This window comes from Hyphomicrobium sp. (assembly GCF_036833075.1).
In the GTDB taxonomy this organism is placed as follows: Bacteria; Pseudomonadota; Alphaproteobacteria; order Rhizobiales; family Hyphomicrobiaceae; genus Hyphomicrobium_C.
On sequence record NZ_DAITQL010000022.1, the window covers coordinates 1 to 53,980 of the forward strand.

The following is a 53,980-nucleotide window of genomic DNA, read 5'->3' on the forward strand; positions in this document are numbered from 1 at the left end:
ATGGCTCCAGTCTCTCAAGAGTTGGAGCCTCCGGCAAACCCGGGGCGGTTCACTTACCACAATGGAGGTAGCTGCCATCAAGCCCATCAAGCAAGTGAGCCAAACGACTGGCATAGGGACCGTACCTGTCGGCCTGGAAGCGGAGATCGAGCGGATTTGGCAGATGCAGCGCCTGAATGCTGCGTTCCAGAAAGTACGCAAGCTTCTGAACTTCAAGCAACGAGCACTCGATGCCGAGAATCCAATATCTCCGCACGAGTTCGGCCACCAGCGCACGTGCTGGCGTCAACTTTTCAACGCCCGAGCGCTTGGAGACGTTCTGATACTGCTCAACAGGCTCATACACAATCACGCTGACATCAGTCAGCGTACTAAGCGCCGCTTCTATTTTCGGTCGTACGTCGGCCCAGTTGAGGCCACCGTTACCGCTGCCCAAAGGTGGGATCGCAATCGACCGAATGTTCTTCTCGAGGATGACGCGCTTCAAATCCTCAAGACCACTCTCAACCCACTCCATCTTTGAGCTACCACGCCAATGTTCCTTTGTCGGAAAATTGATGATCCACTTCGGGCCGAGCCAGGAGGGGTTCTCGGTCACGAACATGCGACCAACCCGAACCTCCTTCTTCTTGCATGCGGCTTGGTAAGCTTTGAAGTTCTCTGGGAACGCTTCCTTGAACATCAAGGCAATACCTTTGCCCATCACACCGACCGTGTTGACGGTGTTGACTAGTGCGTCGACCTTGGCGTCGAATAGATTGCCACGCGTGAATTCCATCAGAAGTACCAGCTCGGTCTCTTGACCACCTTCATGGTCTGCTTGCGTTCAGCCAATGCTTTAGCCAAAGATTCGCGTACCTCGTCACTGTAGCAGACGAAGCCCGATAGCGCGTCGAGCGGCACATACTTGTGAACAAGAGCTTCGGCCTGATAACGCTCCATCTTCGATGGGTCGTCAGGATCATTGCGGAAATCCCGACGCTGCAGCATCTCCCAGTCGATCTGATCCAGTCGCGCTAGGTCGGAAAAAAACCGGGCGGCGGCGAGATATGCATGCCGATCTGTGAAGAGGAATGAAAGCTTCGCTGCATGAAGTGTTCGAAGCGACGATACAATGATGACAATTTCATCATTGTCCCGCTTCCGAATTCCGGCCCACCCCGTCTTGATATTGTACATCATCGGCGAGAATGTGAGCCCGTCTATCGCGATGGCGACCTCCGCGGCACGGCGCTTTGCCGCCCGCGCCGCCGCTTCCCACGCAGCAGGAGCTGAGTCTCCCTTGTAGGCCTGTGTCAAAGCTTGCTCGGCAGCTTCGTAGTCCGCTGCGGCAGCGAGCACGTTGTGCAGAAGGTGGTCGAGGGTCGCTTCCAGCGCCACGTGGTCCCGCCTCCTCGCTCACGAGTAGTAGCGGTATGAGGGGTTAGGCACCTGATTGTCGGAAAGCTCCGTCATAAGCAGTCCCACCTTGCGCGCGAACGAGACGGTGATGGGGTGCCGCCCGATGCCTTCGCTTGAGTTCCAGTTCATCTTGGTCAGTGCAAGAATTTCAGAGGCGCGCTGGCGGATATCGGTCGGACCGCACGCACCGATCTGCAGCGGCGCGGGAATGTGAGGCCCCGGATATTCTTCCCACCACGGCACATAGCCGCTGGTGAATAGATATGTCTCATTGCCCACAGAACATAGCGTACCCCGCCACGGTTCCTGCGTGCCGCGCCTGATGAGGCGGAACGCCGTGCTGCGCATCCAGATGAGATCGCACACTGGGACCCGCGCCTCGGCCGCGCCTCTGAAACCGGCCTCCTCCTCGCTGTGATACATTGTAGTTTTGTGGACGACGACACGCGCCGGAGCGACGCCCGCAAGCTCCTTATACTTGTCGAGCACATCGTTCATGAGGTCCGCTGCCTGGCGCTCCGTCATGTAGGGCTGGCGGTTATGACGTTGATCGTGTGGGAGCGTCGCGCCCTTAAGCGCAAATGGCTCCACATCGCTGGAGAACGCTTGCGCCACACTGGCGTAGACGACATCGCCTTCGCGGCGCTTCAAGTGGTGAAACGAGATACCGATAAAGCACGTGTTTGCAGGCAAGCCTGCCGGACGCCACGGCTCGTGCCCGGCCTTGTAATAGAGTGAGGTCGCGAGATTCCATGCCCGCGTCGCAACGCTCTGTCCTTCATTGTCCGGACGCATGTAGGTCTCGCGGCGCAGAACCTGGATCGGCACCGGGTTCTGGTGCGTCATGATCTTTGCCTTGAGCGCGCGGTAGAACGTGCGGAACAAAAGATCTTCCGCCTGCGTCCGAAGCTCCTCGGCTGCCTTCAGCTCCTCCGGGTCCGGCTGGAAGAGAGAGAGCTGGTCTTGCTCCTCCTCGCGCTGCAGGCGCTCCAGCGCATGGCGCTCGTTCGGCGACAGCCGCGGATTGCTGATCCGCATGTCGGCCGCCTCGTCAGGCAAACAGACAACGATACAGTCCGGACGCGTATCGCCGAAGAACGTCTGGATCTTGGCGTCGAAAAGATCGAGCAGGTCCTCGAACCGCTCTGGCAGTGACGGACGGTTCATGGCGAACTTCAGGCGCTCATCGTCGAGCGGCCGCACGAACCGATCCTCTACGACGAAGTTGACGCCGAGCGCGCGCTTGGCGCCGGGCCAGTCGCGGTAGCGGCGCGCGTTCTTTTCGCGGGCGACGGCAAAGCCGTTGAGCCGGGCGAGCCACCGGCGGGCAAGGACTACGTCTTCGGCCGCACCGACAAGCGCAAGGCTGATGTCTTTGACAGCCGTATCGACGGCCCCGGCCTTTGCCATGGTACGCCGGGGATCGGGCCCGGTTTCGCCGTGTCCGAACAATAGCGCCGGTTCAGGCAGGCATTCGATTTTGATGTTCAGGCTCATCCCCGATCAATCCAATCTCCGGCACTTCAACGGTGAGGAACGCGGCGTCGAGCAGCAGATCATCGACGTGCCGGCCGCCGATGTTGATGGTTTCGCCGCCCCGCCCCAGGAAACTGCTCCAGAAGGATAGGTCGGCCTCGACGTTCTTGTTGCGGTCGAACTTCACGCGGCTTGTCGCCTTTGCCGCGCGGGCGAAAGACGGCAGCGGCTTTTTGCCGTCGCGGCCGGTGAACATGTAGAATGGCTTGATGCGCACGCCCCACTGCCCACCGAATTCGACGATGTCGTAGCCGAAGCCCTCGTTTTCGAACCAGGCGCGGTATCCCTCGCCGCGCTTCTTCGCGACTTCACGCTTGTTCCCGCGCCGCTGTCGACTGTCCCATGCGATCAGCCGGTTGAGGCCGCCCTCCTTCGCCTCGAAATAGGCGCGGTGCTTTTTCCTGCCTTCAAGGACGAGGCCCTGTTCGGCGAAGCCGCGCAGATGACGCTCCCAATGCTTGCGCAGCAGCCACGACAGAACGCGCTTTGAATCCTCTGATGCTTCAACGTGTTCGCGGGCCACAGTCACGCTGACCTCATGGTCCATCACGGGGCCGATCAGTCCGGCGAAAACCGGAAGCGGCGTGAAGCTCCAGAGCTCTGAGCCGCGAACGATGAACGTGCCGCATTCGGAGAAATCGACATTTCGCGAGAGATCTTCCCATGGCTTCGCAAGCTGCACTATGGAGATCGTTTCGGGCACGACGCTGAACGGCAGCGTGTTGAGCACATAGATGCCGGTCGGTACGTCGGAACGCGCAACCGTCTGCGAGCCGGCGGAAGCCTGCGGCTGCGCCACCCGGGCCTCGAACCAGCCTTCGACGCCATGATGGTAGAAGGCCGACGCGCCGCCCCATCCCGTCATGAGCTGGCCGACATCGATCAGCCCCGTGCCTTCCCGCTCCATAGCGCTCATGCCGAAGAAGATGTCGCAAAGAGCGGGATTGCGAGTATCCGAAACGCTCTCGGTCAGCGTGAAGCGGCCGTCATCGCCGAGCGTGACGAGCCGCGCGACCTTTTGCGTGAGGCCGCCGGGATTGGAGAACGCGATCTCTGCGCTAGGCGTGATGTCGATGCGCGCCGGCTCGTGCACGTCATAGTCGCGGTGGACGATCATATTGACGAGTAGCTCGACGAGCGCGCGCGGCGGGTATGCGCTGCGCTCATCGTGCTGGCGCCGCTTCTTGACCTTGAGCGGCGGATTCACGTCCGCGCTCTCCAACTTGGCGAGCAAGGCCCGGTGCTGCGCGATGAGGTTGCCCTCGAACAGCTCGCGCTTCTTACCCGCCTCGGTAAGCGTTATCGCGGCATGCGGATAGAATGCCTGCGTATTCTTGCCGAAGAGAAGGATCGCGCCGGCGGTGACTTTGTCCGTGCCTCCTTCATATACGAGCAAGCCCTGCTCGCGCATCAGAGGAGTAAGCGTCTCGCGGGTGACGGGCGCGCGCTTGAGCTTGACGCAGTATTCGCGCATTACCGTGAGGGCAAGATCGAGGTCGATGTCGTCTAGCGCCGCGCCGTCAACGACGCGCTCGTCGAAGGCCGGTATGCGGCGGGACTGGCTCGCGAGAGCGGCCTGCGAGCTGTAGCGATCTTCTCCCTCAAGCTCCTTGTCGAGCGCGAGGAGCAGTTCGTCGAAGCCGTCGATCTGGACGAAGCGGAAGTTGGCCCCAACTCGACGCGCAAGCGCCTCGACGTAAGGATGGGGAGTTTCGCCGCGGCGGATGCACCAGTAGATACCGTGAGGGAAATCGAGTCTGCCCTCCTTGTTCTGCCCGAAGAGCCCTTCCATGATTGAAGGCTCGGCACCACGATAGCCAATGACGATGATCGGAGCGCCGTCGAGAAGCGGGCGGAGCAAACCGACGAGCGCGGCGTCGGCGCTCGCGACCTCGCCCGACGCATTTCTGTCGGAATAGTGCTCGGCGCGTCCGTGCAACCAGACGATCTGGCATTTGTTGAAAACGCCGAACTGGGCAGTGTCGCCAGGACTGCGGTTGACCTCGTGGATAGTGCGGATGTGCGGCTGGCGCGCCTTCAGCGAGTCGGGCAGGCAAGGGTCGAAATTCGTTGTCAGCATGGTGCTGACGAGGCCGCGCATGACGAAGCTGGACAAGACATTGTATCCGGCGCTGATTTCGTTTTGCGGGCGCATCAGCTCGGTCAGGACACGCTTGCGGAACTCGGCGGGCCGCAGCAGGTGATCGACGACAAGCGGGAAATTCTCTGCCAGCCGGTCAGCGCCATGGATGAACCATGGAAAGCTTTGCAGCCAGGGCTCCCACTCTCCGGGCTTCACCCGCTCGGGGGGCCGCGCGCCAGCGAGTTGCCGCTCCGAGTAGACGAGCCGGGCGATTTGCTTGACGGCCTCTGCAGCCGTCGGCACGCCGGAGCGAAACGAAGCCCCCGCCCCCAGCAGGATCAGGGGACGCGGCTCATCAGGGGCGCGGAACAGCGGCGCGAGCGTTGAGACGGCCTCTCTGTGCAAGGTCATGGCAGATCTCCTTGCGAGGAGTGTGCTTGATTCGTTCCGGTTCGGCACTTCCCGATCTGGAGGTTGCCAACAGATTGCTGGGGATAGACACGCGGGGGCCGAGCAAATGCGCGGGCTTCTGATACGGAACAATGATGGCCGCCTCAGCAACAAGTGCCGGCGGCTCGCTGTCTCAGCGCTACGGCCGTGGGTTCTGATAGCTGTCAGAGTAGTGAGTTCGACTCCGACATGCGCCCGTTCAGCACCCTTATTGCACAGCAGGCAACAGCAGCCTCACTCTGACATCGTCGGATCAGAAAAGCCCTCGGTTGTACCCGCTGCGCGATACCGACCATAGCCGACCTTGACGAGGAGCCCCTCGATGCACATCTTTGAGAGATAGCAGCGGGGAATCCCGATCGCGCTCAGTTCGGCCGTCTGGACCTCGCCCCGCTCGCGAGCCAACGCCACAGCCCGCTCCCTCAAAGTTGGCTTTGGTCCGCCAGCAAGGCGAATGGCCTCAGCCCGGTCCCGGTCACGTTTGCGTAGTTTCGGTTGCCCCGGCGTGGCCCTTCGTAGGGGAATCGTGATTTCGTAGTTCTCATTTTCTACGGTCGCGGCGAGCCATTTTTACATTTAAAATCAATGGCTCATTGTTCGATGCCTTGGGCGCCGCTGAATAGCCCCCTTACACCCGTGTCGGGGTTCTCCCCCGCTCGATCCATAATTACACGCCGCTACCCGTACGCTCTACGCCGCTCGCGGCCCCTTGTTGGTCTTCACTGCCACTCAAAAACCTTCGCTGTCTCTCCGGATTTTCGAGCTTTTCGCAACCCTTCGCGTCGTGTTCGGCGTTCGCTCTTGCAGCGCTCGCCTGAGCGTCGACGTCGACACGGATAGCGACCGGGCAACATCAGGCGGTGACCGGGTGGATTGGGCCGTGTCGACTGCCGCCGCATCGATCTCCTGCGACGAGAGCTTGCGTGGATGACCGAGGATTTTTCCTCGCGCCCGCGGAGATGCCAAGCCTGCTGTGGTTCGCTCCACGATCAAAGATCTCTCAAACTCAGCCAGCGCTCCCAGCACATGAAACATCAGGCGACCAGGTGCACTCGATGGTCCTACTGAGCTCGTTGCGCTCAGGGCCTACTTCGACGTTCTATAGGGACCATCGAGGTCCGCACGCGCTCATTTCCAGGACCGTATGCACCTCTGGGCCGGGTCGGCTACAGTCCTGCAGCCGAAGCTCTGCTGCCAAGGGGATTGCGAACCATGACGAGTCATGTCCTCGCTATCGACCAGGGGACGACGTCGTCGCGAGCGGTCGTATTTCGTGCCGATATGACGATCGCTGCCATCGCACAGGAGGAACTGCCGCAACACTACCCCGCGCCGGGTTGGGTTGAGCACGATCCCGAGGACATCTTGCGCACTGTGCTCTCAACCGCCCGAGCGGCCCTCGCCAAAGCTGGGCTCACGGCGCGCGACATCGCCGGCATCGGCATCACCAACCAACGCGAAACGACTGTGGTCTGGGAGCGCGCCACGGGCCGGCCGATCCATCGCGCTATCGTCTGGCAGGATCGCCGCACCGCCGACACCTGCCAGCGCCTGAAGGATGCCGGGCATGAAGCACGCGTTTCGTCCGCCACCGGACTGCTGCTCGATCCTTATTTCTCCGGCACCAAGATCGGGTGGCTTTTGCACCACGTGCCGGGCGCGCGCGAGCGGGCTGAGCGCGGTGAACTGGCCTTTGGCACGATCGACAGCTTCCTGCTTTGGCGACTGACCGCAGGCGCAGAGCACGCAACCGACGCCACCAATGCCGGGCGCACACTCCTGTTCGACATTCACAGGAACGCGTGGGACCCGAGGCTTTGCAAGATATTCGGTGTGCCCATGAACTTGCTGCCCGACGTGCGCGACTGTGCCGCCAATTTCGGCAGCACGGCACCAGAGCATTTTGGCGGCCCGATCCCGATCTTAGGGATCGCCGGCGACCAACAGGCCGCCCTCGTCGGGCAAGCCTGCTTCCAGCCTGGCATGATGAAATCGACCTACGGCACCGGCTGCTTCGCCGTGCTCAACACCGGTCGCGAGGCCGTGGCCTCGAAGAGCCGGCTTCTCAGCACGATTGGCTACCGGCTCGGTGGCGAGACGACCTACGCGCTAGAAGGCTCGATCTTCATTGCAGGCGCCGCCGTTCAGTGGCTGCGCGACGGGCTGCACATCTTGGCCTCGGCTTCCGAGGCCAGTCCGATGGCCGAGCGGGCCGATCCCGCGCAGGAGGTGATCCTGGTGCCGGCGTTCGTCGGGCTTGGCGCGCCCTACTGGGACGCCGAAGCGCGCGGCGCCATCTTCGGGCTCACGCGCGCCACGGGGTCGAACGAGCTGGCGCGTGCGGCGCTCGAGGCCGTTTGCTTCCAGACCGCCGATCTCGTTGACGCCATGAGGCGCGACTGGAACAGCCCGGGAGAGACGGTGCTGCGCGTCGATGGAGGCATGGTCGACTCCGAGTGGACGATGCAGCGCTTGGCCGATGTGCTCGGTGCCCCCGTCGACCGGCCGACTGTACGTGAGACCACCGCGCTTGGTGCTGCCTATCTCGCGGGACTTCAGGCTGGTCTCTACCCCGCGCCCGATCAGTTCGCGGAAACCTGGGCACTCGATCGCCGCTTCGCGCCAAGCATGGCGCAGGAGGAGCGAGTGCGCCGGCTGGCGCTGTGGCGGGATGCGGTTGTCCGCACGCTAAGCCGCGCGCCGGTCTTATAGCCTCGCCCAACTCCCATTCGCTGGGTCAGTATTTAGGTCGATGACATGGTGGAGCCCGGAGAATAAATCGGATCCTGATGGCTTGCCGCACTCATCTGGCGCCCGAAAGACGGCAACAGGGACGCGCGCGAAAACATTCATATGCCTGGTGCGGGATTATGGTGAGCTCCCCTGCTCGTGAGCTACCGTGCGCGGCGTTTCGTCAGTTCGGATGCGGAGACAAGTTACGCCACGCTGGATTGCTTCCGGGGCCGGTTGATGAGGGCCGAAATCGCGCTTCGCTCAAGCGGGCGGTGAAAGAAATAGCCCTGAAGGTTGCCGCAGCCGAGCATGGAGAGAAGCCTGCGTTGAGCGGCAGTCTCCACGCCCTCGGCAGTCACAACCATCGATAGCCCGTCGGCAATCACCATCGTTCCTTGAATGAGACTGCGTTTGGTGGAATCCGTTTCCATCGCATCGACGAGAGACCGGTCAATCTTGATCCTGTCGAAGGAGAAGAGTTTCAGGTAGGAGATGCTGCTGAAGCCGGCGCCGAAATCATCCAGTGCTATTGAGAGACCGTTCTCACGGAATTGTTTGAAAACGGCATTGGCGCGCTGAACGTCATCGAGAAGGGCATTTTCGGTGATTTCGAGCTCAACGCGGCGCACGTCGATGCCGCTTGCGCTGATTGTTGCGAGCGTGCGCTCCACCAGCTTTTCATTCTTCAGCTGAACCGGTGAAATGTTTACGGCAATCTTGAGGTCCGGCCATGCCAGGCCGTCGTGACAGGCTTTGGAAAGGACAATGTCTCCAAGATCGTCAATGAGGCCGTTCTGCTCCGCAACGGCAATGAAGCGTTCTGTGCCAACCTGCCTCGGCGACGATGAGGGCCATCTGGCCAGCGCTTCGACCCCGACCATGCGGTTACTGCGGGCACACATGATGGGCTGGTAGCGGACCTCGATGGCGCCTTCCCGGATGATCGCGCGCAACTCCTCGGCGATGTCCCAGTTCTCGCTGGTTTCCTTGTCCAGGTCGGAGACATATTCGGTAATCCGCTTCTTGCCGTTTTCCTTCGAGCGGTACATGGCAACATCGGCGCGGCGAAGCAGTTCCTGAAAGCCCAAGGTGCCGTCGGAGGAGGCAATTCCGATGCTGGCTCCTATCGGAGCTTTTCGGCCATTGAGGTTGAAAGGCGTGGCGACGAATGCCAACACATCGTCCGCAAACGCCCTGGCATCTTCCAGGGCAGAGGCCCCGGAAAACACGGCGGCAAACTCGTCGCCGCCGACGCGTGCCAACCCTGCAAGGGCCTGCTTCCCTGATAACTCAGCGAAGCCGGCGGCGACGATGCGGATCAGCTCATCGCCCGCGGAATGCCCGTACGAGTCGTTGACATGCTTGAAGCCATCGAGATCGATGAACACGACGGCATGAGGCAACGCCGAGGGTCCGCCGCATGTCGTCAACAGGCCGGGCCGGTTTAGGATACCGGTCAAGGCGTCGTGGTTTGCGTCTTTTCGCGCGCTGTCCTCCCGCTCGGCAAGGCTCCGCACGAGGCGCCAGCACAAGGCCGCGATACCAGCCATGACAAGGAGCAGGAGTCCTACGGCGGCAAAAGCCTTGTTCATTGCCAATGAGCGCGCCTGGTCGCCGGGACGTCTTTCATCCCAAACGGCCTTTGCAACGGGAGCGCCGTAGACCCCGGACACCAAGTAGCCGTCAAACGTCGAAGATAGAGGCTCGAGGCGCAGGTTATCGAGAACGTATTCGTCACCGAGGTTTTCGACAAAGCTTGCATCGAGATACTCGATAAGGACGAGGTACCGCTTTTCTTGCGGCACCGGAATATCCTTCGAGGTCGGCAGGATGGGAGACGCAGCGACGAGGGCTAAGCCGCCCGGCACCTCCATGACCGAAGCTGCCGCCTGTGTTCTGCTTGTGTCTGTGGACAGGCCACCCAGCAGGACGTCCAGGCCTTTGAAGTACGTTGACGTGTCCGGAAGGAAGGGCTTTCCCTTCAGGTAGCCCTCGACCGCATAGCCCAAAGAGCCTTCGACGATCAGGAACGCGTCGTAGATCCCGGCTTCATAGGTGCCGACCGCCCATGTCTTTGCGACCCATTTTGACGAGGTTTGCGGATAGACATTTCTGGCGGCGTCATCGCGGAACGCGTTGTCCAGAACCGTTTGCCGCATCTGGGCTTTTGCAGCCGCAAAGGCCGAATGCACCACTTCCCGGCTGCGGTCATTGTCGGCCTGGTTGGCCCCGGTGGAGACCTGGGACACGAGATCGTAAGAGAGCAGGCTCACACCGGCAGAGGCCAGAACGAGCGGCACTCCCACGGTCAAGGCGAACGTCCAGCCATATAAGCGCATCACCCAACCGGCTTCTTTCGCATTGCGGCTTCCGGTCACGGACCTTACAGGTTGGCTCTTAAGGATTTGTAATCGCTAATAACTGCCGACCGGCCTGTCTTTTCCCGGATACCGCGGTCCTGGCGCGGCAACTGGCTGCCTTGAGGCACAGACTGGGCCGGCTGCCCGGCAGAACGCTGGCCATGGATTCCGACTTCGTACCGCCGAAAAAAAAATCGAAACGTGCCGTTTTGAAAGCAAGGATCGGAGTGAAGACCCGGCGCCGGCGGCCTATCTTTCGAAATGATCCGCGATGAAGAAAGACCGAAAGATGCAGAGGCTCTCCGACCGGCGCCGACCCGCCGAGGCCGGGCACACGCGCGCCGAGACGACGTACTGGAACGCCGTCCGCACCCGCGACCGCGTCTTCGACGGCATGTTCTACTATTCCGTGGCGACCACCGGCGTCTATTGCCGGCCGTCGTGCCCTGCGCGGCTGGCGAAGCGCGAGAACGTGGCCTTCCATGCCACGTGCGAAGACGCAGAGCGCGCGGGCTTCCGTCCCTGCAGGCGCTGCCGGCCGAACGAGCCGTCGCTGCACGATCGTTATGCGGCGAAGGTCGCCGAGGCGTGCCGCCTGATCGAGGAGGCGGAGGAGGCGCCCACGCTCGCCACGCTGGCCCGCGCGACGGGCCTCAGCCCGTACCACTTCCATCGCGTGTTCAAGGCCGTCGCCGGCCTCACCCCCAAAGCCTACGCCGTCGCGCATCGCCAGAAGCGCGTGCGCGAGACCTTGAAGAGGAGCACATCCGTGACCGAAGCCATCCACGCGGCCGGGTTCAATTCCAGCGGACGGTTCTATGCCGGGTCCGCCGGCGCCCTCGGCATGACCCCAACGGATTTCCGCTCCGGCGGCGCCAACGCCGAGATCCGCTTCGCGGTCGGCGAATGCTCGCTGGGCTCGATCCTGGTTGCAGCCAGCGACAAGGGCATCGCGGCGATCCTGCTCGGCGACGACCCCGAAGCCCTCGTGCACGATCTCGAGGACCGCTTTCCGAAAGCCAATCTCATCGGCGGCGATCGCGCCTTCGAGGACGTGATGGCAAAGGTCGTGGGGCTGGTGGAAGCGCCGGAGACCGGGCTCGATCTGCCGCTCGACGTTCGCGGCACCGCGTTCCAGCACCGCGTCTGGCAGGCATTGCGGGAGATCCCGGCCGGGACCACCGCGACCTACAGCGAGATCGCCGGCCGGATCGGCATGCCGAAAGCGGTGCGGGCCGTGGCTTCCGCCTGCGCGGCCAACAAGATCGCCGTGGCCATTCCGTGCCATCGCGTGGTTCGCAACGACGGCACGCTGTCGGGCTACCGCTGGGGCGTCGAACGCAAGCGCAAGCTGCTCGAGCGCGAAAGCCACGCGTCCCGGGCGACGCCTTGATGGCGTGCCGCCGCGCCAGACAGCGCCGCGGCGACGCCTCGCTCTTCAACGGAAACGGCGTTCAACGGAAAACGGCGCCCCGCTATGGAGCGCCGCCGCATCCGTTCGGCGATCACGAGGTCCGTCAGCGCGGCGGATAAAGCCATCCGGGTCCGACCGACTCGCTCCGCGTCGGCTGGCGAGCGAGGCCGTTGTTGAAGGCGCCGGGGCCAAAGTCGAAGCCCTTGTCGGAGATCGACTCGCCGATCGGCGGCAGCACCGAGTTAGGGTCCATCGCTCCGAAGCCGATCGTGGGCGCGGCATTGGCCTTCGGCGCAGCCTGGGCCGAAGGCTGCGAGGTGCCCTGGCTTTCGAACGAGAACGCGAGCGCGGCCTGTGCGCCCACGACAACCGCGACACCTGCGACCGCAGCGACTATCAAAGATCTCATCGCCCATCCATCCAGATCGATCCGCCCGCGCACCCGACCTTTGGGCCCCGCGGAACACATGCGTGCAACATGGCGCATGAATCGAGGCATTCAAAGGGCGCAACCGCCCGCCGGGCCTGCCCGTGGGCGCCAATTCCGGCAAGTGTGTCCTCAGGGCCACTCCGGACGCCCGGGATGAAACCCGGTTTTTCTCACGCCGCCGGCCGGGGCTCCGGTCTTTTCGCGAGGTCACGGCAGGAGGGCAAAAAAAACGAACCCGCATCGGGCGGGTCCGCCAAAGGATCGAGGAAACAAATGCGCGGCATGCAGTCGGAGGCAGACGGTCAGGTCTTGTCCGCCGGCGCGTGGCTCTTCGAGTGCGTCGTGGCGGGATGCATCGGCTTGGTCGGGGCCGGCTTGTGGTACGTGGCCCTGTGCGCCGCGGCCTTGTGCAGGCAATCGCGACGGAAAGCGGCACGCGCCTTTCCATGGAGCCCCTTGGCGTCGGCCGCCGCCGAGCACTGCAGCGACGCCTGCGTGTGCGGATGCCCGACATGGGGGGCCTTTTGGGCGTTTGCAGCCGAAGCGGCGCCGGCCGAGCCGGCCGCCATCAGAAGGGCGCTCATCACAAGGGCGATACGTTTAGACATTGGAAAAACCTCGCAAGGTTGAATGGTATCAGCCGCCGCCAACATGACGCGACGGGCGGCTGCCGGGCCCTGCAGCTCGCCGAGCCCGACGAGCGCCATAAGACGCTCCGATCCTCACGCCCGTCTTGCCGGGACCGTACGGATTGGTAAGGCGCCGGCCAAAAGTCGACGGGCGCGGGCGCCGATGCGCATTTGATCGCCGTCCGGTTGTCCCCCATATTCCGCCCATGGCCCGTCCCCCGAAATCGTCCGGTTCGTCGAAGGCCCCGCGGCCGTCCCGCGGGCGATCCGGCAAGCCCCCCGCGCCGCCGGTGGAAACGGCGGCCGGCACGCCGGGATTCGGCGAGGCGCCGCAGATGTCGTTCACGGCCGCCGGCCCGTTGGGAGAACTCGGGCCGGCCTATTTCGCCGAGCAGGCCCGGCTGGAGGCCGAAGGGGCTCGGAAGCCGCTTCCCGCGCTCCGCCAGCAAGGCCCGCTGCCGCCGCGCGCCGCCGCCGGCGAGAGCCTTGGCGACAGCCTCAACGCCATCCTCACGCGACCGCACGAGCGCACCGACCGGGCGAAGGAGATCCTCGCCCGCCAGCCGATGATCGCCTCACACCCGCTGGTGTCCGGCGAGAGCCGCATGTTCACGCCGCACCGTCCCGAGCGTCCGGAGAAGAGCGAAGGCGGGCGGCGCTTCGAGATCGTCTCCGAGTACGAGCCCAGGGGCGACCAGCCGACCGCTATCGCCGATCTCGTCGCCGGCGTGCAGGAGAACGAGCGCACGCAGGTGCTGCTTGGCGTGACGGGCTCGGGCAAGACGTTCACGATGGCCCAGGTCATCGCGGCGACCCAGCGCCCGGCGCTCATCCTGGCCCCCAACAAGACGCTCGCCGCGCAGCTCTACGGCGAGATGAAGAGCTTCTTTCCGGATAACGCGGTCGAGTACTTCGTCTCCTATTACGACTATTACCAGCCGGAGGCCTACGTCCCGCGCACGGACACCTACATCGAGAAAGAAGCCGACATCAACGAGCAGATCGACCGCATGCGCCACGCGGCGACGCGCGCGCTGCTCGAGCGCGACGACGTCATCATCGTCGCGTCGGTCTCCTGCATCTACGGTATCGGCTCGGTCGAGACCTATACGGCCATGACCTTCGCGGTGAAGCTCGGCGAGCGCCTCTCGCGCGACCAGCTCCTCGCCGATCTCGTGGCGCTGCACTACCGCCGCAACGACGCGGCCTTCGTGCGCGGCAATTTCCGCGTCCGCGGCGACACGGTGGAGGTGTTCCCGGCCCACTACGAGGACCGCGCTTGGCGCATCTCGCTCTTCGGCGACGAAGTGGAAAGCATCACCGAGTTCGATCCCCTGACCGGCCAGAAGACCGACGACCTGGCGCTGATCAAGCTCTACGCCAACTCGCATTACGTGACGCCTAAGCCGACGCTGCAGCAGGCGATCAAGTCGATCAAGGCCGAGTTGAAGCAGCGACTGGATGAGCTCTACGCCACCGGCAAGCTGCTCGAAGCCCAGCGCCTCGAGCAGCGCACCGTCTTCGACATGGAGATGATGGAGGCGACCGGCTCCTGCGCGGGCATCGAGAACTACTCGCGCTATCTGACGGGCCGCAATCCCGGCGACCCGCCGCCGACGCTGTTCGAGTATCTCCCCGACAACGCGCTCGTGTTCGTCGACGAGAGCCACGTCACCGTGCCCCAGATCGGCGGCATGTTCCGCGGCGACTACCGCCGCAAGGCGACGCTCGCGGAATACGGCTTCCGTCTTCCCTCCTGCATGGACAACCGCCCGTTGCGCTTCGAGGAATGGGACGCCATGCGCCCGCAGACCGTCGCCGTCTCGGCGACGCCCGGCGGCTGGGAGCTGGCCGAGACCGGCGGCAGCTTCGCCGAGCAGGTCATCCGCCCCACCGGCCTCATCGACCCGCCGGTCGAGGTGCGCCCGGCCAAGAGCCAGGTCGACGACCTGCTGGACGAGGTGCGGCAGGTGGCGAAGAAGGGCTACCGCTCGCTCGTCACCACGCTGACCAAGCGCATGGCCGAGGACCTGACCGAGTACATGCACGAAGCGGGAATCCGCGTGCGCTACATGCACTCGGACATCGAGACTCTGGAGCGCATCGAGATCATCCGCGACCTCAGGCTCGGCGCGTTCGACGTGCTGATCGGCATCAACCTTCTTCGCGAGGGCCTCGACATTCCGGAATGCGCGCTGGTCGCCATTCTCGACGCCGACAAGGAAGGGTTTTTGCGCAGCGAGACCTCGCTCGTGCAGACCATCGGCCGCGCGGCGCGCAACGTCGACGGCCGGGTCATCCTCTACGCCGAGCAGATGACCGGCTCCATGGAGCGCGCCATCGCCGAGACCGATCGGCGCCGCGAAAAGCAGATGGCCTACAATGCCGAGCACGGCATCACGCCGGAGAGCATCAAGCGCAACATCCAGGACGTGCTGTCGTCCGTCTACGAGCAGGATCACGTTACGGTGGACGCCGGCCTCGCCGACAGCCCAACGGTCGGCCACAACCTCGCTGCCGTCATCGAGGACATGGAGCAGCGCATGCGCGAAGCCGCCGCCGACCTCGAGTTCGAGACCGCCGCGCGGCTGCGCGACGAGATCAAGCGGCTGCGCGAGACCGAGCTTGCCGTCGCCGATGATCCGCTCGCGCGCCAGTCAGCCGTCGAGGACCAGGCCGGAAGCTTCAAGGGCGAGCGCAAGTACGGCGCCAAGGCCAACGTTCTCGCCGAGCCGAAAACCGCACGCAAAACGCCCTCGCCCGCCGCCGGCGCACCGGGAGCAGGCACGGACCAGGGGAACAATCGCTCCCGCATCGCCACCGACTACGAGCCGGTGCAGCCGACCTATGCGCAATCCGCATCGCGCCCGTCGTCACGCGTCCGCAAACCCTCGCTCGACGACATGGGCCCCGGTACCGACCGCGCCATCCCGCGCCGCCCAGACATCGATCCGCGCACGAAGGCTGGCGCGTTCGGCGAAGGGGTGCGTGGCCCGCACAAGCCGACGCTCGACGAGATGGGCCCGCACGCGTCGCTGGCGGTGAAAAAAGCCTCCGGCCCGCTGCCGAAGAAGCCCGACCTCACCAATGCGCCAAAGCCGACGATCACGCGCGAGATCGAAACCGAGACCGAGCAGAAGCGCCGCAAAGGCCGCTCCCGCAAAACAGGCCGGCCGGGACAATAGTTTGGCCCGCACGCCGAACGCCCCCGCGCGACGCCCGATCGCGCCCCTATGCAGAGATGCCCCACCGGTTGCACATCCCCGCCGATCGCTTCCGGCAGAGAACACCTTGACGCCGCCCCAGCGGTCGCAGACGGTGCGGTCGCTGCGCGCGAATGCCGTCAGCCGGGAGAGAGGGAACACGCTGCATGAGCAAAATCGGGCGCATCTTCCTGACCGGCCTTCTGGCCGCCCTGCCGCTGCTGCTCACGATCTTCATCCTGGGGTGGCTGCTCTCGCTGGTCTATCACTACCTCGGACCGAGAAGCGGGTTCGGCCGCTTCCTCATATCGCACGGCTTCGGCGCGGAAGCGTCCGAGCTCGCGCCCTATCTGATCGGCCTCGCGCTCGTCGTCGGGGGCCTGTTCGCGCTCGGGCTCGTGGTCCACTCGCGCATCGGCTCCTGGTTTGCGACGCTCTTCGACCGGCTGATCCGCCGCATTCCCGTGGTCTCGAACATCTATGACGTCTCGAGCCGGTTCGTCTCCATCGTCGACGCCAAGAACGGCGACAGCATCAAGAACATGAGCCCCGTATGGTGCTTCTTCGGCGGCAAGCCGGGGGCAGCCGTTCTCGCCCTGCTCCCCGCGAAGGCGCCGATCCGCTTCGGTGGCGAGGATTATCTCGGCGTGCTCGTACCGTCGGCGCCGGTCCCCTTCGGCGGCGCGCTGATTTACGTGCCCGCTGCCTGGATCGAGCCTGCGGACGGCGGCATCGATGAGCTGATGAGCGTCTACGTCTCGATGGGCATCACGCCGCCCACCACGGGCGCGGGAACGACGGCGCGCGCATCGGCAGGCTGAGCCGAGGCAGACCGAGCCGAGCCGGGGGCGGCCACCGCCCCCTGCGGGCTTTCCTCGCGCCGGATCTCGCTTAGTCGCAGTGCCTCAGTCGCACGCCCGCCGGCGTGCCGTGCAGGTCGTCGTGAAGGTATCGTCCTTGCACTGCATGGAGATCGGCCCGGCCGCCTTCCAGCCGTGATCGGCGATGGCATTCTTGAGCGCGGCTTCCGCCATGAATTCGGCCACGGCGCGCGTCGGCATCTGCGCCACGCCGCCGGCTTTGCGACAGGCCGCATCGGCGCCGAAGCTCCCGAGCGTGAGAGACGCGGCAAGCGCGAGCGTAAAGCGGAAAGCAGTCATGGCAGCTTCTCCATCCCCGGTTGACGCGCGCACCTTACGCAGAAGCGGAAGCGGCGAACCTTACGGTTGAGACACCCGGAAAAATCCATGCGGATAACCCCCGACCGTGTCGCGACAGCCACGGACCCCCGGGGTCCGTCGGAAAATCCGATCCCGGTCCGACTAGGAATAACCTCTTGATGTCACACTTATCGTGCGCCTTGCCAGCCGGTCGCGAGGAGCCTCGTCTCGTCGTCCGTCCCGAATGCCTCGCCGCTGATCATGGCCTCGACCATTGCATCGATGGAGGCGATGCCGGCGCCGGTGGCGGTCTGGTATCCCTCGGGCGAGGCGGCTTGCTTCGGCGTTTCGACGTGCTGCGCGATACGCCATGCGCCCGCGGCGTCACGGCATGCGAGGCCGGCGAAATCCCGATCCGCCTCCGCCGTCCTGACCCGATATTCGCGGCAGACCGTGTTGTCCGCGGTCCGGAACGACAGCACGGGAACGACGGATGCGCGGGCCCGGTCGGACCTCGATTCGGTGCCGCTGGGGTTTGTCTCGAGGGCCTCGGCGAGGGCTTCGCCCGCGACCAGATGCGATCCGGATGCGACAATCAGCGATGCGGGCTGGTCTCCGCGGCCGGCCATCCAGCCGGCGGCCGCGCCCGCCACCACGAGTGCCGCCACGCCCGCGGCCAACGCGGGCGTCATTCCGTCCGGCATCAGGGCCGCTGCCGCTCGGCGCACGAGATCGACCAGCCGTCCCCCGAACGGGAGACCAGCGGCGCTCGCGCGCGCCGGGGGGCGTGCGCGGCGGATGGCAGCGATCAGGCGTTCCGGAACCGGCTCGTGCAGCGTCGGCCCGAAGGCCGAGGCAAGCTCGGCGCGCGTCCGGATGAAGGGCTCCATGCGCTGGCGCAGGACGGGATCATGCCGCAGCATCCGCTCGAGCGCCTGGCACTCCTCGGGCGTCAGTTCGCCGTCGGCATAAGCCATAAGGACTTCATCGGAGACTCGACTCATGTGGCTCTCACCGTTCTCGGCTTGAAAGAGGAACTGGCGACGGCGACGCGGCGGCGGGAACGTCCATCAAGGCCGCGTAAAGGGCCTGGCGGGCGCGTGACAAGCGGCTCATGACGGTACCGATGGGAATGCCGAGAACGCTTGCCGCCTCCTTGTAGGAAACGCCCTCGACGCACACCATCGCGACCAGCACCTGCTGGTCGGCCGGGAGCCGGGAGATGCCTTCGGTCACGGCGGCGAGGGTGAGTCGGTTCTCCGTGATGGCCCGGCCGTCCATACCGACCAGATTTTCCACCTCGTCGAGCTGCCGCTGGTCGCCCTGCGCTCTGCGGCCGCGGTGAAGGTCGACCCATATGTTTTGCGCAATACGGTACATCCAGCTATCTAAACTTGTTCCAGGTTTCCATTGGTCCAGATGCGCGAGGGCACGCTCGCACGTGTCCTGCACGAGGTCATCGGCCTTGTCTCTGTCGCCGGTCAACGCAAGAGCGAATCTGCGCAGACGCGGCAGTAGCTGGATCATCCGCGACTGGATTTCATCCACCACGGCCCCCCTCCCGCGACTATTGGGTACAACGCGACCCCCCATTGATTATTCCTGAGCGCGGTGTTTTTGGGGCGCGTGTGGCTTTTTGGGGGCGTCCCGCCGCGGATCAGCCCAGCAGGCGCCCTTCGAGCTGGATGATGCAGCTTTCGATATTGTGCAGAATTTCCTCGGTTTTCTCGAGGTCTCGCCGGATGCCGTTGAGGTCGGGCAGGGCCTTTTTGCGGATGAAGACGCGGGAGATGCGCCTCAGGGCGGCAAAGAGTCCGCGCCGGCGCGCCTCGCGTCTCGCCGCGTCCTCGGCACGCGCCACGGTGCGGCGTGCGCGGAGCTCCTGGCTGGTGATTCGGCGCTTCAGGAGCGCCAGCTCCTTCTTCTTGTGGCGCAGCTCCTTGATCGCGGCCTTGGCCTCGGTCGCGGATTTCACCTCGACCAGAACCTCCGTGCCGTCGATACGCGCGAAACGCATCTCCCTCGGTTGCATGCCTCACGCTCTCCCCGAACACCGTCCTGGCGGGACCCTACACGCCGGTCCGCGATGCGTCAGCACGCGCACCGGAGCACGGGGGGCGGCCCCAGGCTGGCCGCAGCCGTCAAAACCTTTTATGGAGGGGTATCCGATCCTCGAGAGGCGATGCACGCGCGCATGACCCAGTCTTCCACCGAAACCCGGAGCCTCAGGGCGGCCATCATCCCGGTCACGCCGTTCCAGCAGAACTGCACGCTGCTGTGGGACGAGGCGACGAAGACGGGCGCGGTCGTGGATCCGGGCGGCGATCTCGACGACGTCCGCCGCGCCATCACCGAACTCGGCGTCGAAGTCGAGAAGATCGTGCTGACGCACGGCCATATCGACCACGCAGGCGGGGCGGCGGAGCTCAAGGCCGCGCTCGGCGTCGCCATCGAAGGGCCGCACGGCGCCGACCGGTTCCTCCTCGACAACCTCGAGAAGCAGGGCGCGGCCTACGGCATTCCCGCGCGCCCCGTGGCGCCCGACCGCTGGCTCGACGAGGGCGATACGGTTACGATCGGGGGACATGTCTTCGAGGTCCTGCATTGCCCTGGGCATTCGCCGGGCTCGGTCGTGCTGGTCAACCGCGCCAACCGCCTGATCCTCATGGGCGACGTGCTGTTCCGCGGATCCATCGGGCGCACGGACTTCCCCTACGGCGATCACGACGCTCTGATCGACGCGATCACCACCAAGCTGCTGCCGCTCGGTGACGATTTCACCTTCATCTGCGGGCACGGGCCCGTGAGCACGATCGGCGAGGAGCGCCGGAGCAATCCTTTCCTGCCGCGCTAAAGCGTTTTCCAGCGCAGTGGGAACCACTTCGCTTTAAGAAAACGCGTCAAACAAAAAACTTGGAGCCTCGCCCTTCATTTCCATCAGAGGCGAGGCGCTGGCGTGAGGCGTCCGGATCGGCACGGCCGCCGGATCAGCGCGGCAGGCCGAAGTCTAGGCAGCCGAAGATGCCGCATTCGTTCTGCATCGTGCCGACGCCGGTCATCGAGCGGTTATTCTCGTGGAGATCGACGGTCTGGACGCGCAGCGTCTCCGAGCAGCTGCGCCGGCATGCGATCCAGTTGCCGCTCGGCGTCCTGACCTCGTAACCGGTGCGCGTGGAGCGGACCGGGCCGGACACGGTGCCGTTGCCGAAACGGCTGACGGCGACCGCGACATCGCCCTCCGCTGGGCGGCGGAGGAGCCGCCCGGCCTCGGCCGGAAGGACGGTCCCCACGAGGGTGCCGGCGGCGGCGATGACGGCCAGCGCGGCGGCGAAGCGAGTGCGGCGAAACATCGTCGGGTTTCTCCTGATTGAAGGGCGTCGCAGTGCGTGCGTGCCGGCGGCTCAGCCGCTCTTGGCGAACTGAAGATTGACGCCGGTGAAGCCGGGGCCGCCGGTGGAGATGGACACCGTCTGCCGCGCGCCCGTCATCGAGACGTTCATGGATCCCGAGATCGCGCCCGAGAACTTCAGGTTGAAGCCGTTGGCCGTGTGCCGGCCGCTGACGTTTCCGGTCTGGTTGAACTCGCGTTCCTCCCAGGTGCCGCTGATCGCGCCCCCGGCGCTCTTCAGGGCCGCGCGCATGTTGATCTTGAACGAGGCGTTGCCGCAATTGATGGCCATGCCGAGGCTGTTGCCCGATTTGGCATTGTAGTAGCCCTTGCACTTCAGGCGTTCGCTCTTGCCGTTGGCGAGGCGAACGCTGCCCGAGCCGGCCCATGCGCCGTCGAGTGCCGAGAACGTGCCCTCGAGCGCCTCGGCCGGCACGGCCGCGACGGCGAGCGCAATGGCCCCGCAGGATGCAAGGGCAAGCCAAGTCCGTGTCACCTCAAACCTCCAGATCCCCGCTGGTCTCCCACCGCGACCTCGGCGCAACATTAGCATCATCGATGGGTTTGGCGATGGTTCCAGGGCAACAGTGTCTTGGGCCTCGCGCGTCGCCCGGCGCATCGGCGGGCGAGGCCCGTTGGGATCCCGGCGATCGAGTCGCTCTATTATTTATTTGATTTTTATATATTTTCTAAAATCCATCCGGTCTAGCGCGCCGCCCGGGCGTCACGATCACGCAGTCCGCATGCAGACGGTCCGCGCCCGTGGCTCAGGGGCTCGCGCTCTCCCGCGTCGCCCGGCGCGCCGATTGCGACAGCGCGTACTCGTTTTTCACGCGGGCGATCTTTCCCGATGGGCCGCGCGGGATCTCGGGGACGACCTCGATTTCGATCTCGATCTCGGATTCGAGCCCTTCGGCCCTCACGTGCTCCATGATGAGGTCGCGGATGCGTTCGCCGTCGAGGCGCTTTCCGCGGAGCGGGACGAGGCGCACCACGAACCGGCGCGCTCCCGTCTGCACGATCTGGTGCTCGGCGAGATCGAGCACGTGATGGAGCGGCACGAGGAAGACGTAGTACGGCACCTCGCGCTGTCCGGTGCCATCGTCGATCCAGAGCTGGTCCTTGGTCCGGCCGCTGATCCGGGCGATGCGGGGCATGGGGCTCGCGCAGGCGCACGGCGTGGCGCTCATGGTGATGCGATCGTCCACCTCGTAGCGGATGATCGGCTGCACGTGATTGTAGAGGTTGGTGACGAGCACCTTGCTGCCTTCGACGCCGGGCGGCACCGGCCTGTTGTGCTCGTCGACCACCTCGAGGATGGCGAGGTCGGCGTTGACGTGGGCGCCGCGGCCGGCGATGCATCCCGACGACAGGACCATGCATTCGCCCATGGCGTACTCGTCGGCGACATGGACGCCGAACACCGTCTCGAGCCAGGCGCCCGCCTCGTCGGTCAAAGGCTCGGCGACGTTGGTGATCTGCTTCAGGCTCCCGGTCCGGCGGAGGTTCATGCGCCCTTCCGCCTCCTCGCGCCCGAGCGCTTCGAGCGCGCTCGCATAGCCGGTGATGTACTCGGGACGGAAGCGTTCGAGGCGGCGGATGTTGTCGGCCATCGGGTCGGAGTAGGAGAGGCGCAGCACTTTGAACATCGGCGAGAGGTAGCGGGGAATGTAGGCGAATGCGGCCGCGCTCGGATAGAAACCGGGCTTCACCGTCATCACTGCCATGCGCGCGGGATTGAGGAAGCGCCCGAGGTGAGGGAGGAAGCGCCGCTTGAGCCGGGTCGCGCGCGCAAACTGTACCGCGAAGATGAGGCTCAGCGCGTGCTGGTCCTGAACGATGAGCGCCGGCTGACCCTGGCTGCCGGAGGTGTGGCTCACGCCGTACTCGCCCAGGTACAGTGAGCCGAGGTTTCTGGGATCATCGACGAAGGCGCTCAAGTCCGCTTTCTTGAGACGAGGGTCGGTGACCAGCTCGTCGTAGTTCTCCATCATGTCGGCCTTGGAGAGCGTCGGAAGCTCCTCCAGTGCGCACCGTGCGATGTCGATGCCGGCGAAACGACGCCTGTAATAGGATGAGCGCTGAACCGCGTGCGCGAGCAGCGCGCGCAGCCGCTCCTCCTGCTTGGCCTTGATCTTGGCTTCGTTCCACCAGAACGGGTAGAGGGCCTGTAGCGTTGCAGCGAAGCGGATCGGGCCTAGCATCCATGGCTCCTGGTCGGTTTTCGTGCACTCACTCCGGTCGGCAAGCCCGACGCGCGACAGGCCCGAAGAAACGAGCTCCGGTCCCAAGAGACGCGCTCCGGGTCCGTTGAGTTCCAAGTCGCGCCCCCATTCATACGGCATTCAAAGGGTCATATCGCATTTAAGAGATCGCGCGCACGGAACAAGAGCCGCCTCCGTCTCCTCCAGGCTCTCCGGTCAGAACCTCCTGCCGTCCGGGTCCCGGGCGCAAGGGCCGCGAACGTCGGGCGGCACATGCGCGAGGCGGACCGCCATTCCACGCCGGTCGTCGGATGCGTGACCTCACGCGCTATCACGACGTGCGTGTGCTGCCCGCACCGGCATGTGAAGCGGAGTGATTGGCCAGCGGCGCGAGCTCCTCCTATGTCTTGGCCATCAGAACGGCGGCTCGACGCGAGCCCCGCGAACCAGACAGGAGACCTGCCATGAAGACCTGGACCGCTCCCCACGTGCGCGAGCAGAACGTCGGCCTCGAAGTCACGAGCTATCTGCCGGCCGACATCGACCTCGTCTGACGAGCCATCGACAGCGGGCCGATGCACCCATCGGGCACCGGCTCGCTTTTCTCTTCTCTTCAAACCGCCTCCAACCCCCAGGGTGATCCCAATGATCCGTATCCTTTCGCTGGCCGCGGCGCTTGCCGTCGGCACGAGCGTTTCTGTGCTCGCCGCCGAGAGCGGCCCCGCGTTCGCGCCGCTCTTCACCGAGGTGCAGGCGCGCCAGCATCTCATGCACATCGGCTACACGAACGTGTCCGGACTGACCCAGACCGAGGACGGCAAATGGGTCGGCACCGCGACGAAAGACGGAACGGCGCGCGTCGTCGCCGTCGACGTCCGCCGTCCGACCGCGTCCACGGCCACGAACTGACGATCTCCTCCCTCCCCCGCGTGATCTCAGGTCACGACCTAGGGCGCCGGTTGCTGAAACCGGCGCTTTTTTTCGTTTTTGGCAATCACGGCTCGCGGCCTCGCGGCGAAGCATCCCGGCGGCCCGGTTGCGCGGCCGGGCCGGGGTGCTTACATCGGCAGGCATATCCTCAGCCAAAATCGAAGGACCTCATCATGAGCACGCTTTCCGCCCGCGGGTCCGGGCAATTTGCGATCGGCGGCGACCTTCCCGTGCACCGCCTGGGCTTCGGCGCCATGCGCATCACCGGGCAAGGCGTCTGGGGAGAGCCCGCCGATCCGGCGGAAGCGAAACGGACGCTCAAGCGCGTGCCGGAACTCGGCATCGATCTGATCGACACCGCCGACAGCTACGGTCCTGAGGTCAGCGAGCGGTTGATCCGGGAGGTGCTCCATCCCTACAAGGGGCTCGTGATCGCGACCAAGGGCGGCTTGACGCGGCCGGGGCCGAGTCAATGGGTCCCCAACGGCCGTCCCGAATACCTGCGCCAGCAGGTGACGGGGAGCCTCAAGCGCCTTGGGATCGAGCGGATCGATCTCTGGCAGCTGCACCGCGTCGACCCCAAGGTGCCGCAGGCGGAGCAGTTCGAAGCCATCGCGGCCATGCAGAAGGAAGGGCTGATCCGTCACCTCGGTTTGAGCGAGGTCGGCGTGGACGAGGTCAAGGCGGCGCAGAAGGTGTTCACGGTGACGACGGTGCAGAACGAGTACAACCTGGCCAACCGCAAGAGCGAGGCCGCGCTCGACTACTGCGAGGCCGAGGGCATCGGCTTCATCCCGTGGTTCCCGCTGGCGGCGGGATCGCTCGCAAAACCCGGCTCCGTGCTCGACGGGATCGCCAGGCGGCACGCGGTCTCACCCAGCCAGATCGCGCTGGCCTGGCTCCTGAAGCGCAGCCCCGTAATGCTGCCCATCCCCGGCACCGGCAAGGTGAAGCACCTCGAGGAGAACGTCAGGGCGGCGGATATCGCGCTCAGCGACGCCGACGTTGCCGAGCTCGGCGCGCTCGCCAAGGCGGCCGCGGACGGGACCGCTTAGGCCATAATCACTTCAGGCCCTATTACCCTGAAGAGTGACTCATCGTGGCCATCAAAAAGAGCGTGATCCCGATCGCGCTCTCGCTGCGTCCGGGGGCCGGCCGAAGCCGGAGCCGCTGCGGGTACAAACACCTCGTGGCGGTTCCCATGGGCGGCGAAACCACTATATATCCTTCATCCCCGGTATGATGACGTGGCCGAGCCCGGCCAGGGGCAAGGACTTTGCATTCCATGACGATCGCCCGGCTCCAGTCCGACTTCGAGCTCCTCGATGACTGGGAGGACCGCTACCGCTACATCATCGAGCTGGGGCGCGGCCTGCCGCCGTTCCCCGACGCCCTCAAGACGGACGCCACCAAGGTGCGCGGATGCACGAGCCAGGTGTGGCTCGTGAGCGAGGCGCGCCCGACCGACAACGGGGCGGGCCCAATCCTGCATTTTACGGGCGACAGCGATGCGCACATCGTGCGTGGCCTGATCGCCATCCTGTTCGCCCTCTACCAGGACAGGCCGGCGCGCGAGATCCTGGCGCTCGAGCCGGAGACGGTGTTTGCCGCCTTCGGCCTCAAGGAGCACCTTACGCCGCAGCGCTCGAACGGGCTCGCGTCGATGGTCGCGCGCATCCGTGCGGATGCCAGCGCGGCGCTCGCCTGACACGGCAGGCTTGGATCGCAGCGTTCCCAGTGTCGCGGGTGCCCGCTTTCGCGGCCATGGCGTTGAGGGTGGGGTGCCGCAATTCCCCAATCAGAGCGGCGGATGCTGCGCTCGGGTGAGCTTTCATTCGGATCCGGCGCGATCACCGGGCTCATCGTCGCCGTCGATGGCGGGGCGGTAGCCGGCCGCTCCCCAATGACGGACGCGGGACGCGCGCGGCTCGGCAACCGCGGGCTTCGCAAAGCCGTAGTGCCGGGCGAGAGCCGCGAGCGCCATGCCGAGCACGATCTTGGCCGAACGCTGCGGCCATCCGGCCCGGCGCTCGGCATCCTCCAGTCCGCGCAGATGACAGCAGACATCGATCAGAATGCCCGAGAGCTCGGGGCCCACGGCCGCGAGCGCGCGGCGGACGCGCTCGCCGGCGGCGACGACATTGTCGGCCAGCTCCACGCCCGCACCGGGCGCGCTGCGCCGGCCTCCGCCTGCGGTGGCGGAGAGGCTCCAGCTCTGGGTGACGTTCGGCGACATCTGGGCGTACCAGAAATCGGCGCGCAGCCTCTCGCCGGCGCTGAACTGCTCCTCACTGATCAGCGGGTTGCCCTCGCCGTCGCGCCGACTGAAGAGCCATCCAATGGGGCTCTCGGCGAGATTGCGTCCGGGCCGCGCGTGAGCCGTGCTCCGTGCGCGCGCCTTGGGCGGGCGCCCCGGGCGTGCGGAGGCGTTCGGCGAAAGACGCGCGGAATGGGTCATTGCTCTCTCCAGGAAACGTCAGATGTCGCGATGCGCGTGCAGAAGGTCACGTCCCACGAGTGTGGGCACGATCCATTCCATGAGCTCGAGCGCCCGGTCGAAGACCGGATCGTCGCGGCGATCCTCGATCACCGCACAGGCATGGGCGACGGTGGTGCGGTCGCGGCCGAAGATCATGCCGACATCGGTCAGGTTCAATCTGCAGGACACGTGCGCGAGGTACATGGCCGCCTGGCGCGCGAGCGCGACCGGAGCCTTGCCCCGCGAAGGTGCCGAGAGATCGGCGCAGGCGACGCCGAACACCTCGCCGATGGCCGCCTCGATCAGACGGCGCAGGCGTTGCGCCTCGCTCTCTGCGAGATGGCGGAGCCCCTCGACGCGTCCGGCTGCCGATGCTGGCCCGTCGCCCGCGGCCCTGGTCGCTCCGGGCCCGCCGGCGTCCCGCGCCGTGGCAAAGCTCGCGCCATCGGCGCGCGGGGAGCTGGCACACTCGACGCCGGACATGAGGCTCATGCAGGACCCTCTCTTTCGATGGAGCTTGCCGCTCGTTCACGGATGCGATCATACGCTCCGTTTGCGGATAACCCAGATCGAAACTAGCGGAGCGGTGAACGGCGAGGATAAGTCCGCGCGCTTTCTGCAGCGCAACACAACGAGGCGCACGACCTTGCGGCCGTGCGCCCTGGATGATCGGCGGGCACGACTTCGGCGGTGCCCAAGAGCCGTTCCGGTGACTCTCGGAACGGCAACAGGTTTTGATGAGGCGTGCTTCTTATCGGGCTTCCTGCTTGCACGGCTTCGCCATGACTGGTTTCCACTTTTCCGGAAGCACCTTTTGAGAGCCGTGCTTCTTATCGGAAAAGTGGATTCCACTTTTCCGGAAGCACTCTTATTTCTCGCGGCGCGTCCCGAGGCCCATCTTCTTGGCGAGATCGGACCGGGCGCGGGCGTAATTCGGGGCCACCATCGGGTAGTCGTGGGGCAGACCCCACTTCTCGCGGTACTCCTCGGGCGACAGATTGTAGTGCGTGCGCAGGTGGCGTTTCAGCGACTTGAACTTCTTGCCGTCCTCGAGACAGACGATGTGGTCGGGCATGACGGACTTCTTGACCGGCACCTTCGGCTTCTGCTCCTCGCGCTCAGGCTGAACGACGGTGCCCGTGGCGCGACTCAATGCGGCATGGGTCTCGTTGATGAGCTGCGGCAAGTTCTCCGCGCCGATCGTATTATTGCTTACGAACGCCGACACGATCCTTGCCGTCAGCTCGACCAGTTCCGGTTGGGGCGCGTCTTCCATCCTCAGATCCTTCCTCGCGGTCCGCAACGCTGCGGCGGCGAAACCAAAACTGAACAAGTCAATCTCAAGGCTATTATAGTTCTATTCTACTAACCTCAAGCTGAACGCAACATGATCGTGCCCTCTCGTTTGACGTGTGTTGTCAAGTGGGCGCTCTATGCCGATCACGTCTTTGGACATCATTCCCTGTTCGATGTCAATGCGACGGCGATCAATCCCGCACCAATACCCACGCCGGTTAAAGCCTTGAATCGGCGTGGTGAAATGCTGTTTTGCTCGGTGCGTCTGCGGGTTTCTCAAGTCTCGAAAGGTTTCGTCGGGCGATCCGCGGCCCGTTCCGCCGGCGTTATTTGTGCACTGCGCTTGCTTGTATCTCCAATCCTTCATTAAGATTGCGGCCTCCGAGACACAATTGCGGCGTTGCCTCCCTGCTGCCAGAGTGCATCGATCGGCAGCGTCCGCTGCACTTCGGAACGCCGGCCCAGGACCCGGTCCGGCTCCGAGCCCGCTCCGCCCCGACATCCGCCGCCCGAAGCTCCAGCCCCCGAGGGCCGGGGCCTGTTCGAACTTCGAGAAGGTTTCCGCCATGCATGGCTCCGCTCCGCACATTCCCCTTCCCTCGCCTCCTCTCGCCGCGTGCCGGCCTGTCACGACGACGCATCACGGCGTCACGCTCGTCGACGACTACGCCTGGCTGCGCGCGTCCAACTGGCAGGACGTCATGCGCGATCCGGGGCTGCTCGACGCGGAGATCCGCGCCTATCTCGAGGCCGAGAACGCCTACACGGACGCCGCGCTCGCCTCGACGGCGGCGCTGCAGGCGGAGCTGTTCGCGGAGATGAAGGGGCGCCTCAAGCCGGACGACTCCTCGGTCCCCTCGCCCGATGGCCCGTTCGCATATTATTCGGACTTCGTCGCGGGCGGGCAGTATCCGCGCCTCTGCCGGCGCCCGCGCGAGGGCGGCCCTGAGGCGATCCTGCTCGACGGCAACATCGAGGCCGAGGGGAAAGCCTACTGGGACCTCGGCGCCACGGCGCACAGCCCCGACCACATGCGTCTCGCCTATGCCGTCGACGACAAGGGATCGGAGCTGTTCACGATCCGCATCCGCGATCTCGCGACGGGCAAGGACCTCGCCGACGTCATCCCCGATACGCGCGGCGAGATCCAATGGGCCAACGACAACCGGACGCTGCTCTACATCCGGATCGACGACAACCACCGGCCGAGGTTCGTCTACCGCCACCGGCTCGGAACGCCCGTCGAGGACGACGTGCTCGTCTACGAGGAAGCCGACAGCGGCTACTACGTCGCCCTCGACAAGACACTGTCGGGCAAGTTCCTGATCGTCGACGCGCACGACCACCAGTCGAACGAGATCTATCTGATCGACGCCGATACGCCGGAGGGCGCGTTGCGGCTCGTCGAGCCCCGCGAGCATGGACACGAGTATCAGGTCGACCATCACGTCGGCCCGTACGGGGCGCACCTCGTCATCACCACCAACTCGGAGGGCGCCGAGGATTTTCGCATCGTCACCGCGCCGGTGCTCGCGCCGGGGCGCGCGAACTGGCGCGAGATCGTGGCGCACAAGCCGGGGCGGCTGATCCTCGACGTCATCGTCTACGAGGGCTTCCTGGTGCGCCTCGAGCGCGAGGACAGCCTGCCGCACATCGTCATCACGCCCATCTCGCCCAGCGCCGAAGGCGGCCGCACCTTCCTCGATGCCTCGAGCGAGCACCGCATCGCCTTCGACGAGGAGGCCTATGCGCTCGGCATGAGCCAAGGCTACGAGTTCCACACGACGACGCTGCGCTTCACCTACTCGTCGATGACGACGCCGGCCGAGACATACGACTACGACATGGCGGCGCGGACACGGACGCTGCGCAAGCGGCAGGAAATACCATCAGGCCACACCCCGGCGGACTACGTCACCCGGCGGCTCTTCGCGCCGGCGCGCGACGGCGAGACGGTGCCGGTCTCCATTCTCTACAAGAAGGGTACGCCACTCGACGGGTCGGCGCCGCTGTTCCTCTACGGCTACGGCTCCTACGGCATCTCGATCCCGGCGTCGTTCTCGACGGCGCGCCTCTCGCTCGTGGACCGCGGCTTCATCTTCGCCATCGCGCATATCCGCGGCGGCAAGGACAAGGGCTATCGCTGGTACACGGACGGCAAGCTCGACCGCAAGCTCAACACCTTCACCGACTTTATCGCCGCGGGCGAGCATCTCGTTGCGGAGGGGCTCACACGGCGCGGGCGCATCGTCGCCAACGGCGGCTCGGCGGGCGGCATGCTGATGGGCGTGGTCGCCAACATGGCGCCCGATCTGTTCCTCGGCATCATCGCCGACGTGCCGTTCGTGGACGTGCTCAACACCATGCTCGACAAGGAGCTGCCGCTGACGCCGCCCGAATGGCCGGAATGGGGCAACCCGATCGAAAGCGCGCACGAGTTCACGATCATCCGCTCGTACAGCCCCTACGACAACGTCGAGGCGAAAGCCTATCCGCACATCTTCGCCTATGGCGGCCTCACCGATCCGCGCGTGACCTATTGGGAGCCGGCCAAATGGATCGCGAAGCTCCGGAGACTGAATACCGGCGACAACCTCGTGCTGCTCAAGACGAACATGGAGGCGGGGCACGGGGGCGCCTCGGGGCGCTTCGAGCGGCTCCGCGAGACGGCGATCGACTATGCCTTCGCGCTCAAGATCGCGGGGCTCGCTGAGGCGTGACCGCGAAAGGGGGCGCTCACCGGCTTGAGGCCGGCCCTCCTTTCGTGCAGAACGTTTCGTCCAGACGGCCGGCCAAGCGGCTCCGCAATCGGCTCTGTTCCGGCGGCCTGCCGGCTAGCCAATCACGAGTCCGCAACCTAGGGAAATGTCGCGATGTTCGGCAATAGGTCCATGGCCCCGACGCCCGCCCTATCGCCCGGCGACGAGTTGGAGTTGCTGCTGCAGGACGTCAACGCGACGAGCGCGTCGGCGCGCAATGCATGGGTCCTCCTGATCGCTCTCGAAGCCTATTTCCTCATCGCGCTCGCCGGCATCACGCATCGCGATCTCCTGCTCGGCACGCCGGTCGCGCAGCCGATCCTGCAGGTCGCCGTTCCGCTACGCTCGTTCGTCCTGTTCGGTCCGCTCGTGCTCATCGTCCTCACCGCAGGGGTGCTGCTGCAGCACCTCATCCTGGCGCGCAAGCTCAAGGCGCTCGACGCCGGGCTCGCACGCCAGGAGGCACTGCCGCTGACGCACCCGGCGCGGCTGCGCGTGCACAGCCACTATATCTCGCAACTCGAGGCAGGGCCCGAGACAAACGCCGTCGTGCGGGCCGGCTTCCGGGCCATCGACTGGCTGTTCCTGCGGCTCATCCCGATCGGGCTCCTGCTCGCGTTCCAGATCACGTATCTCCCCGTCCACGACGTGGAGATCACCTGGTGGCATCGCATCTACGTGCTGGCGGGTCTCCTGATCGTCGCCGGCACCTCGCACTTCCTGGCAGGGCTCGAGAAGGTCTATCCCGGCCACGAGACGCTCGCGAGCGATACCGTGCTGCGGCGGTTCGCGGCGGGGCTCGCCGGCGCGCTCGTGCTCGCCTTCTCAGTGGCGGTGGCGACCGTTCCCGGCGAATGGATCGACCGGGCGCTCGGGTCTGTCAGCTCGGTCGCGACGCCGGTGCCGGTGCAGGCGCTCGGCAACGTCGTGCGCGATCTGCCGCCGGGCGCGCGCGGGCGGCAGGCGTTCCTGCCGACGGCGCTGCTGTTCGAGGGACAGGTGGACGACTGGACGCGGCGGCCGACGAGCTTTTTCAGCCGCAACCTGATCGTCATGGACGAGGATCTCGTGTCGGACGCCCAAGGCTCCGCCGACACCACGAGCCTTTCGCTGCGTGGGCGCGATCTCAACCATGCGACGTTCGACCGGTCGGACCTGCGCCGCGCCGATCTCACGGATACGTCCCTCAAGGGCGCGAGCCTGATCGAGACCAACCTCGAAGGCGCAAAGCTCGTGCGCGTGCGCCTGCAGGGCGCGGATCTCTCGCTCGCGCGGCTGCCGGGGGTCGAGGTGGAGGCGGTGCTGCTGGACGGCGCGCGGCTCTGCGAGGGCGACACGCCGTTCGACCTTTCGATGAGCGCGGACGTGCAGCGCATCGCGTGCCACGGACGGTCACGCTGAGATCGTTCCGACCGAGGCGGAGGAGCCCGCTGCCTCACCCGGAACCGAGCCGCATGCGGCGCACGGCTCCCGGATGGGAACGGCCCCCTCTCTCGACGCGCGCCCGAGCGGCCGAAGCGTTACTTCTTCACGTCGACCGTGAAGGAGATGCGGGCCTTCTTGTTCTCCGTACCGGCGCGCGTGATCGTCTGGCCGGTCTTGTAGGTCTCCGCGAAACCTTCGATCTTGCCGGTCCTGGTGTTGACCGTGAAATCGAGGTCGCGCTTGTTCGGCACGCGGTTGATGTCGATCGGATCGTCGACGCTGACGTCCTTGTCGATCACCGCAAGGTTGACCGCGACCACGCCCGGCTTGGCCGGAAGCGTGAGCCGCCAGTTCGGTGACATCTCGGTCTGGCCGCTCAGCTCCGGCGAGAACGCCGCCTTGCCGTCCACCCTGATGCGCGCAAAGAAATCGCCGGCCGAAAGCTCGTCGGCTTTGTCGAGAGGGTGGAGCTTCGTGACGGTGACGATGATCTCCTCGGCGGCCGCGCCCGACGGCGCCGCGGCAACGGCACCCGCAAAAGCCGCAAGCGCCACCCAACCGGCAAGCGGCCTCCGGGCCGTTGCGCAAATAACTCCAAACATTTGAAACTCCCCTGAAAATAGTGCCCCGTTGGACCGGCGCCGCCTGCGATCATCCGCACGAAGAAGGTGCGCAGGCGATGTCCCGGCCGGCGGCGATGCTAGCAGCAAGCAGGCGGAGAGTCGCAGCGAGCGAAACCCGGACGCGTTTATCCGCAGCCTGCCGTTGCCGTTCTGCGACATGGCCGGCTCTCGCACACAAAAAAAGGCGCCCGCTTTCAGGCGCCCCCAGAAACGAGGAAGGGCTCCCTTGCGGGAGCCCTTCCGAATTCCGTTGCCTATCTCTAGGCAGCTACGGCGTTGAAGGCCGGCAGCTTCTTATCCTCCTCAAGCTCGAGATCGGATTTGAGTGCGATTCCAACGTATCTCACACCGTCCTTTTTCTTGACTTTCTGAATTCCGAACTCGGCAATCTCACGACCAAACGTCGGTAGTGCGAGAGGCTCCTTCTGTCGTTCTTCACACCATACGCAGTAGGCTTCGTAGAGTGATGTTGCGGAGACCGTGTGGCCATCCTGGCTCTCGACGCTCTCCTTATAGAAGCGCTGGACGTCCGTCTCGGGGACCAGCAGCTTGGTGGCTGTCGATGGCAACGAACGATTGTCGTTGGCACCGAAACGCGGCTTTCTGATCGCCACGGCCTGCTGAGGGGCCGCCACCGCTGCCGCAGCGGTGCTCTGAACCGCCGCCATCTTCGGCGCGGCAGGGGCTTCACGGTCGTAGAGGCGCCACTGGCTGAAGGCAATGTACATGCCGAAGCCGGAGCCCACCTCGAGGAGCAGCGCGATGAAGATCGTCATCGCCATCTGCACCTGGTCGACGCTGACGCCAGAGAGCTTGGCCAGAACCGCAGCCTGCGGATCCGCCTCGCCCATGACCGTCATGGCGTCGGTCTTGCCGAGCTTGCCCTGGATCTCCGCGATCCGGGCCTCGAGCGCCTCAGCCTGCTGGCCGGAGGCCATCTCGGCATGGAGGCCGTGATATTTCTGGCAGAACTCACGCCCCTGCTTGCCGGTGATGTCGGTGCAGGCTTGCGTGAACGTCCAGGCGCGCTGGCTCTTCAACGCCTCGATCTCGCCTTGCACGGCGGCCGCGGGACGATGCTGCGGGATCCAGGACAATTGATCCTGGGCTCGCTTCAGGTCTCCGCGGAGATCCTGGTAGGTCTGCGCCTCGACCATGCGATGGCCGGCCGTATCGAACCGGTTCAGCGCGGCGTGGCCGAGCGCGGAGGTCAGCGAATAGGCCGTAACCACGACACCGACCAAGGCGGCGGCCACGGCTTGCGACCACATCCTGTTTCGAATTGCGGCAAACAGGAAAAACGGGATCAGCGCCTTGAGACCGTCCGCTGCGACGCTTGCTGCGCCGTAGATCATCCCATCCAGCTCGGTTCGTCCCAAACTGTATCCGAAACGCCAGTTCATGGCTGCCGATACGGCGAGTAGGACGCCGGCTGCCATAATACCGAACACGCCTAGAGCATGTCGTATTTTCATTGCCCTCTCCATTGAGCGCCCGCACGCACTGCCCGGATGGCAGCCGATACGGGGCCTCGTGTCATTGGGTCTGGAAGGAACAGACCGGCCAGCCGCCGACGCGGACGCATGTCGATCGGACGAGAGCGCTTCGATTGTCCGTTGAGCTAGACCCCGCTCCCAAAGCGCGGTCATCGGACACTTCTGCACCGCCCCCCGGCGGACACACTGGACTGGACCTGCCCATGTCTCTCTCGCTTATGCACAAGGCGGCACCGCCGCTCGGTCCCGATGTGCAAAACTGAAGCGCACATGAGCGAAATCACGCAAGACACATCCCTCACCTTTCAGGCTTATGCGATTCTCGCGTGAGGTCACTACCTTTTGTTAAGAGAATCAGGTTGCTAAGAAAATTCACCGCCACAGCGCTGCAGAAGCGCATCATGTGTGGCGAACTTGCACGACGGAATCATCCACACGCGCCGCGCTCGTTTTGCACCGGTTATCCGCAGCCGCGCGGCTGAAATCCACAGCCGCCGGGCGCAGCGCGGACGCATGTCCACGGAGGATCCGTCCTTGACGCATCTGTGGGTAGAGACAGCCGGATCGCATTCCACGTGGCCGTGAGCGCGCATATTTGCTATGTCTTTCTCAGTCAAAGCAGCTTGGTACGAGATCGCCTTCACCTCGTACTGTGCGGCTGAAATGCTCGTTCTGCGTTGTGCGCGCATGCGTCCGGAGCGTCGTATCATGCGGTGGTACATCAGCTATCCCGTTCTCCTTGCCGGGCTCGCATTCGGTTTGGAGACCTTCTATCCCGGCCAAGCCAACCATCCCGTCTCGTCCGATGCCGCCGTCTCCGCGCAGCGCGCGCCCGAGAGCGCGCCGGTCGTCGTCATGGCGTCCGAGCTTCCGGCGTTCGGCTCGCGCGTCGGCGCGTTCTCACCGGGGACGCCGCTGTTCGCCGCGGCGATCGAACCCACGCCGGCCTCCCGGATGCCGCCCTCCTCTATGCTCGACTATCTGGCGCAGAAACTGTCGACGCCGCCGGATACGAGCACGTCTCCGATCGCGCCCGCGCCTCAGCCGATCACTCTCGCCGAGTGGAAGAGCGCCATCATTCGCACTGCGGATCGTGCCAGCCCGTCCGACGTGAAGCCCACGGAGCCCACTTCGCGCCTGGCGCTCACGCGGGACATCCAGCGCGAGCTGCAACGCGTCGGCTGCTATCTGGGCGAGATCGACGGCGTCTGGGGCGGCGGATCGCAGCGCGCGATCCTGCACTTCATGGACCGCGTCAACGCCTCGCTGCCGACGCGGGATCCGGACGTGTTCATGCTCTCGCTGATCCGGTCGCAGACCGCGGCGGTGTGCGGCACCTCCTGCCCCCGTGGCCAGAGCCTGACGGCGAACGGGCGCTGCCTGCCCACCACGCTGGTGGCCGAGGCCGACGAAGCCGGGGGCGAGGACGCCTGGTCGCCCGTCGTGGCGCAGGCGCGGGACCGCAACCCCATGCCCTATGGGCGGATGGGCGTCGGCGGCCCGATCCCCGACGACGACGCTGAGGAGCTTTCGTCGGGCTGGACGCAAGGGACCGGCGCTGCGCCGCGGGGCAACGGGCTCGCCCGCACCGCGGCGCTCGAGACGTCGGCCGTGAACGAATTGCAGATCGAGCCGATGCCGGCGCCCAACGCGGCGGCCTCGTCGTTCGATACGGACGTGGTGGTGGCGTATCCCGCAATCGCGACGCCGAGCCGGGCGTCTGTCGCCCGGGCGGCAAAACCGCGTGAACGCCCGAGCCGCACCACGAGCTCCTACCGGCAGGTGCAGAACCTCTTCCAGCACCCGCTCGGACGCATGTGACGCCTCAGGGGTCGGACGCGGTGCGCTTCGTCTCGGCGAGAAGCCAGCCGATGTAATCGGCCGAGCCTCCCTCCACGGAGAGGACGAGGAGCGCCGGGTTGTCGTAGGGGTGGCGGCGGCGCGTCTCGGCGACGACCCGATCGGCCAGCGAGCGGCGGGTCTTGACGATCATCACGACCTCGGCGTCCCTGTGGCGCTGACCATTCCAGACGTAGATCGAGATCATGCCCGGAAGAATGTTAACGCAGGCGGCGAGACCGGCCTCGACGAGCCGGGCCGCCTCGGCCTCCGCGGTTTCGAGCGAGGGAAACGTCGCATAGACGAGAACGGCCTTGTCGTTTTCCTGCAAGTAGGCGAGCCTCCGGTTCCCGGCTTCGAGAGTCTCCGGCTCCCGGCACGATAGCGCCGACCCGCTCAATTCCCAACCGCTGCGTCACGCGGCCTCACCCATCCGTCATGGCCAAACCGAAAAGCAAATTCGAGAAGATCGCCTTCGTGGCGAGCGAGGTCCCCGAGGCGCGCAAAGCGCTAACGCGGCTCTCCGAGCGCTATGGATCGGTGGACGCACGCGAGGCGGACGCCATCGTCGCGCTCGGCGGCGATGGGCTCATGCTGCAGACGCTGCACCGCTACATGAACGACCGCATCCCGATCTACGGCATGAACCGGGGATCGGTCGGCTTCCTGATGAACGAGTACCGCGAGGACGGGCTCCTCGAGCGGCTGGCGAATGCCGAGATCAGCCGCGTGCATCCCCTCGCCATGGTCGCCTACGATGCGCAGGGCAAGGCCAGCAAGTCGCTCGCCATCAACGAGGTGTCCCTTTTCCGCGAGACCTTCCAGGCGGCCAAGCTCAGGATCTCGATCGACGGCACGGTGCGTATGGAGGAGCTGATTTGCGATGGCGTGCTGGTGGCGACGCCGGCCGGGTCGACCGCCTACAATCTCTCGGCGCACGGGCCGATCCTGCCGATCAACGCACCGCTCCTGACGCTGACGCCGATCAGCCCGTTCCGGCCACGCCGCTGGCGCGGGGCGCTGCTGCCGAACAGGGCCCGCATCGGCATCGCAGCCCTCGAGCACGAGAAGCGCCCCGTGAGCGCGGTCGCAGACGCGCACGAGCAGCGCAACGTGGTCCGCGTCGAGATCGAGCAGGCGCGTACCATCGATCTCTTCATGATGTTCGATCCCGGGCACAATCTCGACGAGCGCATCCTCGCCGAGCAGTTCCGCTATTGAGCGGAACGCGCTCAAGCGCAGACTGCCGAAGCGCTCGCAGCCCCAAACGCGGAGACCGCATGCGCTCCGACGCGCGCCCTCAGAACATCACCCGCCCCGAATTGTAGATCATGCCATAGCGGATGATGCGGTCGATGAGGTCGGGATAGGCGATGCCGGCGTGCTCGGCCGAGCTCGCGAAGTCCTCGTCGGCGGCGATCTGCGGATTGGGGTTGGCTTCGAGCAGATAGGCGTCCTCGGACTCCGTGACGCGAAAGTCCAGGCGCGCATAGCCGCTGAGCCCGAGGAGCCGGTAGATCTCGCGCGACAGCTTCTCGAGCTTGGTGGCGAGCTTCTCGTTGATCTCGGCCGGCCCCGTCATGACGCCCGCCTGGTCCTGATAGCTTGGATCCCACTTGCCGCGGCCGGTCGCAATCAGCGGCGCGCCCTCGCGCCGGTTCTCGACGAAGAACTCCCAGGGCGGCAGGACGGTCACGCGCTCGTTGCCCATGACGCCGACGTAGATCTCGCGCCCCTCGATGAACTGCTCGGCGAGCGCCGGCGTTCCCGCCGTGCGGTGGATGTACTCGACGCGCTCCATCAGCTTCACGTCGTCGTAGACGACGGAGGCGCCGGAGATGCCGATCGATCCTTCCTCCGTCAGCGACTTGACGAACAGCGGGAAGCCCAACGTGCTAGGACGCTTCGTCGTCCGGCGCATCGGGAAGATGGCGAACTCAGGCACCTTGAGACCGTCGTAGGCCAGGATCTTCTTGGTGAGCGCCTTGTCGCGGGCGATGGTCAGGCCGCGCGGATTGCAACCCGTGTAGGGCTGGCGCAGCAGCTCCAGAAAGCTCACCACGTGCTGATCGAAATGGCTGATGCCGCCGAAGTCCTCCGCCAGGTTGAAGACGATGTCGGGCTTATGCGCGTCGATCGCGCCGCGCAAAGTCGAGAGGTCGTTCGATAGCCCGACGGCGATGAACTGGTGGCCCAGCGTCTCGACGGCGCGCTTGACGTCGAACTCGGCCTTGCGCAGCAGGCGCTGCTTCTCGCTGTAGTCCGAGAGCTCGCCGGCCGGCACCAGGCGCTCGTCGGTCAGGAGAACGACGGACAGCCTCTTCCTGGGCTTGCGGGTGACGGTCATGTTCATAGCGGCATCCGCGGCCGGTTGTGAAGGATCGCAACGGTTGCCCGGGAGACGAGCTTCGAGACTTTCGCGACCGTTTCGGCTTCCGGACGCGCCTGCCGCAGCTTCAGGATCCTGGCGCGGTGCACGAGCTGGCGCAGCACCTGGTCGACGACGTAGGCGGGGATGCCGAGGGGCTTGGCGGTGCGCCGGCGCAGGCGGGTGCGATGCGAGGCCAGGAGGCGCGCGGCCGACACGTTCCAGCGCTTGCGCCGGCTGCCTCCATTCTCCCGGAAGATGCGCTGCAAGGCGCCGTCGAACTCGTCCTCGGCATCGATGGCGTAGAACTTGCGCTTCTCGTCGTAGTGCTCGCCGAGCGTGCGGGTGGACTCCTTGAGCTCGTTGGCCATGCGCTTCGGCTTGATCTCGGGCTCCACGCCCCGCCTCTCGCGCATCCAGGCATCGACCGTGCGCAGCTTCTCGATGGCGGGCCAATCGCGGTATATCCGCCGCCAGCTCCTCTCCGATTTCAGCCATACGGCGAAGGTCTCGGCGAAATCCTCGACCGGGTGGGACTGCGCGTACCATGCGTTGAGATGCTGAACGAAATCCCGGCTGTCGGGATCCGCGACGTAGTTGGTCGGATAGGTGCGCTGCGGCGAGCCGAACACCTGGCGGTAGGCGCGCATTTCGCTCAGCCGGAAGGCCTCATCGATGGCGTGGCCGGTCTCGTGGCGTAGGATGCTCATCGCTTCATTCAGGGATGCGCCTTCCGCCTCCAGCATCATCTTGCGTTCGAGGCGGATCAGTCGCGGGTGCAGAAGGTAGAACGGGACGGCGAAGCCGACGACCCCGTCCGGGTTATACCATTCTTCGGCTATCCAGATCGTCGGACGGAAACGAATGCCGCGCGCGGTTAATTCATCGAAGACGCGCTTGGCGCGCTCCTCGATCACCGATCCCTTCAATTGCAGCGGCAGGTCGCAGAACCGCGTGCACAGGAGCTCGCTGTCCGGCATCCGTTCAAGGCGCGACGGGCGTATCGGCATTCATCCCTCGAACAACGGCTTCCCCCGGCCGGGGCGGCAAACGCAAAGTCCATTGGAATCAAACGCGAACCTCAAGCCATGGATCATAGGACCGATCCGATTCTCGAGTGCAATCTATGACACGAGCCGGCGGCGCGCCCAACGTGTGGAGCGTAAAATTTTATGATTTCTTTCCAGGGCGTTATGTGCGGGGAGCTGCGACGCGGGAGCGCTCGTGTCGGATCGGTATATACAATGGTGAAAAATCACGGGCAGCAGGGCGCGCCCCGCCTCCGGTTGCAGCGGCGAGACGGAGCCCTGGCGGCCGCCGCTGCGGGCGCGCGTCCGCGTTTTTGATGAGACCGAGGCAAGGCTTCGGACCGACCGGGCCCCCCAGCGACTCCGGGCTATGGCGCCCAGCGCGTGACGATGGCGGAGAGGCTCGGGCGCTCGCGCTCCTCGGGCTTCTCGAGCGGCGTGCCGATGTGGACGAAGGCGGCAATCCGCTCGTTCTCGCCGAGGCCGAGCTTCTCCCGCACGAACGGGCTATAGGCAATCCATTCGGTGATCCAGTTCGTGCCGTAGCCCGAGGCGTTGGCCGCGAGGCAGAGATTGAACGCCGCCGCGCCGGCCGACAGGATCTGTTCCCACTCGGGCGTTCCGGGGCGGTTTATGATGCGCGAGACGACGGCCACCACCAGCGGCGCCCGCAGGAAACGCGCGCGCTCCGTGTCGAGACGAACGTGCGAGGGCGGATCCTTCTCCTCGGCCTCACAGGCGGCGGCAAAGATCTCGCCGGCAGCCGCGCGGGCGTCGCCCTCGAAGACGATGAAGCGCCAGGGCACCAGCTTCTTGTGATCGGGAACGCGGGCGGCGATGGCGAGGATACGGTCGAGCTCGGCTCCGGTCGGGGCCGGCGCCGCGAGGCGGTCGGGCTTCACCGAGCGCCGCGTTTCGAGGGCGTGGAGAACGGCGTCATTCATTGCGCATCTTTCCATGACATGAGATTTTGCCGGCCTCGCTAACGCAAAGGCCGCTCTGTTACAATCTCCACGTTGCCGATCAGGAAACCGGATCCTCGTGCCGATGCCCGCCCGCCGTCTCTTCGTCCCCTTGCTCCTCCCGCTCGTGGCGCTCCTGCTCTTTGCCGGGCCAACCCTCGCGGCGGAGGCGGCCTCCGACGGGCCGGCCATCGTTGTCCTCGACGGATCGGGCTCCATGTGGGGCACCATCGGCAGCGAGCGTCCGTCGAAATTCGACCTCGCGCGGCAGGCGCTGCGCCAGTCGCTCTCCACGCTGTCGCCGCGCGTGCGGCTCGGCCTCATGTCGTTCGGCCAGCGCCGGCGCGCCGACTGCAGCGACGTCGAGGTGCTGGCGGCACCCGAGGCGGGGCCGCCGGAACGCATCCTCGCCATCGTCGACAAGCTCAATCCCAAAGGCAAGGGGCCGCTCTCGCTTGCGCTCCGGGAAGCCGCCCGGCAAATCCCCGCAGGCACGGGCGGAAGCGTCATCGCGATCCACGACGGCGTCGACAACTGCGCGCAGGACCCGTGCGCCGCGGCGGCCGACATCGCCGCCGCCAACCCTAACCTCCGCGTGTTCCTGATCAGCTTCGGGCTCGATCCGGCGGATGCCAAGCGCCTCGCCTGCGTCGGCGCCGCGACGGGCGGCAAATCGCTCCAGGCCCAAAACTCGGCCGAGCTCACCGATGCGATCACCGAGACGCTGAGGCTCGCGAACCTCGAGCGGGTCGATCCGGCAACCGGTCTCGCGGTCCCGGCACCGAAGGCCGCGACGCCGCCGGCGCCCGTCGGCGCGCCGGGACTCAGGCTCTCGGCGGCGCTCGCGCCCGACGGACAGCCGCTCGCGGCGGCGCTCGACTGGACGGTGGCGAAGACGGACGCGCCCGATGATCCCATCGCCAAGGCGCACACGCCGACGCTTTCGGTCGACCTCGATCCGGGCTCCTACGTGGTCGAGGCGAAGCTCGGACAGGCGACGGTGCGCGAGACCATCGAGGTCAAGCCCGACGGCCCCACGACGGCTAGGCTTTCGCTCGGTGCAGGGGTGCTGAACCTCAAGGCGCAGGCCGACCAGGACGGCGCGACGCTCTCCGATGCGCTGCTCACGGTGCTCGCCCAGGACGGAGACAGGCAACGTCCGGTGTGGATCGGACGCGACGGCGCCGCCGAGCTCATACTTCCGGCTGGGCGCTATAGCATACGCGTGGAGGACGGCCTTGCGAGCCGGACCTCGGAGGTGACGCTTACCGCGGGCGCCGGCGCCGACGTGAGCCCGGTGCTCGGCACGGGGCGACTCGAGCTCGGCGCGGTCACCGCATTCGGCAAGGAGACCGAGGACGTCACGTACACGATCGAGGAGGACGACCCCGACGCGCCCCAGGGCCGGCGCGAGGTCGCGCGCTCGGCCGACCCCAAGGCTGTCTTCACCTTGCCGGCGGGGACCTACTATGTGGCCGCGCGCTCAGGCGTAGCGGAGGCGCGCGACCGCATCGCGCTCGGCAGCGGGGCCACGATCAAGCACGTGGCGACGCTCGACCTCGTCCCCCTCACCGTGGTCGCGACGGCCGCACCCATCGCGTCCGAACCCGGCGCGGAACAGCCGATCGTGCTCAGCATCCTGAGCGAGGACGGGCGAGAGGAGCTCGCGCGCACCTATGGCGCCAGCGGGACGTTCCGGCTGCCGCCGGCGCGCTACAGGGTCGAAGCCGAGGTCATGGGCGCCAACGTCAAATCACTCGGCGTGGTCGATCTCACGAGTGGCCGCGGCGGCACCGTGCAGCTCAAGCTCGAACAGGGGGAGGTCTCGGTCGACGCCCCGCCGTCGGCGGGGCGGCACTGGCGCATCACCGACAGCAGCGGGCGGACGGTCATGCATGCCGGGCGCAGCGGCGCCGACCGGGCACGCCTCGCGCCCGGTCGCTATCGGCTCATCAGCGACGGCGCGGAGACGCCGGCGGACCAGGCGTTCGAGCTGAAATCCGGCGAGCGGCAGCAGCTTACGGTGGGACGACCCTGATTTCAGGGGTGAAATCCGCCTCGCGGGGCGGCGCGCCACACTTCGACCATGGTCTGGCGGCGACATCCCAGCGCACGACGAGTCTCATTCAACCGCGCAGCTCCCGCATCATGATCGTGGCTTCACAATCCGATAGACGCCGACCGAAACGCATCGGCGCCCTGCTGCTGGCGCTCGCCGTCCTCGCACCGGCCGGGCTGGCGCGAGCCCAATCGCCGGCCGACTGGCTGATGGGCACGGAGCGAACCCCCGCGCCTCAGTCGAAGGAGACGCAGAAGGAGGCCAACGACGAGCAGGCCGTGGAGACGGCCGAGGTGCGCATGGTCGCGCGCCTCACGGCCGACGGCGAGGAGATCGAGGACGGCCTCGTCTGGCGCGTCTACTGGCACCCACCGGGCGATACCTCCCGCAGCACGCTCATCACCACCAAGCGCGACGCGCGCCCCGTCTTCAAGCTCAGGGCCGGCGATTACGTGGTCAACGCCTCGCTGGGGCGCGCCCACATCACGCGCCGGATCGCGGTCAAGGGCGACGGCGCGGAGCCCGCCACCGAAGAGTTCGTGCTCAACGCCGGGGGGTTGCGCGTCAAGGCGCTGGTCGCGGGCACGGAAGCGGCCAGCAACGCGGTGAGCTATGCGATCTACTCCGACCGCGACCAGACCGACAACCGCAAGCTCCTGCTTTCGGCGGTGCGGCCCAACCTCACCATCCGCCTCAACGCCGGCATCTATCACATCGTCTCCACCTACGGGGACTGCAACGCGGTGGTGGAGAGCGACGTGACGGTCGAGGCCGGCAAGCTCACCGAGGCGACCGTCACGCATTCGGCGGCCAAGGCCACCTTCAAGCTCGTGCAGCGCCCAGGCGGCGAGGCGCTGCCGGATACGCAGTGGACGATCCAGAGCCCGCAGGGCGACGAGATCAAGGCAAGCGTGGGCGCGCTCCCGACGCACATCCTCGCGCCCGGCAGCTACACGGTGGTCGCCAAATCGCAGGGCCGCCAGTTCCAGCGCGACGTCACGCTCGCGAACGGCGAGACGGCACAGGTCGAGCTGGTAATAAATTAGAGAAGAGGGGCAACGGGCAGCAGGCAGGGGTGTGGCAGCCCTGGCCACGTCGCGAGCCGTCATCTGCGGCCTCAACCCCGTCTGTTGTTGCCTCGCCACCCTGCCAGTTGCCCGCTGCCTGCTGCCCACTTCAAAAATCATTCAGGACCCAGTCGGTCGGGCATCCGTGATTGCGCATGAGCGTCTCGGTCTCGTCGCGGCGTGTGCGCTCATCGAGATCGTGGAACAAGGCGCGGGCGAGCTGCCAGTGCTCGCAGGCCGTCGTTAGGTCGCCGGCCGCGCGCGCCAGCTCCGCCAGCGCGAGCCGGGCTTCCGCCTCAATCGCCGCGGTCCGGCTCCTGCTGGCCGCGCGCACGGCCTCGCGGAGATACTCCGCTGCGGCATCAGAGTGCCCCTGCGGGATCTCGGCCTGCGCGGCCGACAGACAGAGGTGCGCGAGGGCGGCCTGATCGTTCTCCGCCGCGGCACTGCGGATACGCACGGCCCAGTCGTCCGGAGGTGCGTCATTGCGGAGCGCGCCGACGGGTGCTGGCGCTGCGGATGTCCCGGCAGGAACGGCGCCGGGCGTTTCGGGCCGCGCCTGCGGAGCCGGGCCGGGTGCCCCGGGGCGGCGGTACAGGCGTGCGATTACGATGAGGAGGATGGCGACCGGCGCCAGCAGGATGAGGGCTGCCGGGAGACCGCTGACCTCGATGAGGCCAAGAGCGCCCAATATCCCGGGTGTGACGGTCGCGATCACCTTGCAGCGCTCCCCCTACTCCTCCCGCGCGTGCTCCGCGTCACCGCAGCGGACCTGCGGAAAGCAACCCGCCGCGCGACCAAAGATTGTTGAGCCCGCGCTCGAGCGCCAACGGTGTTTTCGGGCCCAGGTTGCGATCGAACAGATTGGCATAGCTGCCCACCTGTCGGACGATCCGATAGCTCCAATCGCGCGAAAGGCCCATGGCCTGGCCGAGGTCCGCCTCAAGGCCGAGGAATCGGCGGATGTCGATATTCGCGGAGCCTCGCAGGCTGTCGACGTTCTCCCGCGTGATGCCGAGCTCCTCGGCCGAAATCAAAGCGGCCAGCGTCCAGCGCACGATGGAATGCCACTGCTCGTCGCCCTGGCGAACGACGGGCCCCAGCATCTCCTTGCTGACCAACTCCGGCATGATCACGTGATCGCCCGGGCGGGCGAGCCGGCTGCGCTCGGCGGCGAGCAGCGTGGTGTCGCCCGTCAACACGGTGCAGGCCGCGCCCGTATAGGCTTTCACGGCGTCGCTCCAATGCTCGGAGCGAACGATCTGGACGCGCATCCTGCGGGCCTCGAAGAACGTCTCGACCGCCTGCTCCGCACTGGTGCCCGTCATCACGCAGACGGAGGCGCCGGAAAGCTCGAAAATGCTGGCGACGGCGTAGCCGCGTCTGATCAGGAAGCCCTGGCCGTCGTGGAACAGAGTGTCCGTGTAGCGGACGCCGAGCTCGGTATCGCGCGACAGGCTGCGTCCGCCGGCGTGGGGCAGCACGTCCACCTCGCCGGCGGCCAGAACCTGATAGCGGTTCCCGGCGGTGACGACGCGATATCTGACGGCATCCTTGTCGCCGAGCACAGCGGCGGCGACGGCGCCGCAGAAATCGATGTCGAGGCCGGCCCAGGCCCCGTCCGGCCCGACGGCCGCGAACCCGGGCATGCCTTCCGTCACGCCGCAGACGAGGTGGCCGCGCGCGCGCACGTCGTCGAGGGTCGCGGCGCGCGTCTCGGCCGTTGCGAGCGCGAGGCCGGCGAGCGCCACCACCGCGGCCACCAGGGCCTGGACGGGACGCGCGCCGCCACGAGGGCGACCACGCTTCGGCCTTCGGCGATCAACCCACACGGAAACGCGCCTCCGTCTCGAGAACAAACTTCACCGGCGGTACGTGGACGGCGCTGCCAGTGGGTGGCCCCCGCGCATAGTCCCTTGAACCGCCGTGTCTTGTGCCGTCGCCGTAGTTCCGTCGCCCCTAACACCGTGCCTGCCGGCCGTCGCAGCCCGGCGACGGCGGACACCGGCGGACCGCGCTCCCTCCGGCTGCGGTCCGGCATCCCGGGGGGCCACACATCCCCCGTTGCGCCCCCAGGGTCAAGCCCTTGACCGGCGTTGGAAGTTGCGCCAAAGGGCGCTTCAGGCGCAGGGCGGCCCGCGTCCTCCAGGGCAAGGATCCCGATCCCATGACGACACCGAAGAAGGGCGCGGCCGAGACCCGCCATCCGGAGACGGCCATCCTGCACGACGGCCGCGATCCGGCGCGACAGCACGGTTTCGTCAACCCACCGGCCTACCGCGGCTCGACGGTGCTCTTCCCGACGCTCGATGCGCTCGAAGCCTACGACGAGCAGCCGTTCCGGTATGGACGGCACGGCACGCCCACCACCGCCGCGCTCGAGGACGCGATCGCGAAGCTCGAAGGGGGCGCGCGCACGCTGCTCACCGCCTCGGGCTATCAGGCCGTCACGACCGCCATCCTCGCCTTCGTCAAGGCCGGCGACCACGTGCTGATGGTGGACAGCGTCTATCAGCCGACGCGCAAGTTCTGCGACACGATCCTGGCGCGCCTCGGCGTGACGACGACCTACTACGATCCGCTCGTCGGCGCCGGCATCGCCGACCTCATCCGCGACGAGACGCGCGTGGTGTTCCTCGAAAGCCCCGGCTCACTGACGTTCGAGATGCAGGACGTCGGCGCCATCGCCAAGGCCGCGCGGGCGCGCGACGCGGCCGTGCTCATGGACAACACGTGGGCGACCGGCCTCTACTTCCGGCCGATCGAACACGGCGTCGACGTGTCGATCAACGCTTGCACGAAATACATCGTCGGCCATGCGGACGCGATGCTGGGCGCTATCAGCGCCAACGCCCGCACCGCCCGGCTCGTCGAGGAGGCGCGGGCGACGCTCGGGGCATGCCCGGGATCGGAGGAGACGTATCTCGGCCTGCGCGGCCTCAGGACGCTCGCGGTGCGGCTCGAGCGTCATCAGCGCTCGGGGCTCGAGGTGGCACGCTGGCTCGCGGCCCGCCCCGAGGTGGAGCGGGTCCTCCATCCGGCGCTACCGGGCGATCCGGGGCATGCGCTGTGGAAGGCCCAGTACGGGGGAGCGTCGGGGCTGTTCTCGATCATCCTCAAGCCCACGCCGCGCAAGGCGCTCGCGGCGATGCTCGACGGGCTCACGCTGTTCGGCATGGGCTATTCGTGGGGCGGCTTCGAAAGCCTCATCGTTCCGTTCAACCCCACGCGCTACCGCACGGCGACCGAGTGGACCGCCGAGGGCCCGGCGTTGAGGCTGCACATCGGGCTCGACGACGTAAGGGACCTCACCGCCGATCTCGCGGCGGGCTTCGAGCGGCTGAACGCGGCGCGGTAGCCAGGAGCAGGCGGAGCCCGGCGGGGCCCGCGCCAGCCTCACACCGCCAGCATTGCCGTCGCCTGTCGCCTGGCCCGCGTCGATCCCAACGTCGCGCAGTCACATTTTCGCGATCGCCCATGCCGGCGGGCGGCTCCGGCGATCAAAAACAAGTCTTCGAGCGTCTTTTCGGGCTTGGGGGGAACCTTCGATCCGGGCTACCGTCCTTTCGTGAAGGACCTAGGACCTTTGGCGAATAGACGCGCCTTGACCGCCTCACTAATTAAACAGCACGTCATCCAAAACCGAAGAACAACCAGGACGCGCGCCCGGCGCTCACCTGGGATTGAGTTGCCCTCAAGGAGGAAAATCTGATGATTCAACAGGCTTTGAACGAGCTTTCTCAACAGATCCGCATTCGTCCGCGCTACGACAACTTCATCGGCGGCCAGTGGGTTGCCCCGGTCAAAGGCCAGTACTTCACCAACCTGACCCCGGTCACCGGCAAACCGCTCTGCGACATCGCCCGCTCCTCGGCCGAGGACATCGAGCTCGCGCTCGACGCCGCGCACAAGGCCCGTGCCGCGTGGGGCACCACCGCTCCGGCCGCGCGCGCGCAAATCCTGCTCAAGATCGCCGACAAGATGGAGGCGAACCTCAAGCTGATCGCCATGGTCGAGACGCTCGACAACGGCAAGCCGATCCGCGAGACGACCGCCGCCGACATCCCGCTCGCCATCGACCACTTCCGCTACTTCGCAGGCTGCCTGCGCGCCCAGGAGGGTGCGATCTCCGAGATCGACCACGACACCGTGGCCTATCATTTCCACGAGCCGCTCGGCGTCGTCGGCCAGATCATTCCCTGGAACTTCCCGCTCCTGATGGCCTGCTGGAAGCTGGCTCCGGCCCTCGCCGCCGGCAACTGCATCGTGCTGAAGCCCGCCGAGCAGACGCCCATGAGCATCATGGTGCTGATGGATCTCATCGGCGACCTGCTGCCTCCGGGCGTGCTCAACGTCGTCAACGGCTTCGGCATCGAAGCCGGCAAGCCGCTTGCCCAGAACAAGCGCATCGCCAAGATCGCCTTCACGGGCGAGACGACGACCGGCCGCCTCATCATGCAGTACGCGTCGGAGAACATCATCCCGAGCACGGTCGAGCTCGGCGGCAAGAGCCCGAACATCTTCTTCGCCGACGTCGCCGATCACGACGACGACTTCTTCGACAAGGCGCTCGAAGGCTTCGCGATGTTCGCGCTGAACCAGGGCGAGGTCTGCACCTGCCCCTCGCGCGCGCTCGTGCACGAGAGCATCTACGATCGCTTCATGGAGCGCGCGGTGAAGCGCGTCCAGGCCATCAAGCAGGGCCATCCGCTCGATTTCTCGACCATGATCGGCGCACAGGCCTCGAACGACCAGCTCGAGAAGATCCTCTCCTACGTCAAAATCGGCCAGGAGGAAGGCGCGCAGTTGCTGACGGGCGGCGAGCGTAACATCCTCGATGGCGAAGCGGCTGAAGGCTACTACGTGAAGCCGACGATCCTCGCCGGCAACAACAAGATGCGCGTGTTCCAGGAAGAGATCTTCGGGCCGGTCGTCTCGGTCACGAAGTTCAAGGATGACGAGGAAGCGCTCGCCATCGCCAACGACACGCTCTACGGCCTCGGCTCGGGCGTGTGGACCCGCAACGGCACGCGCGCCTACCGCTTCGGCCGCGCCATCCAGGCGGGCCGCGTGTGGACCAATTGCTACCACCTCTACCCGGCACACGCCGCGTTCGGTGGCTACAAGCAGTCGGGCATCGGTCGCGAGACGCACAAGATGATGCTCGATCACTACCAGCAGACCAAGAACATGCTGGTCTCCTACAGCCCGAAAGCTCTGGGCTTCTTCTAAGACGGGATCGCTACGGCCCGGCCAGGCCGTCCGATCCGGTTCCCTCGATGCAGCGCGGCCGCGAGGCCGCGCTGTTTCCGTTCAAGGCATGCCCTTTCACTCCCCCGACAAGGATCTTCCGTCAATGACCGATGCCCGCCCCACGCTCCGCTCGCTGCTCGCAATGCCCGGCACGCCGGCCCCGCTTTCCAAATCGGCGCTCGTGCTGATCGACTGCCAGCAGACCTACCGCGAGGGGGTGATGCAGCTCGAAGGCGTGGAGCCCGCGCTTAAGGAATGCGCAGCGCTCCTGAAGCGCGCGCGCGATGCGGGGACACCCGTGATCCACATCCAGCACGATGCGGGCCCCGGAACGCCCTACGACACCAAGGCGCCGATCGGCGCCATCGCCGACGTCGTTGCGCCCGCACCGGGCGAGAAGGTCATCACGAAAGCCTATCCTTCCTCATTCGAGGGAACGGACCTCGACGCGGAGCTCAAGCGGCTCGGCGTCACCGATCTTGTGCTCGCGGGCTTCATGACCCATGTGTGCGTCAACTCGACGGCGCGGGCCGCGTTCAACCATGGCTATCGTCCCACCGTGGTCGGCAATGCCACGGCGACGCGTACGCTGCCCAACCCGCTGGGTGGCGATCTGCCGGCCTCCATGGTGCACGATGGTGCGCTCACGGCGCTGGCCGACCTGTTCGCGATCGTGGTGCCGTCGGGAGACAAGGTCCCGACCTGACGGCATCATTGGCGCCATCTCCCCTGAAGCCCCTCATGGAGGTCACCATGGTCGAACGTGTATCGGCGACGCCGGAGGCTCTGGCGATGATCGCCAAGCTCAACGACATGCATGGACCTCTGCTGTTCCATCAGTCGGGCGGCTGCTGCGACGGCAGCGCGCCCATGTGCTACCCACGGGGCGAGTTTCGCGTCGGCGCGCAGGACGTGTATCTGGGGGAGATCGGTGGGCAGCCGTTCTACATGGGGGCTGCGCAGTTCGACTACTGGCAGCACACGCACCTCATCATCGACGTGGTGCCCGGGCGCGGCTCGGGCTTCTCGCTCGAGGCACCAGAGGGCGTGCGGTTCCTCACCCGCTCGCGCGTTTACACGGATGGCGAGTCCGAGGCGCTCGAGAAGCTCGGCCCGCCGCCGACCGGCGTCGAGCGGCCGGCGGCGGCATAGCGAGTTTCCGTTTCAGATGGAAACAGCGTTTCGACATGCGCAAGTGCGTCTGGACTCCGGCCCCCGGCCTTCGCCGGGGCAGGCTTCACCGGAGTGACGTTGGGTTTGCGCAACCGGCCTGCATACAAATGACCGCATGGGCGGGCAATTCCGTGCCCCGCGGATGAGGAGCCCCTCTCGCTCGTAGCATGCGCTACTTCTTCGGCGCCACGATCAGCTCCGAAGTCATGGTCGGCTGGTGGGCCGAGCAGACGATGCTATGGCGGCCGGGCTTGTCGGCCGTGAAGGTCACCTTCTTCACCTGGCCGCGCTTCAGCTCGAACGACTGGCCATAGGCATCAATGGTGATCGGGTGGCTCGCGCCGTTGATGCCGACGAACTCGAGGGTCACCTCGTCACCTTCATCGACGAAGATCTGGCGCGGCTCGAAGACGTAGACCGCGATCTCCCAGCGACCCTTGTCGTCGGGCTTCTTCAGCACATAGCCCGCCCCTTCGGGGAGCGGCGTCTCGGGAAACGGCTCCTTGTCGACCGTCACACCGCCCTTTGGCTCGACGGCGGTGACGACGATGTGGCGCTCGGCGGCCTCCGCCGTCACCGGCGTTGCGAACATGCCCAATCCAACGGTCACGGCAAGGGCAGCGCGTGGCAAGAACGACAACGATATCATGGACAGAGGCTCCGTCATGGCTGCTCGAAAGCCATACCGCACCTGATCTGCAGTCATGTGTCAACGAGAGTCGGACGGCTCAGCCGTCGCCGCCGCCGTCGGCGAAGCTCGGCTCAGCGCCTTTCGGCGCAGACGACCGCGTCGGGTGGACGCGCCGGGCGTTCGGGCTCGAAGGCCCCTTGTAGTACTCGGTCATCGCCTCGAGAAAGAGCGGCTTCAAGCCAGCTCCGCCGTTGTCGATATGGGCCTTCAGCGCATTGCGCATCCGCGCCTCCCACGACGCATGGATGTGCTTGGCGATCCCATCCAGCGCCTCGTTCTTCGGATAGAGGGCGAAAAAGTCGGTGATCTGGTTGGCCATGCGGACGAGGTCTTTGACGTGCATGCTTGAATTCCGTTGATGAGACTGACTGGTCAGCCGTTGAACACAACAGGACCGCCAGGCCCTAGTGCCGCGAGAAACAGATTGGATTTGATTGCGAGATCGAGCGCCAGCGCCGTCGGCGCCGATACCGTGACCAGACCGCCGATGCCGGCGACGACCGACTTCTGCACAAGCTCGAAGCTGCACCGGCTGGTCATGAGAATGAAACCCGCTTTGCGGTCCAGATCCTGCAGAGCGATGGCACCGATCAGCTTGTCGAGCGCGTTGTGGCGACCGACGTCCTCACGCAGGAGCAGGATGTCACCGGCCCGCGAAACGTAGGCCGCGCCATGCACCGACCGGTTAAGAAGGTTCATCGGCTGGTGCCGCTGCAGATCGCGCGCCGCGCGCTCGATGACGGCCGCCTCCGGCGCCCAATCGCGCGTGAGCACCGGCAACGGCCTGATCACCGACCCGATATCCTCGACCCCGCAAAGACCGCACCCCGTGCGACCTTCGATCGAGCGTTGTGCGATGCGTGAGGGTTCGATCTTGTCGGCCGGCAGGGCGACGTCGACGACGAGGCCACCCTCGACCGGCAACGCCATCACGGCCGTGATGTCGCCAACGCTGCGGATAAGTCCTTCGCTCAGCAGGAAGCCGGCCGCAAAATCCCGCAGGTTCGCCGGGGTCGCCATCATAACAGTGAACGGCTGGGTGTTGATCTGCAAGGCCACCGGCACTTCGTCCGGAAGCTGCCACGTCACCATCTTGACGGTGCCGTCGGCCGAACGCAGCTCGCCAGTCGCGGCCCGCGAGCAAAGCCGCGGATCGCTCTCCGGTCGATTGATTACGTTCGCTCTGACGTTCATGGACCTCAACGGCTCAGACGAGGTCGCGGACTACTCCGCCGGCTCGAGTTCCGCTTCCCTGGAGATACGCTTGTTTACTGTCGTGCGCGCGCGCTGCACCTCCTGCCACTCGGACGGAGCGTTCGAGAGCATGACCTGAACCGCCGTAACTTTGTACTCGGGACAATTGGTGGCCCAGTCCGAGCTGTCGGTCGTGATCACGTTCGCGCCCGTTACCGGATGGTGGAACGTCGTGTAGACGACGCCCTGCGGCATGCGGTCGGACACCATCGCCGTGAGCGTGGTCGCGCCGACGCGACTCTGAAGCGACACTCTCGTGCCGGTGCTGATGCCGCGCACATCGGCGTCGTGCGGGTGGATCTCCAGGATGTCCTCGGGGTGCCAGGCGACGTTGTCGGTGCGCCGCGTTTGCGCACCGACGTTGTAGTGCGCGAGGATGCGCCCGGTCGTCAGCACCAGCGGGAAGGTCCGGTTGGTCCGCTCGTCCGTCGGCACGAATCCCGTCAGCATGAAACGGCCCTTGCCGCGCGTGAACTCCTCCACGTGCATGACCGGCATGCCTTCCGGAGTCTCGTCGTCGCACGGCCACTGGATCGAGCCGAGCTCATCGAGGCGCGCAAACGACACGCCCTTGAACGTCGGCGTCAGCCGCGCGATCTCGTCCATGATCTCGGACGCGGAATTGTACGCCATCGGATAGCCCATCGCGGTCGCTACGCGGCAGACGACTTCCCATTCCGCCATGCCCTGCTGCTCGGGTACAACCTTCCGCACGCGGTTGATCCGCCGCTCGGCATTGGTGAACGTGCCGTCCTTCTCGAGGAACGACGTGCCGGGTAGGAAGACGTGCGCGAACGCTGCCGTCTCGTTGAGGAACAGGTCCTGCACGACGACGATGTCCATGGACGACAGCGCGTGCTCGACGTGGTGGGTGTTCGGATCGGACTGGGCGATGTCCTCACCCTGAATGAACAGGCCCCTGAACGAGCCGTCGGAGGCGGCATCGAACATATTCGGGATCCTGAGACCCGGCTCGCCCGAGAGCCGGACCTTCCACTCGTTCTCAAAGAGCCCGCGCGTCTCCGCGTTGGAGACGTGGCGGTAGCCCGGAAACTCGTGGGGGAACGAGCCCATGTCGCACGAGCCCTGCACATTGTTCTGGCCGCGCAGCGGGTTCACGCCGACGCCTTCGCGCCCGATGTTGCCGGTTGCCATCGCGATGTTGGCGATCGCCATGACCATCGTCGAGCCCTGGCTATGCTCGGTGACGCCGAGGCCGTAGTAGATCGCCGCGTTGCCGCCTGTCGCATAAAGGCGGGCAGCCTCCCGCACCTGCTGCGCCGGAACGCCGGTGATCGGCTCAAGCGCTTCCGGAGAGTTCTCGGGCCGCTTGATGAACTCCTCCCAGCGGGCGAAGTCGGCCGGCTCGCAGCGCCGCGCGACGAAATCGCGGTTGATCAGGTTCTCGGCCGCGATGACGTGGCCGATTGCGTTCATGATCGCAACGTTCGTCGACGGGCGAAGCTGAAGGTGATACTCCGCCTTGACATGCGGCGAGCACACGAGGTCGGTGCGGCGCGGATCGATGACGATCAGCTTGGCGCCCTCGCGGATGCGCTTCTTCATGCGGCTCGCGAACACGGGATGGGCGTCGGGCGGATTGGCGCCGACCACCATGATGACGTCGCTTTTCTCGACGCTCTTGAAATCCTGCGTGCCGGCCGATTCACCGAACGTCTGCTTCAGGCCGTAACCAGTCGGCGAGTGGCAGACGCGGGCGCAGGTGTCGATGTTGTTGGTATTGAACGCGGCGCGGACCATGCGCTGAACGGCATAAACTTCCTCGTTCGTCGTGCGCGAGGAGGTGATGCCGCCGATCGAATCCTTGCCGTACTTCTCCTGCGTCTCCTTGAGGCGCTTGGCCGCGTAATTAATCGCCTCGTCCCAGGAGACCACCTGCCACGGATCGGAGATCTTTTCGCGGATCATGGGCGTGAGCACGCGGTCCTTGTGCGTGGCATAGCCGTACGCGAAGCGACCCTTGACGCAGGAATGACCCTCGTTGGCGCGGCCGTCCTTGTACGGCATCATGCGTATCACCTCCCCGCCGCGCATCTCGGCCTTGAAGCTGCAGCCGACGCCGCAGTAGGCGCAGGTGGTGACGGTGGAATGCTCGGGCTGGCCGTTGTCGATGATGGAATTCTCGATCAACGTCGCGGTCGGGCACGCCTGGACGCAGGCGCCGCAGGAGACGCACTCGCTGTCGAAGAAGGCTTCATCCATGCCGGCGGCGACGCGGCTGTCGAAGCCGCGGCCGGAGATGGTCAGCGCGAAGGTGCCCTGAACC

51 protein-coding genes are annotated in these 53,980 nt (G+C 65.9%); 20 read left to right on the top strand and 31 right to left on the bottom strand.

Going from position 1 to position 53,980, the window contains the following annotated elements:
- Window positions 1-49: 49 nt before the first annotated feature.
- From darG to V7082_RS21535, 6 genes are all read right to left on the bottom strand, one after another.
- A complete protein-coding gene (darG, locus tag V7082_RS08690; protein WP_334147709.1) occupies window positions 50-778 on the bottom strand; it encodes a type II toxin-antitoxin system antitoxin DNA ADP-ribosyl glycohydrolase DarG in 729 nt (242 codons plus the stop codon).
- Window positions 778-1,380 (bottom strand): type II toxin-antitoxin system toxin DNA ADP-ribosyl transferase DarT, encoded by a 603-nt coding sequence (darT, locus tag V7082_RS08695; protein ID WP_334147711.1) that lies wholly within the window; start codon window positions 1,378-1,380, stop codon window positions 778-780. Before darT ends, darG begins: the two co-directional genes overlap by 1 nt.
- A gap of 18 nt (window positions 1,381-1,398) precedes the next feature.
- A complete protein-coding gene (locus V7082_RS08700; RefSeq protein ID WP_334147713.1) occupies window positions 1,399-2,898 on the bottom strand; it encodes a hypothetical protein in 1,500 nt (499 codons plus the stop codon).
- Entirely contained in the window at window positions 2,864-5,431 is a 2,568-nt protein-coding gene (locus tag V7082_RS08705; RefSeq protein ID WP_334147714.1) for a hypothetical protein, read from the bottom strand. The genes V7082_RS08700 and V7082_RS08705 overlap by 35 nt, the downstream gene beginning before the upstream one ends.
- A gap of 273 nt (window positions 5,432-5,704) precedes the next feature.
- Window positions 5,705-5,881 (bottom strand): type IV toxin-antitoxin system AbiEi family antitoxin domain-containing protein, encoded by a 177-nt coding sequence (locus tag V7082_RS08710; RefSeq protein ID WP_334147716.1) that lies wholly within the window; start codon window positions 5,879-5,881, stop codon window positions 5,705-5,707.
- 318 nt (window positions 5,882-6,199) lie between these two features.
- Window positions 6,200-6,553, bottom strand: a complete 354-nt coding sequence (locus tag V7082_RS21535; RefSeq protein ID WP_442909772.1) for a recombinase family protein — start codon at window positions 6,551-6,553, stop codon at window positions 6,200-6,202.
- A gap of 129 nt (window positions 6,554-6,682) precedes the next feature.
- Here V7082_RS21535 and glpK point away from each other — a divergent pair, with 129 nt between their 5' ends.
- A complete protein-coding gene (gene glpK, locus V7082_RS08715; protein WP_334147718.1) occupies window positions 6,683-8,182 on the top strand; it encodes a glycerol kinase GlpK in 1,500 nt (499 codons plus the stop codon).
- Between the two features lie 224 nt (window positions 8,183-8,406).
- On the opposite strand, the gene V7082_RS08720 is transcribed toward glpK, so the two are convergent.
- Window positions 8,407-10,581: a bifunctional diguanylate cyclase/phosphodiesterase gene (locus V7082_RS08720; RefSeq protein WP_334147720.1), complete on the bottom strand. Its 2,175-nt coding sequence runs from the start codon at window positions 10,579-10,581 to the stop codon at window positions 8,407-8,409.
- 271 nt (window positions 10,582-10,852) lie between these two features.
- Here V7082_RS08720 and ada point away from each other — a divergent pair, with 271 nt between their 5' ends.
- Window positions 10,853-11,956 (top strand): bifunctional DNA-binding transcriptional regulator/O6-methylguanine-DNA methyltransferase Ada, encoded by a 1,104-nt coding sequence (gene ada, locus V7082_RS08725; protein WP_442909773.1) that lies wholly within the window; start codon window positions 10,853-10,855, stop codon window positions 11,954-11,956.
- 124 nt (window positions 11,957-12,080) lie between these two features.
- Here ada and V7082_RS08730 read toward each other — a convergent pair whose 3' ends face one another.
- The gene (locus tag V7082_RS08730) at window positions 12,081-12,386 is read right to left on the bottom strand and encodes a hypothetical protein (RefSeq protein WP_334147725.1); all 306 of its coding nucleotides are present in this window, start codon (window positions 12,384-12,386) and stop codon (window positions 12,081-12,083) included.
- Between the two features lie 323 nt (window positions 12,387-12,709).
- On the bottom strand, window positions 12,710-13,015 hold the full coding sequence (locus tag V7082_RS08735) for a PsiF family protein (RefSeq protein WP_334147726.1): 306 nt from the start codon (window positions 13,013-13,015) through the stop codon (window positions 12,710-12,712).
- A 227-nt stretch (window positions 13,016-13,242) separates the two neighbouring features.
- Between V7082_RS08735 and uvrB the strand changes: the two genes are divergently transcribed.
- Both uvrB and V7082_RS08745 read left to right on the top strand, forming a co-directional pair.
- Window positions 13,243-16,221 carry an excinuclease ABC subunit UvrB gene (uvrB, locus tag V7082_RS08740; protein ID WP_442909771.1) on the top strand — a complete coding sequence of 993 codons (2,979 nt, stop codon included), beginning with the start codon at window positions 13,243-13,245 and terminating at the stop codon, window positions 16,219-16,221.
- A gap of 185 nt (window positions 16,222-16,406) precedes the next feature.
- On the top strand, window positions 16,407-17,060 hold the full coding sequence (locus V7082_RS08745; RefSeq protein WP_334147730.1) for a DUF502 domain-containing protein: 654 nt from the start codon (window positions 16,407-16,409) through the stop codon (window positions 17,058-17,060).
- A gap of 84 nt (window positions 17,061-17,144) precedes the next feature.
- Here V7082_RS08745 and V7082_RS08750 read toward each other — a convergent pair whose 3' ends face one another.
- From V7082_RS08750 to V7082_RS08765, 4 genes are all read right to left on the bottom strand, one after another.
- Entirely contained in the window at window positions 17,145-17,399 is a 255-nt protein-coding gene (locus V7082_RS08750) for a hypothetical protein (RefSeq protein ID WP_334147732.1), read from the bottom strand.
- 188 nt (window positions 17,400-17,587) lie between these two features.
- Window positions 17,588-18,403 (bottom strand): hypothetical protein, encoded by an 816-nt coding sequence (locus tag V7082_RS08755; RefSeq protein WP_334147734.1) that lies wholly within the window; start codon window positions 18,401-18,403, stop codon window positions 17,588-17,590.
- Window positions 18,404-18,410: 7 nt separating this feature from the next.
- A complete protein-coding gene (locus tag V7082_RS08760; protein WP_334147736.1) occupies window positions 18,411-18,950 on the bottom strand; it encodes an RNA polymerase sigma factor in 540 nt (179 codons plus the stop codon).
- A gap of 106 nt (window positions 18,951-19,056) precedes the next feature.
- Window positions 19,057-19,431 carry a hypothetical protein gene (locus V7082_RS08765; protein ID WP_334147738.1) on the bottom strand — a complete coding sequence of 125 codons (375 nt, stop codon included), beginning with the start codon at window positions 19,429-19,431 and terminating at the stop codon, window positions 19,057-19,059.
- A 162-nt stretch (window positions 19,432-19,593) separates the two neighbouring features.
- Here V7082_RS08765 and V7082_RS08770 point away from each other — a divergent pair, with 162 nt between their 5' ends.
- A complete protein-coding gene (locus V7082_RS08770) occupies window positions 19,594-20,253 on the top strand; it encodes an MBL fold metallo-hydrolase (protein WP_334147740.1) in 660 nt (219 codons plus the stop codon).
- 133 nt (window positions 20,254-20,386) lie between these two features.
- Here V7082_RS08770 and V7082_RS08775 read toward each other — a convergent pair whose 3' ends face one another.
- From V7082_RS08775 to V7082_RS08785, 3 genes are all read right to left on the bottom strand, one after another.
- On the bottom strand, window positions 20,387-20,749 hold the full coding sequence (locus V7082_RS08775; RefSeq protein ID WP_334147742.1) for a hypothetical protein: 363 nt from the start codon (window positions 20,747-20,749) through the stop codon (window positions 20,387-20,389).
- Between the two features lie 51 nt (window positions 20,750-20,800).
- Window positions 20,801-21,283 (bottom strand): hypothetical protein, encoded by a 483-nt coding sequence (locus V7082_RS08780; RefSeq protein WP_334147743.1) that lies wholly within the window; start codon window positions 21,281-21,283, stop codon window positions 20,801-20,803.
- 271 nt (window positions 21,284-21,554) lie between these two features.
- Window positions 21,555-22,991 (bottom strand): phenylacetate--CoA ligase family protein, encoded by a 1,437-nt coding sequence (locus V7082_RS08785; protein WP_334147745.1) that lies wholly within the window; start codon window positions 22,989-22,991, stop codon window positions 21,555-21,557.
- 464 nt (window positions 22,992-23,455) lie between these two features.
- Between V7082_RS08785 and pqqA the strand changes: the two genes are divergently transcribed.
- The 4 genes from pqqA (at window position 23,456) to V7082_RS08805 (ending at window position 25,629) form a co-directional block, all read left to right on the top strand.
- The gene (gene pqqA / locus V7082_RS08790; protein WP_334147747.1) at window positions 23,456-23,545 is read left to right on the top strand and encodes a pyrroloquinoline quinone precursor peptide PqqA; all 90 of its coding nucleotides are present in this window, start codon (window positions 23,456-23,458) and stop codon (window positions 23,543-23,545) included.
- Window positions 23,546-23,636: 91 nt separating this feature from the next.
- Window positions 23,637-23,900 (top strand): hypothetical protein, encoded by a 264-nt coding sequence (locus V7082_RS08795; protein WP_334147749.1) that lies wholly within the window; start codon window positions 23,637-23,639, stop codon window positions 23,898-23,900.
- A gap of 194 nt (window positions 23,901-24,094) precedes the next feature.
- Window positions 24,095-24,976 (top strand): aldo/keto reductase, encoded by an 882-nt coding sequence (locus V7082_RS08800; RefSeq protein WP_334147750.1) that lies wholly within the window; start codon window positions 24,095-24,097, stop codon window positions 24,974-24,976.
- Between the two features lie 230 nt (window positions 24,977-25,206).
- Window positions 25,207-25,629 carry a SufE family protein gene (locus V7082_RS08805; RefSeq protein ID WP_334147751.1) on the top strand — a complete coding sequence of 141 codons (423 nt, stop codon included), beginning with the start codon at window positions 25,207-25,209 and terminating at the stop codon, window positions 25,627-25,629.
- Between the two features lie 123 nt (window positions 25,630-25,752).
- Here the strand turns inward: V7082_RS08805 and V7082_RS08810 are convergent, their stop codons facing one another.
- From V7082_RS08810 to V7082_RS08820, 3 genes are all read right to left on the bottom strand, one after another.
- Entirely contained in the window at window positions 25,753-26,379 is a 627-nt protein-coding gene (locus V7082_RS08810) for a DUF6456 domain-containing protein (RefSeq protein WP_334147752.1), read from the bottom strand.
- Between the two features lie 18 nt (window positions 26,380-26,397).
- Window positions 26,398-26,892: a helix-turn-helix domain-containing protein gene (locus V7082_RS08815; RefSeq protein WP_334147754.1), complete on the bottom strand. Its 495-nt coding sequence runs from the start codon at window positions 26,890-26,892 to the stop codon at window positions 26,398-26,400.
- Between the two features lie 376 nt (window positions 26,893-27,268).
- Window positions 27,269-27,676, bottom strand: a complete 408-nt coding sequence (locus V7082_RS08820) for a MucR family transcriptional regulator (protein ID WP_334147755.1) — start codon at window positions 27,674-27,676, stop codon at window positions 27,269-27,271.
- A 111-nt stretch (window positions 27,677-27,787) separates the two neighbouring features.
- On the opposite strand from V7082_RS08820, the gene V7082_RS08825 reads away from it, so the two are divergent.
- From V7082_RS08825 to V7082_RS08835, 3 genes are all read left to right on the top strand, one after another.
- On the top strand, window positions 27,788-28,066 hold the full coding sequence (locus tag V7082_RS08825) for a hypothetical protein (RefSeq protein ID WP_334147756.1): 279 nt from the start codon (window positions 27,788-27,790) through the stop codon (window positions 28,064-28,066).
- A 196-nt stretch (window positions 28,067-28,262) separates the two neighbouring features.
- Window positions 28,263-30,416, top strand: a complete 2,154-nt coding sequence (locus V7082_RS08830) for a S9 family peptidase (protein ID WP_334147757.1) — start codon at window positions 28,263-28,265, stop codon at window positions 30,414-30,416.
- 153 nt (window positions 30,417-30,569) lie between these two features.
- Complete coding sequence (locus tag V7082_RS08835) at window positions 30,570-31,856, top strand: pentapeptide repeat-containing protein (RefSeq protein ID WP_334147758.1); 1,287 nt, start codon at window positions 30,570-30,572, stop codon at window positions 31,854-31,856.
- Window positions 31,857-31,975: 119 nt separating this feature from the next.
- On the opposite strand, the gene V7082_RS08840 is transcribed toward V7082_RS08835, so the two are convergent.
- Window positions 31,976-32,482 carry a hypothetical protein gene (locus V7082_RS08840; RefSeq protein ID WP_334147759.1) on the bottom strand — a complete coding sequence of 169 codons (507 nt, stop codon included), beginning with the start codon at window positions 32,480-32,482 and terminating at the stop codon, window positions 31,976-31,978.
- Window positions 32,483-32,763: 281 nt separating this feature from the next.
- Window positions 32,764-33,978, bottom strand: a complete 1,215-nt coding sequence (locus V7082_RS08845) for a primase-like DNA-binding domain-containing protein (protein WP_334147760.1) — start codon at window positions 33,976-33,978, stop codon at window positions 32,764-32,766.
- A 729-nt stretch (window positions 33,979-34,707) separates the two neighbouring features.
- Between V7082_RS08845 and V7082_RS08850 the strand changes: the two genes are divergently transcribed.
- Window positions 34,708-35,820, top strand: coding sequence for a peptidoglycan-binding domain-containing protein (locus V7082_RS08850; protein ID WP_334147761.1), 1,113 nt, complete (start codon window positions 34,708-34,710; stop codon window positions 35,818-35,820).
- Between the two features lie 4 nt (window positions 35,821-35,824).
- Here V7082_RS08850 and cutA read toward each other — a convergent pair whose 3' ends face one another.
- Entirely contained in the window at window positions 35,825-36,169 is a 345-nt protein-coding gene (cutA, locus tag V7082_RS08855; protein ID WP_334147763.1) for a divalent-cation tolerance protein CutA, read from the bottom strand.
- Between the two features lie 107 nt (window positions 36,170-36,276).
- On the opposite strand from cutA, the gene V7082_RS08860 reads away from it, so the two are divergent.
- A complete protein-coding gene (locus V7082_RS08860; RefSeq protein WP_334147764.1) occupies window positions 36,277-37,059 on the top strand; it encodes an NAD kinase in 783 nt (260 codons plus the stop codon).
- A 79-nt stretch (window positions 37,060-37,138) separates the two neighbouring features.
- Here the strand turns inward: V7082_RS08860 and V7082_RS08865 are convergent, their stop codons facing one another.
- The 3 genes from V7082_RS08865 to V7082_RS08875 form a co-directional block, all read right to left on the bottom strand.
- Window positions 37,139-38,191 carry a D-alanine--D-alanine ligase family protein gene (locus tag V7082_RS08865; RefSeq protein WP_334147765.1) on the bottom strand — a complete coding sequence of 351 codons (1,053 nt, stop codon included), beginning with the start codon at window positions 38,189-38,191 and terminating at the stop codon, window positions 37,139-37,141.
- Window positions 38,188-39,216: a putative zinc-binding metallopeptidase gene (locus tag V7082_RS08870; protein ID WP_334147767.1), complete on the bottom strand. Its 1,029-nt coding sequence runs from the start codon at window positions 39,214-39,216 to the stop codon at window positions 38,188-38,190. Before V7082_RS08870 ends, V7082_RS08865 begins: the two co-directional genes overlap by 4 nt.
- Window positions 39,217-39,602: 386 nt before the next feature.
- The gene (locus tag V7082_RS08875) at window positions 39,603-40,178 is read right to left on the bottom strand and encodes a nitroreductase family protein (RefSeq protein ID WP_334147768.1); all 576 of its coding nucleotides are present in this window, start codon (window positions 40,176-40,178) and stop codon (window positions 39,603-39,605) included.
- A 103-nt stretch (window positions 40,179-40,281) separates the two neighbouring features.
- Here V7082_RS08875 and V7082_RS08880 point away from each other — a divergent pair, with 103 nt between their 5' ends.
- Together V7082_RS08880 and V7082_RS08885 are read left to right on the top strand one after the other, a co-directional pair.
- Window positions 40,282-42,234, top strand: a complete 1,953-nt coding sequence (locus tag V7082_RS08880; RefSeq protein ID WP_334147780.1) for a VWA domain-containing protein — start codon at window positions 40,282-40,284, stop codon at window positions 42,232-42,234.
- Window positions 42,235-42,344: 110 nt separating this feature from the next.
- On the top strand, window positions 42,345-43,301 hold the full coding sequence (locus V7082_RS08885; RefSeq protein WP_334147769.1) for a hypothetical protein: 957 nt from the start codon (window positions 42,345-42,347) through the stop codon (window positions 43,299-43,301).
- Between the two features lie 130 nt (window positions 43,302-43,431).
- Here the strand turns inward: V7082_RS08885 and V7082_RS08890 are convergent, their stop codons facing one another.
- Both V7082_RS08890 and V7082_RS08895 read right to left on the bottom strand, forming a co-directional pair.
- Complete coding sequence (locus V7082_RS08890; RefSeq protein WP_334147770.1) at window positions 43,432-44,040, bottom strand: hypothetical protein; 609 nt, start codon at window positions 44,038-44,040, stop codon at window positions 43,432-43,434.
- A gap of 40 nt (window positions 44,041-44,080) precedes the next feature.
- The gene (locus tag V7082_RS08895; protein ID WP_334147771.1) at window positions 44,081-45,154 is read right to left on the bottom strand and encodes an amino acid ABC transporter substrate-binding protein; all 1,074 of its coding nucleotides are present in this window, start codon (window positions 45,152-45,154) and stop codon (window positions 44,081-44,083) included.
- A gap of 335 nt (window positions 45,155-45,489) precedes the next feature.
- Between V7082_RS08895 and metC the strand changes: the two genes are divergently transcribed.
- The 4 genes from metC (at window position 45,490) to V7082_RS08915 (ending at window position 49,727) form a co-directional block, all read left to right on the top strand.
- The gene (gene metC, locus V7082_RS08900) at window positions 45,490-46,680 is read left to right on the top strand and encodes a cystathionine beta-lyase (protein ID WP_334147772.1); all 1,191 of its coding nucleotides are present in this window, start codon (window positions 45,490-45,492) and stop codon (window positions 46,678-46,680) included.
- A 353-nt stretch (window positions 46,681-47,033) separates the two neighbouring features.
- Window positions 47,034-48,554, top strand: coding sequence for an aldehyde dehydrogenase (adh, locus tag V7082_RS08905; RefSeq protein WP_334147773.1), 1,521 nt, complete (start codon window positions 47,034-47,036; stop codon window positions 48,552-48,554).
- Window positions 48,555-48,678: 124 nt separating this feature from the next.
- A complete protein-coding gene (locus V7082_RS08910; protein ID WP_334147774.1) occupies window positions 48,679-49,281 on the top strand; it encodes a cysteine hydrolase family protein in 603 nt (200 codons plus the stop codon).
- Window positions 49,282-49,328: 47 nt separating this feature from the next.
- Window positions 49,329-49,727 carry a DUF779 domain-containing protein gene (locus V7082_RS08915; protein ID WP_334147775.1) on the top strand — a complete coding sequence of 133 codons (399 nt, stop codon included), beginning with the start codon at window positions 49,329-49,331 and terminating at the stop codon, window positions 49,725-49,727.
- 193 nt (window positions 49,728-49,920) lie between these two features.
- On the opposite strand, the gene V7082_RS08920 is transcribed toward V7082_RS08915, so the two are convergent.
- The 4 genes from V7082_RS08920 to fdhF form a co-directional block, all read right to left on the bottom strand.
- A complete protein-coding gene (locus V7082_RS08920) occupies window positions 49,921-50,340 on the bottom strand; it encodes a cupredoxin domain-containing protein (protein WP_334147776.1) in 420 nt (139 codons plus the stop codon).
- 136 nt (window positions 50,341-50,476) lie between these two features.
- A complete protein-coding gene (locus V7082_RS08925) occupies window positions 50,477-50,782 on the bottom strand; it encodes a formate dehydrogenase subunit delta (RefSeq protein WP_334147777.1) in 306 nt (101 codons plus the stop codon).
- Between the two features lie 29 nt (window positions 50,783-50,811).
- Window positions 50,812-51,633, bottom strand: coding sequence for a formate dehydrogenase accessory sulfurtransferase FdhD (gene fdhD, locus V7082_RS08930; RefSeq protein ID WP_334147778.1), 822 nt, complete (start codon window positions 51,631-51,633; stop codon window positions 50,812-50,814).
- A gap of 30 nt (window positions 51,634-51,663) precedes the next feature.
- Window positions 51,664-53,980 (bottom strand): formate dehydrogenase subunit alpha (fdhF, locus tag V7082_RS08935; RefSeq protein ID WP_334147779.1); only part of this gene is annotated, 2,317 nt, incomplete at its 5' end.

Coding starts and splice junctions, on each gene's coding strand:
- V7082_RS08870 (WP_334147767.1), bottom strand. CDS start 39,216: ATGCCGATACGCCCGTCGCGCCTTGAACGGATGCCGGACAGCGAGCTC.
- V7082_RS08875 (WP_334147768.1), bottom strand. CDS start 40,178: ATGAATGACGCCGTTCTCCACGCCCTCGAAACGCGGCGCTCGGTGAAG.
- pqqA (WP_334147747.1), top strand. CDS start 23,456: ATGAAGACCTGGACCGCTCCCCACGTGCGCGAGCAGAACGTCGGCCTC.
- metC (WP_334147772.1), top strand. CDS start 45,490: ATGACGACACCGAAGAAGGGCGCGGCCGAGACCCGCCATCCGGAGACG.
- V7082_RS08915 (WP_334147775.1), top strand. CDS start 49,329: ATGGTCGAACGTGTATCGGCGACGCCGGAGGCTCTGGCGATGATCGCC.
- V7082_RS08805 (WP_334147751.1), top strand. CDS start 25,207: ATGACGATCGCCCGGCTCCAGTCCGACTTCGAGCTCCTCGATGACTGG.
- V7082_RS08745 (WP_334147730.1), top strand. CDS start 16,407: ATGAGCAAAATCGGGCGCATCTTCCTGACCGGCCTTCTGGCCGCCCTG.
- V7082_RS08920 (WP_334147776.1), bottom strand. CDS start 50,340: ATGTTCGCAACGCCGGTGACGGCGGAGGCCGCCGAGCGCCACATCGTC.
- V7082_RS08770 (WP_334147740.1), top strand. CDS start 19,594: ATGACCCAGTCTTCCACCGAAACCCGGAGCCTCAGGGCGGCCATCATC.
- V7082_RS08785 (WP_334147745.1), bottom strand. CDS start 22,991: ATGCTAGGCCCGATCCGCTTCGCTGCAACGCTACAGGCCCTCTACCCG.
- V7082_RS08755 (WP_334147734.1), bottom strand. CDS start 18,403: ATGAGTCGAGTCTCCGATGAAGTCCTTATGGCTTATGCCGACGGCGAA.
- V7082_RS08865 (WP_334147765.1), bottom strand. CDS start 38,191: ATGAACATGACCGTCACCCGCAAGCCCAGGAAGAGGCTGTCCGTCGTT.
- V7082_RS08730 (WP_334147725.1), bottom strand. CDS start 12,386: ATGAGATCTTTGATAGTCGCTGCGGTCGCAGGTGTCGCGGTTGTCGTG.
- V7082_RS08880 (WP_334147780.1), top strand. CDS start 40,282: ATGCCCGCCCGCCGTCTCTTCGTCCCCTTGCTCCTCCCGCTCGTGGCG.
- adh (WP_334147773.1), top strand. CDS start 47,034: ATGATTCAACAGGCTTTGAACGAGCTTTCTCAACAGATCCGCATTCGT.
- V7082_RS08840 (WP_334147759.1), bottom strand. CDS start 32,482: ATGTTTGGAGTTATTTGCGCAACGGCCCGGAGGCCGCTTGCCGGTTGG.
- V7082_RS08815 (WP_334147754.1), bottom strand. CDS start 26,892: ATGAGCCTCATGTCCGGCGTCGAGTGTGCCAGCTCCCCGCGCGCCGAT.
- V7082_RS08845 (WP_334147760.1), bottom strand. CDS start 33,978: ATGAAAATACGACATGCTCTAGGCGTGTTCGGTATTATGGCAGCCGGC.
- V7082_RS08735 (WP_334147726.1), bottom strand. CDS start 13,015: ATGTCTAAACGTATCGCCCTTGTGATGAGCGCCCTTCTGATGGCGGCC.
- V7082_RS08830 (WP_334147757.1), top strand. CDS start 28,263: ATGCATGGCTCCGCTCCGCACATTCCCCTTCCCTCGCCTCCTCTCGCC.
- V7082_RS08910 (WP_334147774.1), top strand. CDS start 48,679: ATGACCGATGCCCGCCCCACGCTCCGCTCGCTGCTCGCAATGCCCGGC.
- V7082_RS08765 (WP_334147738.1), bottom strand. CDS start 19,431: ATGCAACCGAGGGAGATGCGTTTCGCGCGTATCGACGGCACGGAGGTT.
- V7082_RS08795 (WP_334147749.1), top strand. CDS start 23,637: ATGATCCGTATCCTTTCGCTGGCCGCGGCGCTTGCCGTCGGCACGAGC.
- V7082_RS08885 (WP_334147769.1), top strand. CDS start 42,345: ATGATCGTGGCTTCACAATCCGATAGACGCCGACCGAAACGCATCGGC.
- V7082_RS08750 (WP_334147732.1), bottom strand. CDS start 17,399: ATGACTGCTTTCCGCTTTACGCTCGCGCTTGCCGCGTCTCTCACGCTC.
- V7082_RS08705 (WP_334147714.1), bottom strand. CDS start 5,431: ATGACCTTGCACAGAGAGGCCGTCTCAACGCTCGCGCCGCTGTTCCGC.
- uvrB (WP_442909771.1), top strand. CDS start 13,243: ATGGCCCGTCCCCCGAAATCGTCCGGTTCGTCGAAGGCCCCGCGGCCG.
- ada (WP_442909773.1), top strand. CDS start 10,853: ATGCAGAGGCTCTCCGACCGGCGCCGACCCGCCGAGGCCGGGCACACG.
- darG (WP_334147709.1), bottom strand. CDS start 778: ATGGAATTCACGCGTGGCAATCTATTCGACGCCAAGGTCGACGCACTA.
- glpK (WP_334147718.1), top strand. CDS start 6,683: ATGACGAGTCATGTCCTCGCTATCGACCAGGGGACGACGTCGTCGCGA.
- V7082_RS08820 (WP_334147755.1), bottom strand. CDS start 27,676: ATGGAAGACGCGCCCCAACCGGAACTGGTCGAGCTGACGGCAAGGATC.
- V7082_RS08925 (WP_334147777.1), bottom strand. CDS start 50,782: ATGCACGTCAAAGACCTCGTCCGCATGGCCAACCAGATCACCGACTTT.
- fdhD (WP_334147778.1), bottom strand. CDS start 51,633: ATGAACGTCAGAGCGAACGTAATCAATCGACCGGAGAGCGATCCGCGG.
- V7082_RS08810 (WP_334147752.1), bottom strand. CDS start 26,379: ATGACCCATTCCGCGCGTCTTTCGCCGAACGCCTCCGCACGCCCGGGG.
- V7082_RS08700 (WP_334147713.1), bottom strand. CDS start 2,898: ATGAGCCTGAACATCAAAATCGAATGCCTGCCTGAACCGGCGCTATTG.
- V7082_RS08775 (WP_334147742.1), bottom strand. CDS start 20,749: ATGTTTCGCCGCACTCGCTTCGCCGCCGCGCTGGCCGTCATCGCCGCC.
- V7082_RS08825 (WP_334147756.1), top strand. CDS start 27,788: ATGATCGTGCCCTCTCGTTTGACGTGTGTTGTCAAGTGGGCGCTCTAT.
- V7082_RS08860 (WP_334147764.1), top strand. CDS start 36,277: ATGGCCAAACCGAAAAGCAAATTCGAGAAGATCGCCTTCGTGGCGAGC.
- V7082_RS08800 (WP_334147750.1), top strand. CDS start 24,095: ATGAGCACGCTTTCCGCCCGCGGGTCCGGGCAATTTGCGATCGGCGGC.
- V7082_RS08850 (WP_334147761.1), top strand. CDS start 34,708: ATGCGGTGGTACATCAGCTATCCCGTTCTCCTTGCCGGGCTCGCATTC.
- V7082_RS08835 (WP_334147758.1), top strand. CDS start 30,570: ATGTTCGGCAATAGGTCCATGGCCCCGACGCCCGCCCTATCGCCCGGC.